We start from the raw sequence: 56,406 nt of genomic DNA, 5'->3' as shown, positions 1-56,406 counted from the left end.
AACTACTGAACCTCTTTCCACTTATCCACAGTACGTAAAGATCTGCCCTATTATTTTCTTCTACCCACGCATCTACACGTTATTAATGGAAGAATAAGACCTATGAATGACACACCATCTGACAATCTTCCAAACGAAAATCCTGCACCCGCTTTATATCTTGAACGCACTGGCATCCGTCAATACATTGCCCGTAATGCGCGCGGCGCTGAAGTACGAGTAGGCGACGGGCCGGGATGTTTTACACCTGGCGACCTGCTTAAACTGGCAATTGCGGGGTGTAACGCAATGTCATCTGATATTCGTTTGGCTGGCACACTCGGTGAAGATTTCGCCCAATTTATTGGGGTTTCAGGCCAATACAACGAAGAAGCTGATCGTTTTGAATCTTTCCAAGTCGAGCTTGTACAAGACCTTTCCGGGCTTGACGATGAAACTCGGGATTCTATGCTCCGCCGCGCAGAAAAAGCAATTGACCGCAACTGCACCATCGGACATTCTTTTGAACATCCCATGCCCTACACACGTGCTTTTGTTTCTGAGAATCTTTCCGAAGATTCGTAAAACTATTCGCCCACACGGGTTACTCTCCCGGTTCTCACAGCGAACACCCACCTTTCCTATCTCTGTTACCTACGCTTATTTGCGTTCTGCTGAAAGGAATACACCTAATGAATTGCGCACCTATTGATCGACAATATGAAGATTTATTAGCGCATATCATGACAAAAGGCAGCGTGAAAAGTGACCGCACAGGTACAGGCACACATTCTGTATTCGGCGGGCAGCTCCGATATGACCTATCTGCAGGTTTTCCTCTGATTACCACTAAACGTGTCCATTTAAAATCTATCATCGGTGAATTGCTGTGGTTTTTACGGGGTGATTCCAATGTGAAATGGCTGCAGGACAACGGTATTCGCATCTGGAATGAGTGGGCTGACGAAAATGGGGATCTCGGTCCTGTATACGGTGTTCAATGGCGTCATTGGAATACAGCTCAAGGTGAATCCATTGACCAGATTTCCCGTGTCCTTGAAACATTAAAGACCCAACCGGATTCACGACGCATGATTGTTTCAGCGTGGAATGTTGGAGATCTTTCCCGTATGGCTTTAGAACCATGTCATGCTTTTTTCCAACTGTATGTTTCTGAAGGGCGCTTAAGCCTGCAACTCTACCAGCGTAGTGCTGACATGTTTCTTGGAGTCCCTTTTAACATTGCTTCCTACGCATTACTCACCCACATGTTCGCTCAGCAAGCAGGACTTGAGGTTGGAGAATTCATTTGGACGGGCGGGGACTGCCACATCTACCACAACCACATAGAGCAAGTACGTGAGCAGCTCTCACGCACTCCCTATGAATTTCCCACGCTGCATTTACGCCAAGCTCCCTCGTTATTCGAATACGATTTTGACGATGTGACCATTGAAAATTATCGCCACCATCCAACAATCAAAGCACCGGTAGCCGTATGAGCGCATATTTTTCCTCACACGATAAAGACGACGAAGAATATCGTAATCCCGCACATCATTTTTCTGATGAGATTTCAGTTCAGGAATCCCCTGCCGCGCCTACAAAAATACGTATTGCCTCCATTTGGGCGCAAGATCGCCGTAGAGTTCTTGGTTCTGGCACAGGAATGTTGTGGCATGTTCCGGCAGATTTTGCTCATTTTAAGAAAGAAACGCTGGGCTGCCCTATCTTGATGGGACGAGCCTCTTGGGAAGCACTTGGCGCTGCTTTACCGGGCCGCCTCAATGTCGTAGTGACACGTAATACTTCCTATAAAGCTGACGGCGCACTCGTTGTCTCATCACTATCTGAAGCTTTAGACGTATGCCACTCATGGGCGAAAGAGCATGGGGCTGACACGGTCTGGGTGACCGGCGGTGGGCTTATTTATCAGGAAGCAATGTCTTTTGTTGATGAGCTTGTCGTCACCGATTTAGATTTCACTGTTTCCCACGAGCCAACTGATCCTCTCGTGTATGCACCCGTTATCGATCCACTTGTATGGACCGTGGATCCTCAGCGTTCAGATACATCATGGCGACCATGTTCTGGGGATGCACAATGGAAAGTGACGACATATTTCCGCAAGTAATCCCTCATCTGTCGCATATCACACGCAAGATGCGTGCGAATAATACTTATTCAATGCTTCATTGCTGATCCTGCATGTATGTACAGATATAGGACTGTAACTCACGATAAATATTCGTTCATACCAGCCTCTCTGTATCGCCTGAGAGCCTCACAGCATTGTGTGCAATTACCGCTCAAGGAGTATCGTGCTTAAGTGCAATCCCCTCATGTAGCCTCTCACCCCACCATACGGATTCTGCTCGCTATCATCCTCTTTACCTACACAGCACAAAATATGCTGAATGTATCGGTAGCTCCTTTAGCGCGCGCACTTTCTTTACCGGAATGGTCAGTAGGGGCCGCTGTTTCAGCGGCAGCCCTCACGGTTGCTTATCTTTCACAATTTTGGGGACGACGCTCAGTAGCTTGGGGGCCACGGCGCGTTATTCTTTTGGCTTTATGCTGTGCTTTTATTGCGAGTGTTCTATTTTCAACAGCAGTATGGCAACGAAGCATCGGCGCGCTTGGCCTTATCTTCACAACTATCGCAATTATCTTGGCACGAGGACCTTTTTTCGGTGCAGCAGTCGCTGCTATACCACCTACAGGACAAGCCCTTATTGCTCAGCTGACAACAACGCAGGATGAGCGCGTACGAGGGATGGCTTCTTTTTCAGGAGCAATCAATCTGTCAATCATGGTGGGTTCTGTTGTTTCTTCATGTTTAGGTTTATGGTTTATCGAAGCTCCCGTATATGCAGCGCCGTGGTTTATTAGCGTTGCTCTTGTCATTGCTTGGGTAGGGCTTCCTCGTGATAATAGCGCAAATGCAAAACGCTCTTTTTTACCTAGAGCACGTATTTTTCAGAACCGTCACGACAATTCCACTTCAATACAGCTAAGCTCACATACATACGAGCGTCTCACTCCTGAGAATTCACCTAAAGAAGCCTCCGAAACCATTCGGTCATTACCGCCACGTGTCAAATGGCACGATCAACGAGTTTTCCCTTGGATTCTCAGCGCTTTCGGCATTTTCTTTACCGTTGGAGTTATGCAAATTACGATCGGCTTTGTCCTTCAAGACCGTCTATCATTGGCTCCCCACGAGGCTTTGTCCTGGACAGCAATTATGTTACTGTCACATGCGGCGGGGGCAATGAGTATGCAACTTATTGCGGTACCACGACTGGGCTGGAGCCCTTCTGTTTTAGTTCGTTATGGTATGACTCTTGGTTTCTTGGCGTTACTTGTGCTCACTGTGGCTTCTAGTTTATGGTTTTTAATTCCTGCGATGTTTTCTTTAGGAGTTGCTTCTGGTTTAGTAGGTCCAGGCTTTACTGCCGGAGGCTCTTTATCAGTTTCACAAAACGAGCAGGGCGGGGTAGCAGGAGTTTTGAATGCGACAAGTGCAGTCACGTGGATTTTCGCACCTGTTTGTGCCACTGCTTTATATTCATGGCTGCCTTTAGCTCCTTTCTTTATGGCTTTATGTGTTCTGTCGGTAAGTCTGAGCGTGGCATGGACTCATCCACGCTTACGGACAAAAGTTCAGCCTTTGTGATCGCATGAAATTTGATGGCGTCTTCACTGATAAATACCGTGATACCTGCACTGCACATCCTCGAATACACCATGAGGGAAACATGGGATATTGGCGCAGAGTACTTGTAGCAATGAAAAGAAAATGAAAAAGTAATACCGTGGTATTAAAAGATCATGTAGGTACTCGTAAAATTCCTGCGATTGTTGGCATTGGTATTATTTCAGGGCTTCTTGCAGGTTTATTTGGCGTAGGTGGAGGCCTGATTATCGTCCCTGCGTTACGTTCCCTTCTGGGAATGGAGCAGCGTCGCGCTGCTGCCACATCATTATGTGCCATTATTTTGACGGCAAGTGTTGCTGCCTGTGTTTATGCCGCGCATGGACAACTTTCTTTACTGGCAACACTATGCGTTGCCGGTGGTGCTCTTGCTGGTTCACAGGTCGGCGCTTTTTTGCTTCGTACCTTACCTGAACGTATCCTGCCGTGGATATTTGTTGCTTTTATTATGCTGATCATTATTGTCAGCCACGTTCATATCCCTACCCGAGAAGCAGACATTGTTTTCACAGTGTGGAACATTATCGCAATGATATTGGTTGGTTTTATTTCCGGTATTTTTGCAGGTCTTGTCGGGGTTGGAGGCGGTGGAATTATTGTTCCCGGGTTGGAATTCGTTGTGGGGGCAGGCGATTTAATTGCACGTGGCACTTCCCTACTTGTCATGGTGCCTACCTCTGTGGCTGGTACTTTTACTCATGCACGACATGGCCTTGTTGATGTCCCTACCGGACTCATTATTGGAATGAGCGCAGCATTGTTCACGCCATGTGGTGCGTGGATAGCCGGATACGTCAGCCCGAAAGTGAATAGCATTCTTTTGAGTATTTTTTTGGCAAGTATCATCATTTCAACCGTGTATAAGACGTGGGCTCAATCGCGCAGGGCAAAATAAGATATTTTGTTTAGATACAGGTAAAGGCTGTAGTTTCAGCGGGGCAACCTCTTTGTATTAGTCCGCAGTTTTCAGGGGTCAGGCGTAATGATTTTGAGGGCTAGGCGCAGCGCACCGTATATGAACGGCATGGATTTTTAGTTTTCCATACGCGAAAGCAAAATATGGGTTTGTATCTTATTTATCCCATTCACAGATGATATTCCATGTAGCAGTTTGTCAAGGTCACTTAAAGAATGGCACTCTAAAGCAAGATACAGGTCCCATACGCCACTTGTTGCACATATTTCCTGTATTTCAAGAAAATCACGTAAACGTCGGATGACCTGCTGTGTCATACGTGTATCAATGTCACATAATGTGACTGCTCGTATTTCTTCCAAGGAATCATCATGTGCTAGAAGGACGGTATAGCCGAGGATGACTTTACGTTCTTCCAATCGATTCATCATATTGGTTACTGTTGCGCGGGTAATCCCTAATTTGTAGGCCAATGAAGAAACCGTCACACGCGCATCTTTACGCAGTTCAACGAGGAGGCTTTTTTCTATAGGTGTAAGCGTAACCATAAACAAAAGTATGACCTAAGTCCCATAAATAATACAAATTGTTCACACATTTGTGAAATTTGCTCATGTTTCACATGGAAGAAATATCCTAAAATAAAAATAGTTGACATCAAGATATTCAAAAGAAAGGATATTTCTACTTTTTCTGACAGCAGAAAACTCCTCCACATTCACACAACACACATCACCTCCTGCTCATGCAGCTACTTACCCGGAGGAAAAAGCACATCAAGCTCTCACCCGCACTTTTACAGTCCAATAAAACCTGTCAGAAAACGCGAATAAATCGCCACACAATACATATTCATCCGTTTTTAACAGAACACACCCAACGAAGGGTGCAAACAAAATGCGTGATGTCAACACCTCTGCCCATGCCCATTCGCTTCAACACGTAAGCAATTCACTGAAAGAGCAAGGCAATATGCACGACACGCCTAACACATCCTCCATAAGTGCAACAGCACCCGACCCTTTCGCATATGAGCAAGAAGGATTCCACAAAGGACTCACTCCACGCCAAATGCATATGATCGCCATTGGGTCCGCCATTGGAACAGGACTTTTCCTAGGTACCGGTGGCCGTCTCGAAATCGCTGGCCCTTCACTTGCCCTGATCTACGCAATATGTGGTTTTTTTGGCTACCTGATCCTCAGAGCACTAGGCGAATTAATCGTCTACCGGCCATCTTCAGGCTCTTTCGTGTCCTACATGCGTGAGTTTTACGGCGAAAAATCAGCTTTCGTCACAGGATGGTTATACTGGCTCAACTGGGCAATGACAGCTGTTGCCGATGCTACCGCAATCGCTATCTATATCTCCTGGTTCAGCCGATACATTCCTTTCATCGCACATATTGACCAGTGGGTCAGCGCATTAGTGATCGTCATTGTGGTTGTCGCACTCAACCTAGTCTCAGTCAAAGTATTCGGTGAACTCGAATTCTGGTTCGCACTCATCAAAGTTGCTTCACTGGTCATATTCCTCATCGTCGGCATATGCTTCCTCATCTTTGGTACTCCCACAGGAGCACCCACAGGCTTTTCCCTCATCAGTGAAAACGGAGGATTTTTCCCACACGGCGCTCTCCCGGCACTCGTTGTCATCCAAGGCGTTGTTTTCGCATACGCTGGCATTGAGCTAGTTGGCACTGCCTCAGGTGAAGCAAAAAATGTTGACACAATCATCGCACGAGCAGTGAACACCGTCATTTTCCGTATCGCTATTTTCTACGTAGGTTCCGTTCTGCTCTTATGTATGCTGCTCCCCTACACTGCCTACTCCGACACAGAATCACCTTTCGTCACATTCTTTAGCTCCATCGGCGTTGACTACGCCGCACCGATCATGCAGCTCATTGTTATCACCGCCGCGGCCTCATCAATGAATGCAGGAATTTACTCAACCGGCCGAATCCTGCACTCTATGGCCATCGCAGGTTCAGCACCAAAATGCGCAGGAAAAATATCAAAACTGGGCGTACCCACAGCAGGTATCCTCATTACCGCACTTGTTGCGCTCTTTGGTGTTGTTTTAAGCGCATGGGTTCCCGAACACGCATTTGAAATCGTCCTCAATATCGCTGCACTTGGCACAATGGCAAGCTGGGCTGCAATCGCGCTTTCACACCGTAAATTCCTGCTTCACGTGAAAAAAGGAAAATACGCACGACCTCATTACAAAGCGCCCGGCGGAACTTTCAGTGACTGGGCAATCATGGTCTTTTTGGTTATCGTCACCGTACTCATGGCTTTCGATTACCCTGTAGGAACCTACACCCTAGCTTCACTGATCGTTTTGGCTCCGCTGCTAATCATCGGCTGGTTCATGGTCCGTAAACGAGTAATGGAAATCGCCGCAGTACGTGATATCCCAGTCCTCGCGCACCGACCAGGTGTTGATATCGCTCACGAACATGGCTGGTCACCACACCAGCATAGTCACAATCACCACAATGACCCTGACACTAAAGACAAGTAGTGGTCGTTGAATCAGAAAACACTGCACACGGCACCGGTTCACGCCAGATAATCTCTGACTCGCACCCAGCTTTTCACTTATAGTCGTAGGCAGTGTTCACCTTGGAAAATACCGGTCATTTCATGACCAGACATGAAAAATGGAGATCCCATGACTCAATTAGTTGAATTTGTTGACGTTGCAAATATGGCACGTTGGATTCAACGCGATGGTGTAGAAAACATTATCAGCGGCATGATGAAATACCTCGAATCTGATTTTGCTCGCTGGGAACGTTTCGACAAAATCCCCCGCGTTGCCAGCCATACTCCTTTCGGAGTTATCGAACTCATGCCAACGTCAGATATGGAAACCTACTCTTTCAAGTATGTGAACGGACATCCTTCAAACCCAGGGCGAGGTTTCCAAACAGTAACCGCTTTCGGGCTACTTGCTGATGTAGATAACGGATACCCTCTTTTCCTCGCCGAAATGACATTGTTGACAGCACTACGAACAGCCGCTGTCTCAGCGATGGTAGCGAAAACACTTGCTCGTCCTGACAGCACACATATGGCACTTATCGGCGCAGGCTCACAATCAGAATTTCAAGCACTCGGCTTCCGAGCAGCTCTGGGCATTGAAAAACTCTCTGTTTACGATGTTGACCCTGCTGCAACAGAAAAATTCTGCCGTAATCTTGAGCCACTCGGTTTTAGCATCCACGTTGCTACAACCGTTGATGAAGCTGTGGCAGATGCGGATATCATCACCACATGTACCGCCGATAAAGCCCAAAACACTGTACTGAAAGATTCACAGGTACGTCCGGGCGTTCACATTAATGCTGTGGGTGGCGACTGCCCAGGGAAAACGGAACTTGAAAGTTCAATCCTCGACAGGTCAACTGTTTTTGTGGAATTTCCTCCGCAAACACGTATTGAAGGTGAGATTCAGCAAAAAGACCCTGATTTCCCTGTTGTGGAATTCTGGCAGGTTCTCACAGGCGGGCAGCCGGGCAGAACCTCACCTGATGAAATCACGCTCTTTGATTCCGTTGGCTTTGCGATCTCTGATTTTTCAGCGCTGCGTTACGTGCGTGATGCGACAGCAGGAACAGACCTGCAAACTTTCGTTGATCTGATTGCTGAACCGGAGGATCCAAAGGACTTATTCTCGCTGATTAAAGTTGGTGTGCCCGTCTAAATCACAGATTTTTCCAGCATTTACCCCGCCTAAGCCCTGAGTTTAGGCGGGGTTCTTGAAATCTTCATTACTACACATTGAAACGGAACTCGACGACATCGCCGTCAACCATCACATAGTCTTTGCCTTCCATACGGACTTTCCCATGCGCACGAGCCTCAGCAACAGACCCATACTCCATAAGGTCCTCAAAAGAGACTATCTCTGCCTTAATAAAGCCCTTCTGGAAATCCGTATGAATCACACCCGCAGCCTGCGGAGCCGTATCCCCTTTATGAATAGTCCACGCACGCGCTTCTTTTGGCCCTGCCGTCAAATAGGTTTGCAAACCCAAAGTATCAAAACCTACGCGAGCCAACTTATCTAAACCAGATTCAGCTTGACCTGAATCTTCAAGCATTTCACGCGCATCCGCCTCATCCAGTTCCACTAGCTCTGATTCAAACTGAGCATCCAAGAAAATAGCTTCAGCCGGCGCAACCAGCGCACGCAGCTCAGCCTGACGCGCCTGGTCAGCCATACCATCAGCATCCATATTAAATACGTAAATGAAAGGCTTTGAAGTCATCAGTTGGAATGATTTCACAGCAGCAGGATCCAGTTTTGCCCCCTCCGTACCGCTCAGCAGATGCCCGCTTTCAAGCAAAGCAAGCGCCTCACGCGCAGTATCAAGAACCACAGGCTCTGTTTTCTTACCACGTACCTCTTTTTCTAAACGCGGGATCGCTTTTTCTAAAGTCTGTATATCAGCGAGGATAAGTTCTGTGGAAATAGTGTCAATATCATGAGCAGGATCTACCCGACCATCAACATGCACCACATCTGGGTCACTAAAAGCGCGAGTCACTTGGCAAATCGCATCGGCTTCACGAATATTAGCGAGGAATTGGTTCCCTAATCCTTCACCTTCACTTGCGCCACGCACAATACCAGCAATATCAACAAAAGACACCGTTGCTGGGACTAGGCGCTCTGAATGGAAAACATCTGCGAGCTGCTGTAAGCGCGGATCCGGTAAAGGTACAATACCGACATTCGGTTCAATGGTTGCGAAAGGGTAATTCGCAGCCAAAACGGTCGCACGAGTCAGGGCATTAAAGAGTGTGGACTTGCCGACGTTAGGCAAACCAACAATACCAATAGTTAAAGACACCCTCCCAGTCTATGCGAGTATGAAGGTGGATCGCATCGCTCATGCACAAATGAGTTCACTGCCACTTTCACGCGCACACATTCACTGCTTTCCGCGCAAAAGAAAACAAAAGATCCCTCCCACGCACAAGGCCCATCTGACAGACAACACGCGCAGCCAACAAAACACAGCATCAGAGTCCCGGTCAAAGACCGGCAGGTATCTCCGGCACATTCTCCCAGCAGGAAGTGCCCCACTTTTAGCTCGTGTGATCCGGTCCATTCATACGGCGCGCATGAGGACGCGCGTCATCACGACCTTGAGCACTCAGGTCAGCTCTCAGATTACGTGGCAAAGCAAAAGTCGTTGTTTCAGTTTCTGTACGTACTTCTTCTACCGTTGGAAAACCATGCTCGCTCAGCCAGTTCACAACCTCACGGACAAGAATCTCCGGAACCGACGCGCCGGACGTCAGCCCTACTGTTTGCGCACCTTCAAACCATTCCACGTGTAATTCATCAGCCTTATCCACCCTGTACGCGCTGCCCGCACCAGCCTCAAGCGCAACCTCAACCAGTCGCACCGAATTTGAGGAGTTCGCTGATCCGACAACCACCATCACATCCACATGCGGGGCAATTGTTTTCACCGCTACCTGCCGATTTTGAGTAGCATAGCAAATATCATCCGACGGAGGGTTGATAAGTAAAGGAAAACGCTGCCGCAAGCGATCAACTGTTTGCTGTGTTTCATCAACAGAAAGCGTTGTTTGTGAAATCCATACCACGCGCTCCGGGTCACGCACCTCAATAGAGGAGACTTCATCTGGAGTTCCCACGACTTGAATATGCTCTGGCGCTTCGCCGTAGGTTCCTTCCACTTCCTCATGACCTTCATGCCCGACAAGAACAATATCGTAATCTTGACTAGCAAAACGCACTGCTTCACGATGAACCTTTGTCACCAGCGGACAGGTCGCATCAATCGCGTATAAGCCGCGTTCCTGCGCTGCCTGCCGCACATGAGGCGATACGCCGTGAGCTGAAAAAACCACGCGAGCGCCCTCAGGGACCTCATCAGTTTCCTGAACAAAAATCGCACCGCGCTTTGACAGCATTTCCACAACATACTTGTTATGCACGATTTCTTTACGCACGTACACTGGAGCGCCATACAGGTCAAGAGCTTTCTCCACGACATCTACGGCACGATCAACACCTGCGCAGTATCCTCGTGGCGCTGCTAAGAGGACACGGCCGGTTCCAGCTTTTTCTGCTCCTCGTGCGTGAATATCTGTTGTTGCTGAGGAAACATCCGCTTGAGGCTGCAAGGTCGTCATATGCTCAGCCTAATTGGATACCCCTGTTAGCGCCTATGCATCTGACATACGCCACAATTTATAGGCGAATGATCGGCGCCCCTCATCAGGCAACCTACTGAGGAGTGGATAAAACACATCTGTCTTTCAAATCCGGATATTCTTAGGGAATGTCATCTGATTTACAAGGCTCTGCTCACACACCGCCGGCGGCCAAAGCTGCCGATACTACACGTGATAATCCGTGGCCTTTACGTCGACTGACAGAGAATATCAAAATCTACGTTGATCGAATGTCGACTCTTTGGGTTGAAGGCCAGGTCGTAGAGTACAAACCGCGGCCAGGTACACGTATGGCTTTTTTTGTTCTGCGTGACGTTGACACTGACACGTCAATGACGGTGAGCGCCTTCCCTGGAATCCTTGACCAAGCCGGTGCTGGCTTTGAGGAAGGTGCTCGTATTGTCACCCGTGTTAAGCCCGTTTTCTGGGAGCGCCGCGGCACATTGAATTTACGTGCCGAGGAAGTACACCTGCAAGGTATCGGTGATTTACTTGCGCATATTGAGCAACTGCGTCGACGTTTGAGTGCCGAAGGGCTTTTTGCATCTGAACGTAAGAAACCTTTGCCTTTCCTTCCTCGCACTGTCGGTTTGATATGTGGGCGCAATGCGAAAGCGAAAGACGATGTTATTGTCAATGCGAGTACACGCTGGCCTGGTATTTCTTTTGAAATCCGTGAAGTTGCTGTCCAAGGTGACAATTGCGTGCGTGAAGTCACCGCTGCGCTCATGGAATTAGATGGGCTTGCTCATGTGGATGTGATTGTTGTTGCCCGAGGTGGGGGTTCTGTTGAGGATCTTCTTCCGTTTTCTGATGAGGTGTTAGTTCGCGCCGCCGCCGCTGTGGGTACACCTTTAGTTTCAGCGATTGGTCATGAGGGGGATGCGCCCCTCTTAGATCTTGTTGCTGACTATCGCGCGTCAACTCCAACAGATGCTGCCCGCCGTATTGTTCCTGATCTTGCGCAGGAATTGGATGGCTTACAGCGCAGTGTGGAGGCTATGCGAGTCGGTATGCATACGCGGCTTGTACGGGAGGCTCATGCTTTAGATTTATTGGTGAAGCGACCTGTACTTCAGCAGCCTTCAGCGGTTCTTGACGGACATACGCATGCTTTAGATACGCATACCACAGCTCTGAGACATGCGATAGAACGTGTCCTTGAACGCGAAGTGACAGCTTTAACGCAGGCACGTGCTACTCTCACAGCTTTGTCTCCTCAAGCCACATTGGAACGCGGCTATTCTCTGTTGCGTTCTCCTTCAGGAAAGATTATGCGTAGTGCAGCAGATGTTAAAAAGGGTGATTTGCTTGAAGGTATTCTCGCTGAGGGCCGTTTAGTCACTCAGGTTGTCGGTTCCACACGTGCGACATTACCGCCCGCATAATCTCAGCAAGACTACTTGGTGCCCGTAGTCACCCGTATTTTCTTGTTAAACATACGCTAACGAAAGGAATAGATCCGATGATCCCCGAACAGCAGAGCGAGAGCGTAGCTCTGACATATGAAGAAGCCCGTGACGAACTCATTGGTATTGTGCGCCAATTGGAAAATGGTCAGGCGCCGCTTGAGGACACGTTGAAGCTATGGGAACGTGGCGAAGCCTTGGCTACACATTGTCGTTCCATACTTGATACTGCGCGTGCTCGTTTAGAAAATACGCATGCGGGAAGTCCTACCACTGAAAACTGATTCACACTAAACTAGTGTCAGTTGTGCACTCATTCTCATGCTTTTCGTCGCGTTTTGCTGATGTCATGAGGACACGGTGTGACACTGAAGTTATTCCCGTGCGCAAGGAGCGATCTGGATGGACCTGACTGTTAGCCCTCATGTCCTCGCCATCGGTGAAACACTGATGGACTGTGTTCAGCCTTTCGGAGCAAGCGAACCTACCAATGAGTATTCTGGCGGCTCTCCGGCCAATGTTGCGATGACTCTTGGTCGTTTAGGTCGGCCTGTGGCCCTCCATACGTGGATTGGTCAAGATCTGCGGGGTGAGCGTATTGTTGAGCATTTTTCTGCCTCACACGTGTCTATCACACCGGATTCTTTTGGAGCGGACCACACAAGCACAGCTCTTGCTACTTTAGATGAAAGTGGAGCTGCCACCTATACTTTTGATTTCGATTGGAACTTGACTGCGCCTTTGCCTTTAACGGGAATGGAACGCATTGTCCACGCAGGTTCGATTTCGTCGACAACTGAACCTGGAGCAACGGCTGTTTTAGATGCTCTGATTCGTGCTCGTCGTCATGCGATTATCACCTACGATCCAAATGCACGCCCGACTCTTATGGGTCAGCCGCATATGGCTTTAGCACAGGTGTGCCGTTTCCTTGCTGTTGCCGATGTTGTGAAGGTATCCGATGAGGATATTGCATGGTTGACTGGCAATCATGATCTTGAGGATGTGGTCCGCGAGTGGCTGGCCTTAGGCCCGCAAATGATTATTGTGACTCGCGGGAAGCAAGGTGCGCTGGCTTTTACTGCTTCAGGTGTTCGTTGTTCCTCCGTCCCTGGCAAAGTGAAAGTGGCGGATACCGTTGGGGCTGGCGACTCTTTTATGGGTGGCATTATTGATGCCATGTGGTCATTAGGGCTTGTTGGCGTGATGTCGCGTCCTGTTTTGCGTGATGTGGATAGCACGAAAGTGGATACGATTTTGGCTCGCGCGAGCGCTATTTCTGATATCACGGTGTCACGTTCAGGGGCGAATCCTCCGTGGCTGTCTGAACTTGCGTGAGGCACGTGAATTTTACTTCCGCTTGCGCACACCGCCGTTTTTCTCATGTGGGCAAGCGGAAGCACGTGTTTTATTTACCTAATCGCCGTTCCCGTTGAGCATAGGAACGCAGTGCCCGTAAAAAGTCTACGCGCCGAAAATCTGGCCAGTAGGCTTCGCAGAAATAGAATTCTGAGTGGACAGATTGCCAGAGCATGAAACCTGAAAGGCGTTGTTCACCTGATGTGCGGATCACAAGGTCAGGGTCCGGTTGATCTTTCGTGTATAGGTGGGCGGCAATATCTGAATCTGTGAGGTGATCTGCGAGTTCGGCGAGTGATATGTCGTTGTGTGCAGCTTCACGAATCAAAGCGCGTACTGCCTCTGTTATTTCTCGACGCCCACCGTAGCCCACAGCGATGTTGACAATCATGCCTGTCGTATTGTGGGTTTTTTCCACAGAAATACGTAATTGTTGCGCGGCTTCAAGCGGCAAAAGCGACAAATCACCGACCAGGTGAAGGCACCATTTTTCAGATTGAGCAAGGGATTCAACTGCTGAACATATGATTTTTACGAGTTCGCTTAGCTCTTCGCTGTCACGCGATAAGTTATCTGTTGACAGCATCCATAGGGTAACGATTTCAACACCGACTTCATCTGCCCATGTAAGAAAATCGGCGATGCGTCCTGCACCTGCTCGGTGACCGTGCGTAGGCGTGGTGCCCACAGATTTTGCCCATCTACGGTTGCCGTCGAGGATTACTCCCACGTGGCGTGGCAGGTCCTCAGTTGATAGTCCTGAGCGTAAACGGCGTTCGTAGAGGTCGTACAGTAAGTTCCACTGTGCCATGATGTGTCATCTCCTCTTTATTGGCCTGCCTATGCCACGCTGATTGTTGTTGAGGCTAATACTAGTCGCCCGGAAGGGTGCATACTGAGGTGTTGCTGTCCCTTTGTTTTATTCAGGTGATAAACATTGGTGTGACTGTTTCCTATTAAAACAAAGAAAATACTATTCACATTTGCACTTGAGGTAGGCGTGCTACGTGTTATTTCCTGTATAAAAGTCTATTCAGTATCGGTATATCTCCTCATACACTTTCAGATTCTCTTATAAGGCCAAGGACGCTTCCCGCGTCCACGAATAGTTGCTTTTTGAATGCATTGTGAAGTTTTCGCAGGACATAGGTAAACCGCAGTGATAACCTACGGAAGCGTAAGTTATGTTTTATTTTTACGGAAAGGAGATCACCATGCGGATCGCATCATTGAAACCTACTCAATGGTTCCCTCAGCAGGTTGTTGCGATTAAACCTCATCTACGAGGATGGATACATTTAACTTCTGCTCCCCTTTCCCTCGCTGCTTCTATTGTCCTGCTATGCCTGGCCCCTACACCTGCAACCAAATGGGCCAGCGCGGTTTACCTCACAGCTTCCCTCGTGCTTTTCGGCGTATCAGCTACATATCACAGAATTTACTGGGCGCCCCGATGGGAAAAATTCTGGCAACGTTTAGATCATTCAAATATTTTTTTACTCATTGCTGGCACATACACTCCGCTCTGCATAGCCCTACTCAATAGGCGCGATGCAACAACTATTCTCTTGATTGTCTGGATAGGCGCATTTATCGGTATTTTGTTGAATCTCCTATGGCCAACAGCCCCTCGATGGCTTATCACAGCTGTGTACGTTGTTTTGGGATGGGTGGCTATTGCTTACCTGCCCGCACTATGGGTTGCGGGAGGCCCAGCTATCATCTGGCTTATTGCGTCTGGCGGCATTCTTTACACAATCGGCGCACTTATTTATGCCACTAAGCGCCCCAATCCTTCGCCACGGTGGTTCGGTTTTCATGAAATCTTTCATTTATGCACTGTATTCGCATGGGCATGTCAGTGTGTTGCTGTGTATCTCGCAGTCTTGAATTCATAATCACTGATACCTCATATAATTCGTTACTCCATCGCATAACAATCAATCGCTTATCTTGTTAAAATTTCTTAAAGAATAGAGGGGCAGGGAATACTCACTTCATTCTTTGCGCACAGTACGCCTGTTTAATTTCCCTCATCGCAAGATCTTCCTGCTAGACTCGTGACCATTCACAGGCCGGCACCTGGCGGTGCCGGCTCACGCTTTCATTGGAGGTTTCTATGGCTGATACACAGTGGCTGACACAAGCTCAATACGATGCCCTGCAAGCTGAACTTACCGAACGCACAGAAGTGCGTCGCCCCCACATTACGAAACTGATTGACGCTGCTCGTCAAGAAGGCGACTTGCGCGAAAATGGCGGATACCATGCGGCACGTAACGAGCAATCACTGAACGAAACACGTATTAAAGCTCTGCAAGCCATGCTGGAACATGCGGAGGTAGGCGAAACCCCTGCTGATGACGGCATTGTAGAACCTGGGATGATTGTTGTGGCACGGGTTGCCGGACGCGAAGTGGAATTCCTCTTAGGTTCACGTGATGCTGGTGGCAACCTCGGTATTCAAGTATTTTCCACTCAAGCACCACTGGGAGCTGCTGTTATGGGAGCGCACGCAGGCGACACTGTAAGTTATGAGGCGCCCAACGGTAAGACCATCGATGTGGAAATTATTTCCACACGCCCATTCGGCATGTAAATTCAGTGCGTGAACAACAGATACGCGCAGCAACATCAAAAGCGGCGGGCACTTCAATTATGAAGCGCCCGCCGCTTACGTATTACTCACCGTCTCTGTATCTTGCCCCTCGCTTCAGGCAAACAGGTCTGCGTGGGCAAGGAACAGGGTTACTCAGGAACTCCTCATATGTGTTCCGCCAAAATCTTGCGCAGATTCATTGAGCGAAGTCACTGACCGAGCGGCTGCCTCTTTTGGAACAGAATCACCATCAGATGCCCCCATTAAAGTAGCATCCTTATGCGCTGCTGTTTTCCCATCCTCAGCCTTATGAACTACTCCTGCACTTGCTTCTTTACTATAAGAAGCAACAATCATGTCATGTAACATTCCCGGAGGACCGCCTGGCCGGTCAGGATCTGTGGCAAGAGCTGGAATCGGATCATACCCATGCAAGTACAAGAATGTTGCGTTAATGAAAGCCGCTACCGGTACCCCAAAGATCGCGCCAGGAATCCCCGCAACCGTGCCGCACCCTGCCACAACAAGTAAAACAGCCACCGGATGTAAAGACACAGCATTGGACATAATCAGAGGTTGCAGAAGGTTTCCTTCAATTTGCTGAACAGCCAAAATAATGATGAGCATAATCAAGCCAGCCATAGGGCCTTGATCTACTAAAGCCACAAGAACAGCAATTGAACCAGAAATTAAAGCACCGAGAATTGGAACAAAACTACCGAAAAATACGACGACCACAATCGGAATCGCCATCGGAACCCCAAGGAAGTACGCGCCCAAACCAATACCGATTGCATCAATGGCTGCCACTTGAATTTGTGAACGCACATAACCGCCCAAAGTGACCCAGCCTCGAATCGCAGATTCATGAATCGGTACTCGCGCAGGTTCTGGGAAAAGACGCACCACCCAAATCCAGATTTTTCGACCGTCTTTAAGGAAAAAGAACAAGCAGAATAAGACCAGAAGCATACTCGACAAACCGCTAAGCACTGAACTTGTCACTGATAAAGCACTGGAAGCCACTAATTCCGTATGTTGCTTTAGCCAGGAACCGATTTCATTTTGCAAGGTTTGTTGCGTTTCAGTCAGAAGCTTCGTATCAATTTTGAAGGGAAGTTTTTCAATCCATATGGCAGCGGCATCAAAGCCTTCCATAGCTTTTCTGAATAACCGAGGCAACTGGCTAATAATTTGCGTACCCGCACCCGACAAGGTCGCAAGCACCACACTGAGCGTAACTACAAGTCCCACAGCAGCAGCTAACGCCTTAGGAAAATGCAGTTTTTTGTGGAACCACCCCACAAGTGGCGAAATCAGCACTGCCAGCAGGAGCGCCACAGCTATAGGCAAAACAATGATATACACCTGTATCATCAGGTAACCAATGCCAATAGCAGCCAGCGAAACAACCATCAGCCGCCACGACAAAGCTGCACTGACACGTAAAGTCCACGGAACAGCTTTCTCAGCAGAATCATCACGCAATGACTCTGTTTTCGGTAGTTCTGTGAGGAGCGGCATCTGTTGTACCTGACTTTGGCGTGCAGATGCTGCTGCAGTAGCGATACGTTTCATGGCATGAGCTATGCCGGAGGTCAATTGCGAACGACGAACCATCGTACTTCCCTTCTGTGGCCTCGTTTCATCAGTATATACCGCGTTCTTCTCCCTGTTTCAGATCGCCTTGCACCCTTTGAAGGATTCTTCAAAATTTTTGCTCAGAAATACAAATGAAGCGCAAAGCGCATACATCGCTGCACCTCACGCCTCATTCAGTAGTGAAGAAAAGAAGGCTTACGCTACACCGAGAATATCGGTGACGAAAACAAGGGTGTCACCACCTTTGATTCCAGCTTGTGGGACGCCTCGATCGCCATAACCATACTCTGACGGAATCGACAAAAGTACGCGGTCGCCTACTTTGCAACCAACCAGCCCTTCATCCCATCCACGAATAACCATCCCCACTCCGATTTGGAACGACAGTGCTTGACCGCGATCATAGGAGTTATCAAAGACTTCACCATTCCATACCTGACCAAGGTAATGACAGTGAATAGTGTCCCCTGCCTCAACGACTTGCCCATTTCCTTCAACAAGTTTTTCCACAAGGAGTTCAGGGGATGCTTCCTCTGAAGTAAATTCGAGCGCAGGCTTACGAGCAAATTCACCTGTCACTGTCAGATTTTCCATGATTTTCCTTTTCTTTTCGTTGTGTATTGGCGTGTATTCGCAGGCAACTAATCACGTAAACGCGCCAGAAGCTGCAAAATCTCAAGGTACATCCACACGATTGTCACCATAAAGCCGAAAGCGCAGATCCACGCGAAATTCGCGGGAGCACCACGTTCAACCCCAACCTTTGCTTGGTCAAAGTCTTGTATCAGGCATGCAGCGCCAATAAGAACCGCAAGGACACCTACGATAGCGCTCACAGGGAAACCGTAAACAGTGGCATTAACCATTGACGAGGAAACCCAGCCGAAGGCCGATAATAATGTGTAAAGCAAGCGGAATACGAGCAGACTTACCAATGCAATCAAAGTAAAACGCGCAAATCTCGGTGAATTACGGACTTTCCCTGAAGCAAATAAAGCCAAGGTCACGCCAACAACTGTAAGAGTCGCAACGAAAGCCTGAGCAACTATACCCGGGTAGGTCATTTCCATTACGCATGAAAGAGCACCTAGAGCCGCACCTTCACAGACCGCATACGCAAGAATGAAGGCTGGGCGGATTTTCCGTGAAAAAATATTCACCATCGACAGAATTAAACTGCCAAGGAAACCTACCATCATGAGGCCAAGTCCCATTGTTGGCGTGGTCAAAGTTGCCCACCATGCAACAACGGCAGCAGCAAGCAGGACACCGAAAGAGATTCCTGTACGCACAAGAACGTCATCCCAGGTCATAATTCCACGATCAACTGCGTCAGCACTAGGCGCAGCGAAAGTGGATTCCATGGCGTCTTGATCCCATTGACTAGTGGTTGTGTAACCAACAGAGGTGTCATAGTGCTCATAGGGATTAGGCGCGCGTGTGCCACGTTCTGCCGAGGTCTGGCTTGACTGATTGTGCGGTGTTTCCCTTGTTCCTACCGTGTAACCAGGCATTGTAGGGTATCCCGCTGGGGTGGTTTCCACCTGGCCGACCGACCAGCCTTTGTTCATTCTGTCAAAAACAGGATTCGTCATTCTGTCTCCTTGATTTTCTTTAGAAACCACTGAACCATGCTTACCGCTTTTTCGCCACCTGTAGCTTTGCTATGGAGCATTTTTCACTCAGAACCACTCAACGCGCACGCAGCAGTTATATGAGGTTTTACAGGATTCACCGTACTTTGAAATAGGTGAATAGGTGTTTTTCACGGGTAAATATCCACCCAATACATAGACCTATCACACAGCACACGCAGCTTGACCATACGATACGGTGTACCAACACGTACAAAGCCGTATCACTGAGTGCACCTAAACTGGCAATGACACAAACACTCACACATTCAGTGAATGCAACTGCAGGTAGCAGCCACATCAATGTTTCACATGCGATTATTCTGCGAATATCTTGCCGTTGTGCACCAGCATGTAACGCAGAAGCAAATTCTAAACGGCGTGTTCGTAACGCGATAATTCCTGCACACAAGGAAAGCGCCCCTACAATCCACACAAGGAAACGTGTGTTCCGTGTCTGGAAACGTGCTTGCCCATCAAAGCGTGCACCTAAACGCGAGTTCAGTTGCTCCATTGTGGTTTGCGAGCGTTCATCGCGACGCGAGTTTTTCACAACGGATGTCAGGAGGGCCTGCACTTGAGGGGATTGCGGCCATATATCAACCCAACATTGATCGTAAGTTGTTTCTGATGCTGTTGGAATAAGCGCCATATATCCGTATCCGCTTGCGCGCCCATCCTCAGGATAGTCATATGTACCAGAAATCATGACTTCCCCTCCAACTGTCGGGAAGGAATCGCCTATCTTCATTGGGAGTTGCGAACGGACTTGATCCGATACGATGATTCCGGGAAGGCCACTGGTTTGGGCGCTCACTACTTTCGAGAATGTGGGGCTAACTAAGGCTTGAGGAATCGGAGCTGAAGGAAGCACGGTAAGCGTAATACGGCTTTCTTGAGTTTTTATTGCACCGGCAGCGCGGACCTGGGGTAAAGCATTCAGTGCTTCGCAGGCTGCTCCATCAATATTTTCAGGCGATTGGATTACACTGATGGAGCCTCCAGCTCGCACGTATTCTTCGGCGGCAGTCGTGATCGTGTGGGTGTGAGCGATTTCAGCGAGGCTGCCTATTGTCATGAGCAGAGTAAAAATACTCAGCCACAGAATTGTTTTGCTTGTCCCTGTAATCGTATTACGCCAGGCCTCACTGATAATGCTTTTCCACTTCACAGGTCCTCACCTCGGACAGGATCGGATATATGCGAGGTGTATTGATCTGTTTCTGTCTGTTTGTTTGGCTTTTCTGTTTCTTGCCATTCACGTAAATCAATGACCTGTGTACACATGCGTTCAGTTTCTTTGTCATGTGTCGCAACTACAACGATTGTCTGCGCGCACGCTAGGTCAGCAATGGCTGCGTTCACTTCTTGACGAGTATGTAAATCAAGTTGAGCTGTTGGTTCGTCGATGAGGAATAAGCTCGGATGTGAAGCAAAAGCGCGGGCCAACATGAGGCGTTGGGCTTCCCCACCCGATAAGCTGGCAAATTCTTGCTGCGCGATACTGTTCAGATGAAATGTATCGAGGATTTCGTATGCGCGTATTTCCGCTTCTACACGGTCCATGCCTTCAGCAAGTAGGGGGAAAACAACGTGGTCAAGTGCGCTGCGGCGAGCTATTCCATAGGGGTTTTGGAAAACCCATGAGGTTCTTCCTGTCCCTGTTGTGATGATTGTTCCTTCTGTAGGTTCTAACCAGCCGGCAATGATGCTCAGAAGTGTACTTTTTCCGCTACCAGATGGTCCAATAAGCGCATAGACTTCACCCTCGTGTAGTTCTTGTGTCATATGACGAAATAGCCAGGGTTTTCCTGAGAATTGGTGTCCCACACGATTCAATGTGACCTGCATGGTGTTTCACTTCCTGTGGGCAGGTTTAAGGTGTCTGGTGCGGGTTTGTTATCGGTAAATGTGATGAATGTTTGTCCAAGTTCAGATGAGATAATACGAACGGGGCGGGCTTGCGTTCCATCAAGGACACAGCCTTCTTGTCCTTCAATCGCGTAGATTGCTGCCGGTGATAGTGAGTACAGCAGCGTTGGCTCAACGAGCGCTAATTGTGCGCTGATTTTTTGGTTGGAATTTTCGTCTGTTATTTGTTCTTTCCATGCGCGGTATGTGGGCGTATTTACTAGTTGCGCTAGCGCATCGGGGTCAGTGACACTGCCATCAGCGTTGATAGGTAAAGTGAGTGTGTCAATGGTGAGGTTGTGTTCTCCTTCGAGGAGGTTCTGTGGCATGTCAGAAATTCGCACCTCTGTGAGAGTTTTTTCTAAGGTAATCAGAGGGGTTCCTACCTCGATATTCTGACCGATTTTCGCTGTACATTCAGCGGGGGTAATGCTGCTGTGTGGAAGCCATATGAATGATGAGGGGCTTATTACGGGGAGGTTGTACGTGTTGTATGAGCTCAAAAGCCCCATCATATGTGCGATTGCGCGGAAAGTGTCTGCGGTGATGGTGTCTGTAGTTGTGATTGTGTAGCCAAGGCGTTGGAGTTCTTCGTTTAGGGCTTGAACGTCATCCCCTTTGTCACCGTATGATAGGTCGCGCCATAGGGGGATAGATGTGGCGAGAGCGTAGATATTGCGGTCTTCAAGGGTCATGATGTGGTTGCCGGAGGATATGGGGGTGTGTGGGCTACACTTCATGCGCGTCAGGAGTCCTGTTGCTGGGGAAAAAAGTTTTTCTTCTTCCGTATAAGTGACGCTGAGGGAGACTGTACGTTTATCGTCGATGGTGCGTGGACTGACAGGCGTGCTGGTGAGCGGGGCTGCTTTTTCTGTACCGTGCGGAGTCACAGGTTGAAAGAGGTAGGCTCCAAGGGCAAGTCCGATGCCAAGGATGATGAGCACGAGAGTGGCTCCATACGCTATACGGTTCCATTTCATTAGGCTCTCCTTTGAGCTGTGGCGCATGCTTTCTATTATCGCTTTTTGGGAAGTTTATGCGGCTGAGTTTTTATGATTCTTCGTTATCGTCGAGCAGGTGTAGTGGGTCTGAAGCACATTCATGCGCTTCAGGGGAACTCACACGCGGATCAGCACTGTCATACCAACGGTTCATATCAGCTACACTACTTCCTTTTTCAAGAAAGCCAGCCTGCACCAAACAATCACGCTCAGCAGCAGGCCAATCCACATTGTCTGGATTCGTCCTCAACTTCCAATACCAGATCTCCGTGTCAATAAGCCCAGCTTTTTCCTCACAATCAATATGGAGCTTCTTTTCTTCCTCCTCAGAAATATCTGTACGAGAGTCAATACTTCCACCACCCCTAGGGGAATATGCAACCCCGGTAAAACCATTATCTCTGAGGCATTGAGCTGCTCTTTCTTGTGACTCACGATATTCCGCGTCACTCACCTGTTCATCAGCAATAACGGCTTTGAAATAATCAGAAGCAGACGCATAAGCTTCCGCCATTTCTTTAGCATAGGGACCAGTAAAGTGCGGAATACTTTGCCCGCTCCCTCCATCTGTAGCCCCCTCAGGCGACACGTGAGCACATGCCGCCAACGAGAGGGACATACAGAAAACAAAAACAAGCCTTCTAGACGCGCTGCTCATAGTCACTCTTCTTCCGAAAGACTATCGTCGAGCAGGTGTAGTGGGTCTGAAGCACATTCATGCGTTTCAGGGGAACTCACACGCGGATCAGCACTGTCATACCAACGGTTCATATCAGCTACACTACTTCCTTTTTCAAGAAAGCCAGCCTGCACCAAACAATCACGCTCAGCAGCAGGCCAATCCACATTGTCTGGATTCGTCCTCAACTTCCAATACCAGATCTCCGTGTCAATAAGCCCAGCTTTTTCCTCACAACCGGTGTAGATTTTTCGCCATTGTTCTACGGGCATATCACTTCGATCTTCTACTGATCCACCACCTCTAGCGAAAAACTTTATCCCCGTAAATCCGTTATCACGCCAACACTGGGCGGCTCGCTCTCGCGCTTCTTGATATTCCGCGTCACTCACCTGTTCATCAACAATAACGGCTTTGAAATAATCAGAAGCAGACGCATAGTCTTCCGCGATTTCTTTAGCATAGGGACCAGTAAAGTGCGGAATACTTTGCCCGCTCCCTCCATTTGTAGCCCCCTCAGGCGACACGTGAGCACATGCCGCCAACGAGAGGGACATACAGAAGACAAAAGCAAGCGTTCTAGACACTCTGCTCATAGTCACTCTTTTCCCAACGGTAGTGACATACGTTAAATTGGGACTTATATCCACGATCCTTCCAACCAGCATCGGCCCAGTTTCCGTTAGCTTTTTCCCAATAACGCGATGCTTTGCAACCATCCGCTTGCGAAAAACCGCCATTCTCATTTCGGAAAATCACGCAAGTAAATGCCTGTGTCGCCGCACTTTCATGGGCACTGATCGCAGGAGCAGCCACAAAAGCACCAGCACATAACCCCACTGATACAGCCATCGCAATCCATCGTTTTTTCAATTCTTTTTTCATCTTCAGCTCCCTTGCATGAATAATCGGTAAGATCGCCTTTGCCTCATCCGATAAAAGCAGCCTACAGCAGAAAAAACCAAAAAACAATGATTTGAATAAGTTTTTTAAGCAAAGAAAATAGGTAGCAAAACAAGGCAAAATCCCAGCAACAAAAAGTCGCTGGGATTAAAACGTACCCCCGATGGGACTCGAACCCATAACACATCGATTTTAAGTCGATTGCCTCTGCCAATTGGGCTACGGGGGCAAAGGCGCCAGTAGATAACCCTACACGATCATTTCACCATTGACAGAGCAATTCCGTCAAGAATGTCATGTTCTGATGTAAGAACCGTATCAATGGTATAGCCTTTCGCGCATGTCCTCTCACATACACGCGCAACAACCCTCTGCCATATGAGGGCACCTCCGGCAATCACATCAGCACGACCTTTCGGCATAAAACCAAGGGAAGCCTTGAGAGCAACAGGCTGATCGACCATAAAACGTACCGCAGAGTTAATATCCTCACACCCAAGTTCCGCACCATGAATAGCCTGCGGATTATAAGCATCCAAACCTAAAGCCTGAGCCGTAATAGTTGTCACTGTTCCAGCAACGCCCACCACAGTCTTTACCGAAGATAGATCCACTATTTCTTCCGCACAATCAAGCTGCTCATCAATCCAACGTATAGCAGCCTCTTGTTCCGCCTGAGGAATACCTCCTCGACTCTCCACATTCTCAAAAAACTTTTCACTCACCCGAACAGAACCCATATCAATAGAAATCGCACTCGTCACCTCGCAATCTCCCAACACAAGTTCCGTCGAACCCCCACCAATATCCACAACCAACACAGGGCGTTCATGCGCAGGCCCCATCACCGATAAAGCGCCCGAAAAAGATAATGCTGCTTCCTCGGTTCCCGGCACCACCTCAGGTGTCACCCCAAGTATTTCCTCAACACCATCAATAAAAACCTGACGGTTTGCCGCATCACGCATAGCTGAGGTCGCAACAAAACGGATACGTGAAACCCCAGCCTCATCAATCAATGCACGGTACTCACGAAGAGCCACCAAAGAACGTTCAATCGCCTCAGGAGCCAAAAGACCCGTTTTATCTACCCCCTGCCCTAAACGCACAATACGCATTTCCCGAGCATAATCCGTCAACACAGGCCGATCACCCTGATACGTCACATCAGCCAAAAGCAAACGAATCGAATTAGTTCCACAATCAATAGCAGCGATACGTGTCATAACGAAAACCCCTTCATCACACGTCACATTTCGCATGTACAGCGAGTAGGCGACCACAAATTGCGTTCTTCCATCAATTCAAGAGCGCGATCACCTACAACATTGATGCCTTGTCCCACCGCTAACGCATGCCCCACAAGCGCATGTAAACATTTCACCCGAGTAGGCATCCCGCCTGCAGAAATACCATCAATTTCAGGAACTTCACCCAAGCGGCGACGACGAGAAATATAATCCTCATGCGCACGCTTATAAGCCTCACGCGCCTGGTCGTCCTCAGCCAACCAGTCATTCAACTGTTCCATTGTTTTCTCAGCTTCAAGGGTTGAACACCCTTTCACAGCGCCAGGATGAGTCAAATAAAACATCGTAGGGAAAGGACTACCATCTTCTAAGCGTGGCGCCGTCACCACAACAGTTGGCCGCCCACACACACACCGCGCACCGATTCCAATAACTCCACGTGGAATACGGTCTAATTGTTGGCGTAACGTATCAATATCAGCTTCAGAAGCCGCTTCCCATAATGTCTCAGTCACATTGCCTATTGTCGCATATTCACAGATCGAAACTCGGCACACGAAAACCCGCATGCACATACGCTTTCAGATATACCTATCGGTGATTTGAGGACCCTATTGCCTTATTGCCCGGAAGCAGGGTCAGCATCAGAGTTTTCATTTTGCCCAGCGTCACTTTGATGAGTTTCTGCCTGTTCTTGCGCACTGTGATCGGTGTGCGCGTCAAGGTTTTCCGGTGCTCCTACAGTCATGGCACGTGCATGTTCGTCAGCACGGTCAGCCTCATCAAGAGATAAAACAAAAATCTGAACCCACGGGCGCGCAGGTCCTTCCCGTTGAGCCGCAGCAACTTGCGATTGCTCTCGATATTCTTCACCAGGATCAGCAACAGTAAACTGTGTTTCCCCGCGCTTCACATACCCCAAACGGGTGCGCGCCTGCGAAGCAATATAGCTCGGATCATCCCATAATTTCAGTTGCTGACTGAGCTGTTCATTGCGTTCTTGAGCCTGCGCCACTTCTTTCACAATATTGTTATATTCATGCTCTTGTTGCCACCATTGATACAACGAAGGAAGAAGCAGAACACACAGCACAGCACATGTGATAGCAACCCCAAGAAAACGAACAGAAAATTCAATCCCACCTAAGCTCACTACCCGCTTATCATGCTGAGATTGGGCATCAGATTGCATACTTGCACTTCGTCTGACCCTTTTTTGACGAGGCAACCTGCTTGTTACGCGCACTCGCGTTTTTTGATCTGACAGGGCCTGCTGAACGCGGGAAGAATGGGGTAATTGCGACTTTTCTGCTGACTGATTTTTTTCAGCCGCCCGAGGGGGATCCTCACTCACTCGCCTTCGTAGCTGGTGTATAGGTGCAGCTTTTCTCGCTGCTTCATCATTCCTTACGGGGGTTTTTCCACTATCCGATTGCGCACGAGAGACAGATGGACGTGCAGATGTTCCTGTACGCCGATTAGAACGTTTCGGCGGACGAGGACGCGAAGGACCGGATAAGGAATTCATGTAGTTAATGGTTCCTTAAATCCGCGAAGTGGCCAATAGATTACGCGGCATGTCTTTAGTCCATATGCGCTTCATGGTGTGAATAGCAGCAAAGTTATCCACAGTTTGATGCAGGATTTTCTATATGACACACCTTTTTGAAGATACTGTCTTTACGGTGTTTGAAGGTGCAGGAGGCCTCATGAATCTTTTCACACATAGCACAGTTTTTCGGCGTGGTCTTTCATCCGTTGCAGTAGGCACAGATCATCATAATCAATTCATTTTCACACACCTTGAAGAACGTGAAATCGCATGGTTAACAAGAGGAAACCTCCCCCACACACCTAGGATCCGAGGGGATAACCAGTATGTAAATTCTTCCTTTGTTTTAGAGCATGATATGCCCCAAAACAAAGGGCGGACCCCGTCTTTTTCTCATATCCCCACACCCGTAAGTGCTCATCGTTTCACATGGGTACTTCAGGCACGCTCGCTAGCCGAAAGGAAACAGTCACGCACAAAACTGCGTCTACTGATTTTAGGTGTGGATTCAACGATCCTTTTGGCTGTGAAACTTGCATCTGAGTTACGCGATATTCACGTGGAAATACGCGATGACGGAAAAGTAGATCCTGAACTTGACGCGTTTTTCGGTGGAGGGTATTTCCAAATGCCACGCGGACGCAGCGCCTGCCAGTTTTTACGCTCCACACACACGGCCACTGCCGGTCGTATGACACGGTGGGATGGAGTCATTGTGTTAAATAATCGCACTGCTGATCCGATGAAATGTGATGAGGCGCGTCAGCTCTCTTTACCTTATTGTGTCCTCATCCATGATGAGGCCCACAGTAGCATCACACCCGTGATGAATCCTCAGAAAAGTCCATGCCCGCAATGTATCGAGTTATATCGCAATGAGCGTGATCCTTTTCGCGCGCATATGCAGCAAAGGCTCCGCGACATTCCAGTTCCACAACTCAGCCTTCTGCGTCGTCATATGTGCGCTATTTCTCTGGCACATACGCTTCGTGATTGGGGACTACCAACCGCTTCTTACGCCACTGGTTCTGATACCGCCATTCCTATAGCTGAGCGCTCCCATACGCTTCTTCAGATCATGGACGACGGTTCCATAAGAAACGAAAGAATCCGCTCACACCCTCGATGCTCATGTGTAGCAGGAGGGTCCTCACGATCGTCGCAATACCAGTAATCACGAATAAAAATCAAGGTTTTCATGTATCAGATATCGTATCCGTTTCACAAAGCCAATGATTCCTGTTGCGCACATAAATCACGCAGAAAGCGTGACGGCTGACGTTTTTTCTTTGACGAATATGCATGACGAGCATGCGCCCACGAAAGTTCCAAAGTGTCACGGGCGCGCGTGAGCGCCACATAAAGTAAACGTCGTTCTTCTTCACAAGCCTGATCGGAAAGAGCGTGAGAGATAGGAAGTAACCCCTCACTCAACCCTATGACAAAAACGTGTTTCCATTCCAAACCTTTTGCGGCATGAATCGTGCTCAGTACTACACCATGTATGGGTGGTTCTACCTGCCCTTGAGCACGTTCTTCTAATTCGGTAACAAATTCAGTCATTGTCATTGAAGGGTGCGCACGTGCTAATTCAACAATAGCGTTCAAATTATCCCAACGTTCACGCGTTACTCCCCTCGTTTCAGGTGCTTGCGGTGTCCACCCTGCTATCAGCAGCGCTTCAGATACCCGTTCTACCAAGGATGGGTACACGTTTTTTTCTTCCCCGCCCGATTCAAAAATATCCCCGTCACCCTTTTTCTTCTGTAAAGAATGTTCGTTACCAGCAACCCGCATGTCATCTTGTTTGCCCTGCGAAACTGACTCAACCGTATTCGCTGCTATACGACGCAAAACAAGCATGGCTTTGCGCACTTCTTCGCGTTCAAAAAATTGTGCTCCCCCACGCAAAGTGAAAGGAATATCAGCTTGCGTCAATGCGTGCTCAAAGACTTCAGATTGGGAATTTGTTCTATATAAGACAGCAATATCGTTAAGAGATTCTCCCGCTTCCTGATAGGCGCGTATCTTAGTAGCAATATAGGTAGCTTCCGCCTCATCATCCTCATGCACGCTACAGGAAATAGGCGCTCCTGATGCTCGTTGAGAAACTAATGAAATGACTGGCTCAAACGTAGCATCCGCTTTATGTAAACCTACTTTCATCACAGTATTTGCAGCCTCAACAATCTGCGGTGTGGAACGATAATCGCGATACAGTTCAATCACATGCGCACCGGGATGTTCATTCGCAAAATCAAGAAGATGTTGCCCTGAAGCCCCCGCAAATGAGTAAATAGTTTGCGCGACATCCCCCACAACGCAAATATCATGACGCTCACCCAGCCACAGGTACAACAAATGTTTTTGAACCTGCGAAATATCCTGGTACTCGTCTACAACAAAATGCCGGTACTGTGCGCGTATCTGCTGTGCCACATCAGTTCTTTCATGCAACAGACCACACATAATCAGCAAAACGTCCTCAAAATCAATTACACGACGTTCTGCTTTTGCGTCCTCGTAGGCATCCATGAGGCGCAAAATGTCCTCTACAGTCAGATCTGCCGCTAAAGGACGTTTCCCCGAGAGGATGCATTCGCCATAGGCATCAATATCAAGCATTGATACTTTTGCCCATTCGATTTCAGCAGCAATATCACGCACAAGAGCTTTATCCACATTTTTGCCGATACGAGCAGCTGCCGCTGCAACCAGCGAAGCCTTATGATCGACGATCGTTGGGGCAGGCCCGCCTATCACTGAGGGCCAAAAATAGGTGAGTTGTCTTAGGGCTGCTGCATGAAAAGTACGCGCCTGAATTTGAGGAATACCAAGAGCTGCCAATCGCGTGCGCATTTGCGCCGCAGCTTTCGCCGTAAAAGTAACTGCCAGAACATGACGCGGATCGTAAGCACCCACTGCGGCCGCATAGGCAATACGGTAGGTTATTGCTCGTGTTTTCCCTGTTCCCGCACCAGCGTGCACAGCAAGGGGGCCACTAACATAGCGAGCCACTTTCCTTTGATCTGGGTCAAGGGCTTCAAGGAGCGATTCTGGGCTGGCAAGCTGCATGGCATTCATTTTCCCACCTCCATGTCACTGTGCGCTCATTGTGTAATCACCCTTGTGGATTGTTATTCACCGTGTCCACAGGATTTATACATCAGCTCACTGACGGACTGCAGGAGTCGGCAGCTCTCCACCAAACCAGTGTTCAATCAACACGCGCGCAATTGAGGTAGGTGCTGGAGGTTCAAGCTCTCCTTGTTCAATTGCTTTTTTCAGTTCCTCTCGACTAAAGAAACGTGCACGATCAATTTCGTGTTCATCTGGTCGCGGTTCACGTGGACTATCTGGATGTAACTGAGCGCAGTAACCCAACATGAGGGAACGCGGAAAAGGCCACGGCTGCGATCCAACGTAGGTGATTTTATCTACACGCAAACCAACTTCTTCGCTTAGCTCACGGATAACCGCCCTTTCAGGAGCTTCACCAGCATCAACAAAACCTGCAGGTAAAGACATAAATTTTTCCCGCCAGTTCATATTATGCGCAAGTAAAATTCGCTCATCTTCATCTACCACTGCGACAATCACCGAAGGATCTTGACGTGGATACTCCATGTGCTCACATGAGGGGCACACACGTGTCCATCCTTCATGCGCAATGTGCGTATGCCCACCGCAACGAACACAATGAGGGTTTGCTTCATGCCATGCGGCCAAAGCAACAGCCATTGTTGATAGAGCGGCTTCATCATCACTGAGCATATGGCCGATTGTGCGCAAATGTATCCACTGTGCGCAAGTACTCGCTTGTTTAGTCAATGCGTATGCATCCGTGTCATTATCTACAAGAAGAGCGCAATGAAAATACCCGTCCTGTGTACGGCCGATGGCAAGTAATGGGAGCGCGCATTCCTTCACATATCGTGCGCTTATGCGGCTAAGTTGCATACGTTCATGTGGGATAGCATTTTTTCCGTGAGCGGCGCAACCGTCCTCGTCGAATTTTAAAGTTTCCTCTGCTGTTTCCACGAGCACGTTCCCACGATAAACAGCGTAAACACTGACAGGACCGTGGAGTTCATGCACATATCCGTCTGGAGATGCAGCCACCAGATCACGAAGCTTCAGCGTGGATCGCAAATCAACCATAGGATCGATGCTGCCGCGAGCAAGAGGGAATGTAAGGTCCATATATTCACATTAGCGAAAGCCGATGTCACACGTGCAACCACTAAGATTTTCCTGCTCATGCTCACGTCCCCATCATTACGTTAGGAAACGCATACTTTCTCAGTAAAGTTCGCAGGCTATCCGTTACTTTTGTGACCTCATATTCTATCCAGATCACACTGAGCAGCGAATACGCAGCACCTGCTTCCCTTATCTGCGATACCTTTAAGGTTATGAGTGAAACAATTATTCGTTCTGATGGACGCACCCCCGATCAACTTCGCCCTATTCGTCTGACCCGAGGCTGGTCTGGAACTGGTGAAGGCTCTGTGCTTGTGGAATTTGGCAATACGCGAGTTCTTTGTGTTGCTTCTTTTACAGAGGGCGTCCCACGTTGGCGTAAAGGTAGCGGTGAAGGATGGGTAACCGCCGAATATGCGATGCTGCCCCGTTCCACATCTGAACGTTCAGGCCGTGAATCCGTCAAAGGAAAAGTATCCGGTCGTACCCAAGAGATTTCGCGTCTCATTGGCCGTTCCCTACGAGCCATTATTGATGTATCTGCGCTCGGTGAGAATACGATTATGCTTGACTGCGATGTTTTGCGGGCCGATGGTGGGACGCGCACTGCCTCTGTCACAGGGGCATGGATAGCTCTTGCTGATGCAGTACGTTGGGGAACTGAACAAGGCTTCATTATTCCCACGAAAGATCAGCCCGTACTTCACTCATCGGTTAGCGCCATTTCTGTGGGAATTATCGACGGAATTCCTATGCTTGACCTCCCCTATGTGGAAGATGTACGCGCTCACACTGATATGAATGTTGTTCAAACTGGTGAAGGCCGTTTCGTTGAAGTTCAAGGAACAGCTGAGCACGCCACATTTGACCGTGACGAGCTGGGGGCGCTCCTTGATTTAGCTACTGTAGGTAACGCTCAACTTGCCAAAGCACAGCAGCAGTGTTTACAAGCACCCGAAGGCCACACGGTTAAGGTTCACGTATGACAGCTCACGCAGATCCTCAGGTGAATTCGTATGAGGCATTATCAGGGCCTCGCCTTGTTTTCGCTACGGGTAATACTCACAAAATCAGTGAATTTCACGCTATCCTTGAGCCGTTTTTAGGGGACATTCCCACTGGTTCAATTGCTTGTCTTTCAGATTTTTCCGTCCCTGAGCCAATCGAGGATGGAGCAACTTTTGCCGAAAATGCCCTCATCAAAGCACGCTCGTTATGCAATGCCACTGGCATACCCGCAGTTGCTGACGATTCAGGTCTGTGCGTCAAAATTATGGGGGGTGCTCCAGGTATTTTTTCTGCCCGTTGGTCTGGCCGCCACGGAAACGATCAAGCCAATCTGGATTTGTTACTTGCCCAGCTTTGCGATGTTCCTGACCATTTACGTCAAGCCTCTTTTGTATGTGCGGCGGCTTTGGTGATGCCAGATGGCAACGAGTATGTCACGCATGGTGAAGTACATGGTGTCATTATTCGAAAGCCACGAGGCTCTGGTGGTTTTGGTTATGACCCAATTTTCGTTCCAGAAGGTTTTGAAGTGACCAGTGCTGAACTTACTCCCGAGCAAAAGAATGCGCTCAGTCATCGCGGGCGCGCGTTGCGTTCCTTGGCACCACATGTAGTTGATATTTTTCGCTAAAATTTTCACCCGCGTAGATTTCATCAAATCTGCGCGGGTGAAATATGAGACTTAAAGTTCACGAACCATACGTCGTTATGTTGTGTTTTACGGTTGCATATGAAGTGTCTGAGCTTCTGTTGTTTTCATGTGAGACTTAGCTTTTAGAGGACGCACCACACATGTAGCAATATGACGTAGGCGAGCAGCAAGACGATCACGAACTCGCCAAGTCATACGCAGACCGATAAGAACAAAAAGTAGATTTGTTACCATCGAAGGCCAAGAACCTGTTGCGAGGCATGTGACGGCTAAAAGTAAACAAGCTGACACATTCAACGCGTGGTAACGCAAGGAATCAGGGGCTACACGGCCAGTAGAAACCAGGTAATAGGCGCACATTGAACCGGCTGCTCCAATCCAGCCCAGAAGCAGCGCCACATGCGTCACCGAAATCGTCATGCCTCTATTGTGATGACCTTTCTCATCCAGCACAATTGAATCAATCTTCAATTAGTATGAAGTAATACTTAATAAGGGGGATGTATGCGTATTGACCCACGTAGATTAGCCGTCTTACTTGCTATCTCACGTGAAGGCGGAGTCGTTGCTGCCGCAGATATGCTGCACATCTCACCTTCAGCCGTCTCACAACAAGTCCATAAACTTGAACAAGAGGTCGGCCTCCAACTCTTTGAACGCACACCCAGCGGAACAATCCTCACACCGGCAGGACGCCTCATCGCCACAGCTGCCGAAAAAATCGAAGAAAATATTGAAAATCTCACCCGAGCTTTACAGCCTTTAACCGGTCACGTCACAGGAACAGTCAGCATCGGCGCTTTCCAAACAGTATTGCGGTGCGTATTCATGCCTTTCCTCACAAATCTTGAACATCATTTCCCCGGCCTTAACATTGAACTCACCGAAACTGATGAAAACGTTGGAATGACACTACTACGACAAGGAAGTCTCGACCTTCTCGTCATCGAACGGGACACACGCCATTCACCAACCCCTAAAGGCTACAGTGACATATCCCTTATTGATGAACCATGGGCTGTTGTCACCTCAGATAACACCCCGCCAATTAACTCCATTCAAGATCTCGCTCACCTACGCTGGCTACGTATCCACCGCAGCGTTGTCGGATCAGAACCACTCAATCGCATACGCTCCGAAGTTGGGACACTCGAATTTGCCAGCGACGCCTACTCCACTTACGAAACAGCGCTGGCATACGTACGAGCCGGACGTGGTGCAACTGTCCTACCAGCTATGGCCCTCACAGGTATCGACCTTACAGGATTACGCTCTACACCACTTCCTGTCCTTGGGACTCGACGAATCCTCCTACGCCACCCAGACAACGATAGCAACGAAGCAATACAACATGCCATCAACCAACTTGTTGACTGGGTACATAAAAACCCAACACAATGGCCCCACTCGTAAACCCGTGCCTACATATTTTCGTGGGTGCGCCTATCAGGTGCGCATATACAGCAGACCTGAGGCCTCACACATAAAACAGAAGCAGGGAACACAACGGGCACTAACTCGAAATCCCACCCACCTGGAAAATACGATCTTCTTGCGCAACACTGACAGGACCGGACCAGGTCGAACGCAACTCACCAAGCACCTGTGCCACCTCAACCCACGGCTGAATATGAGTAAGAACCAGCTGACCCGGCTGAGTCTGCGTCGCTACTCGCCCCACACGCGCACCATCCATATGAATACCACGAGTCGTATCTGAGCTAGTGAAACCCACCTCAGAAAGCAACAGGTCGGCTCCTTGTGCCCCTCGAATAATTGATTCACACTCGTCAGTATCTCCGGTATAAAACAACGAAACGCGACGAGCAACATCCGTAGCATGTGGCCCTTCAATTCGCACACCATACGAAGGCACTGAATGCCACCCCGCATACGGAGTTAACGTCAACGGTCCCACAGAAATAGGCACGCCCTCTGATGCCTCAATAAATGAAAATTCACCCTCATAGGTTTCTGTATCATCGCAACCATCAATTTGACGAATCCGATGGCGAGTCTGCTGAGGCCCAATTACCAGTATCGGTGGGAATTGAACACCCGGCCCCCACCGCTTATACACGTGCAAAGAAATAATATCAGCAATATGATCCGCGTGACAGTGAGAAAAAAACACTGCATCAAGATCGAAAGGCTTTATATGACGCCACAAACGACCAAAAGATCCTGGCCCTAAATCAAGAGCAATATTCCACCAACGCTCTTGCCCTTGCTGCGTATCAAAACCACGCGCACGCACCAAATAGCACGAAGCCGACGACTCAGGTCCCGACATCGAACCCGTACATCCAATAATTCTCAACTCCATGAGGCCGCACTCCCTTGCACTCGCACTTCCTCAACGGTCTGTACCTCAGGCCCTAAAAATCGCCGCGCTAAACGCTGGAAATCAGAACGCGAATCCGTCGTAAAGAAACGATGATGCGGCCTTTGATCTTCTGCCCACGGCTCGTGCAACATGCCACGATCTGTCAGCTCGTTATACGTCACATTTGCCGTTGCTTCTGACGAGGTAACTAACGTCACGCCTTCACCAAGGACTCTCGCAATCACACCAGTCAATAACGGATAGTGCGTACAACCCAAAATCAATGTGTCCACACCCGCATCACGTAAAGGATCCAAATACTCGTGAGCCACCGATTCCAGTTCTTTCCCCGTGGTTATTCCAGCTTCAACAAACTCCACAAAACGCGGACATGCTTGGCATGTCACCTCTAAGCCTGGAACCGCTGCCAAAGCATCCTGATAGGCCTGAGAATGAACTGTCGCTTCAGTGCCAATCACCCCGATCTTACCGTTACGTGTCGCATTCACAGCTGAACGAGCAGCAGGAGTAATCACTTCAATGACCGGAATACCCGCATCAATTCCGTAACGTTCACGCGCATCAGATAAAGCTGCCGCAGTCGCAGAATTACAGGCAATCACCAAAGCTTTAACGCCTCGTGAAGCTAATTCGTCAAGCCCGGCCAAAGTATGTTCTCGCACACGTGCAATTGGTTGAGGCCCATAAGGAGTATGCGCAGTGTCCCCCAGATAAATAATTTCCTCATCCGGAAGTTTATCTATCACCGCACGGGCTACAGTTAGACCTCCAAGCCCTGAATCAAAAATACCAATCGGCGCATTGTCCATAACTGGACCATAGTTCTTTTAGACGGGTGATTGCATAACTCGCACAAGTGAATCTTGCCACCACGTAACAATGCAGTAGATACGAGCCGCATTTTCACGCGCATTTTTCCCATAAGTCGACTGACAGATGAGCTGCATCAAAGATTCCACATCCGATTCATCGTTGATTGCTAATTCTCCCGCTAAAGCCAGACGAAGATCATTCAGTGCCCGCGCCCAATCCCAAGCTTCTTCATAGCTCATACGCACATATCCATCACAGGATGTACGCGCATACTCTAATTCAGAACGTATCTTTCGTAGGCGCAGAGATTTTTCCGCACGCAAGTATTCTTCTGTCATTGCGCGTAAATTTTGGGCTGTATGACGATCATGACTCATTTCCGGCAGTAAATAGCCGAGGGCCGGGTCAAGTGGAGCATGACATTCATCTTCCACGCTGACTGCAGCTAGAAAAGCGGATGATTCTTCAGGCGCATCAAGAATCACAAGGACTTCTTGGGCTAACTGTTGCAAAAGCACGTTATGCGCCCCGTCAATGCGCGCCTGATACATCCCAGATAAGGCAACGAAAGTTTCAATCATTCATTCCGCTCCACCGTTGCTCGTAAACCGTATCCGTGTAATGCGAGCGCATCGGCTTCTACACGTTCACGCACTCCCCTGTTGACTACCGCATGACCGTTTCGATGAACTTCCCTCATCAGCTTTTCACTATGAGCACGCGAATAAGAAAAATGGCGCATAAATACTTGAGTGACGTAATCCATTAAATTCACAGGATCATTCCACACGACAAGGCACCACTGGGTAAAAACAGCTCCTTCAGGTGAGCTTGTTGGGTGTGTGAGTGCGTCCGTCCCTGTTGTCGTATGAGGTTGAGGTAACACTCGTAACTGTGCTCGTGTGACTTTTTCCCCTCGCATTTTCCTAGCCTATGCGTCTTTGTGCCTTCTTCGCCGGACTTTGCGTAAATTCTGACAAGATTCGATTAAATTAAAGATATGCCTGCTTCTTTTTCCACGTCATTACTCACTGACATGTATGAGCTCACCATGCTCGATGCGACATTACGTTCAGGTGTTGCTGAGCGTCAATGTGTTTTTGAACTTTTTGGTCGTCGTCTGCCTGCCAGTCGACGTTTCGGCGTTGTCGCGGGAACTGGCCGTATTCTTGAGGCACTGGAGCGTTTTACTTTTGATTCTGACGACATTGAGTGGTTACGTGAACAGCAGATCGTGTCAGATTTGGCATTAGATTACCTTGAGTCTTTCCGTTTCACTGGCAATATATGGGGTTACGCGGAAGGCGAATGTTATTTCGCTGGTTCTCCTTTGCTGACTGTGGAAGGAACTTTCGCGCAATGCACTCTGCTTGAAACTTTGTTGCTGAGTATTTTGAATCATGACTGTGCTGTTGCCTCTGCTGCTTCGCGTATGACGATTGCTGCACATGGTCGTCCATGTATGGATATGGGCGCGCGACGAGCACATGAACGTGCTGCTGTTTCTGCAGCGCGAGCGGCAGTAATCGGCGGCTTTGCGGGAACATCAAATCTGGAAGCCGCTAAACGTTACGGCATTAAGCCCATAGGGACAGCTGCGCATGCTTTTACTTTGATACATGACGGTGAGCGTCAAGCATTCGATGCGCAAATCGCTTTACTTGGCAGCGATACGACACTTTTGGTTGATACGTACAATGTGACTGAAGGTGTGCGTCACGCTGTCGAAGCTGCACGCGCTACTGGACATGAATTAGGTGCTGTTCGTCTTGATTCAGGTGACTTAGTTGCCCAAGCATTTACAGTGCGCGGGCAATTGGATGCTATGGGAGCGACCTCAACAAAGATCACAGTGACCAGTGACCTTGATGAGTACGCTATTGCTGCTTTAGGTGCGGCTCCCGTTGATTCTTATGGTGTGGGGACCAAGTTGGTGACCGGCTCAGGTGTTCCCACTGCGGCTTTGGTTTACAAAGTTGTTCTGCGTGAAGGCTCTGATGGGAATATGTATCCTGTTGCGAAAAAGTCACAGTCAAAGTCCACGGTCGGTGGCCGTAAGTGGGCTGGGCGTGTTCTTGATAGTGAAGGCTACGCCAGTGAGGAAGTCCTTATTAGTGCTGATAGTGAATCATCTGCCCGAGCGAAGTTGGAGGAGCTTGGTGCACGACCTTTGCAGATTCCTCTGGTGACTCGCGGGCGTATCAATACGGATTTGTGGGGGCCGCAGGCTTTACAGCAGGCGCAGGAGCATCATATTCGTTCACGTAATGAGTTGCCGTACCATGCGTGGCGTTTATCTGAAGGTGAAGCGGCAATTCCTACTCGTTATCTTGCTCTCTGATTATCTGTACGGTCATGTGTGAGATTTTAGGGTTTCACGGTGTCAGTGACGGCCAACGAACCATTGTCTGAGTAACGCGATACGTGCTTGGATTTGTTCAGTGGTTGCTTGAGCAACTTCGGGGCCACCGCACCTGCGTCGTAGGGCCGCATGAATCGCGGCATGGGATTCACCTGAACGCCGTGCCCATGAGGATACTAAATGCGAAAGCTCTTTACGCTTAGCGGCACGAAGCCGATGATCGGAAATCCCTGAGTTCTGTTCACGTAGCTGAGCAGCTTTAGCCCGTTGACGCTGTTGCGCGAATTGTTCAGCTTGGCGTGCCCGTAACAAAGTGGTCACTTGCTCAGGTTCTAAAAGACCAGGGATACCTAAGTATTCTTGTTCTTCAACTGAACCGACCTCTGCTTCGCTCCCCCAGGCAGCTCCGTCAAAAAGCACTCCATCAAATTGTGCATCCGCGCCCAGTACCTCAAAAGTACCCAGCAGATCTGAGGAGGCTTTTTCTTCTTTTTGCGCAGCAGCAATCAGGCTATCTTCTGGTGACCATAGTCCGTCTTCTTCGTGGCGTGGACGGTCGATAGCATGGTCGCGTTCGGCTTCCATCTGGCCTGCTAAATCCAGGAGAGGAAGAACAGAGGGGATGAATACGCTTGCGGTTTCTCCTCTGCGGCGAGCGCGCACAAAACGTCCGACTGCCTGCGCAAAAAATAAAGATGTGGATGTATTTGTCGCATAAACTCCCACTGCGAGGCGGGGAACGTCCACGCCTTCTGAGACCATGCGTACAGCAACCATCCATTGATCGGTAGATTCACGGAATGCGTCGATACGTTCAGAAGCATCAGCATCATCAGAGAGAACAAGCGTCGCAGGTTTACCGACGATTTCACGCAGGTAGCGCGCGTAGGCGCGCGCGTGTTTTTGATCTGAGGCGATAACCAAGCCACCGGCATCTGGCATTTGTCGTCGTACTTCAATTAAACGCTGATGAGCGGCTTGCAGGACTGAGCGTATCCATTCTCCTGAGGGGTCTAAGGCTGTTCTCCATGCTTGTTTCATGAGGTCACGGGTCAGTGGTTCTCCCAGACGAGCACTGTATTCATCACCTGCACGAGTGCGCCATGTCATTTGCCCTGAATAGGACATGAAAAGGACTGGTCGTACTACTCCGTCCTTTAATGCATGCCCGTAACCGTAGGTGTAGTCCGCGCGGCTGCGCCGTATTCCTTCGGTATCTTCCACGTACCGCACGAACGGTATCGGTGATGTGTCTGAACGAAAAGGGGTGCCGGTGAGGGCGAGGCGACGAGTTGCGTCTGTGAAGGCTTCGCGTACTCCGTCCCCCCATGAAAGCGCATCGCCTGCATGATGTATTTCGTCCAGGATAACGAGTGTTTTGTGCGTTCGGGTGCGCGCGCAGTGGACCAGAGGATTTGCGGCAACCTGCGCGTAGGTAACTGCGACACCGTCAAAATGTGATCCTGCGCGTCCTTGGGAGTTAGTGAAAGCCGGATCAATGTGGATACCGACACGCGCGGCGGCATCTGCCCATTGTGTTTTCAGGTGTTCTGTTGGGCATACGACGGTCACTTTTTCGACAATGCCGCGTCCCATAAGTTCCACAGCGACACGTAAAGCAAATGTTGTTTTTCCTGCTCCTGGCGTAGCAACTGCAAGAAAGTCTTGAGGGTCTGTTTCAAAGTACTTCTGTAGTGCTTCGGCTTGCCATGCGCGGAGGTTCTGTGCTGTCCCCCATGGTGCACGATGTGGGAATGCAGGGGGCATTGAATGTGCGGCCGCAGATGAAGCATGAGAGGGGTGTGCAGACCGTTGAGGTGCTCGTGTCACGAGTTGGAGTCCCCTGAGGATGAACCGCCATCAGAAAATGGCCAGTTACGCCCCTGTTTTCCCATGTTATCGCGTAAGGCTTTACAGGTGGGGCATACAGGGTAGCGTGAAGCGTCGCGGCTTGGAATCCATACTTTTCCGCATAGGGCTACGACTGGCTGTCCAGTCATCATTGATGAGTCTGCTTTATCACGACGAACAAAATGTGCGAAACGATCGCCGTCGCCTGGCGCTTTTTCTTTTTGTGTTTCAGTGCGCTCTAAAAGCCCTGTTGACGATTGTGTTCCTGGACCTGCAGGAGTTGCAGGATTTTGTGGTGGTGTCGGTTCATCAAGTGGGCACATACCGACATTGTATGTGTTCTTGAAAAGACTCGCCCGCAGCACAGGGGTGTGCTGCGGGCGAGTTCACGTATTTCCGCTTTAGAGAGGCAGTTGTTCTTTCTCCCACACTTCGCGGTAGAAATCTTTCATGTCCAAACGTGAAGCTGCTGCTTCATCTAGCAAAACAATGGTGTTGTTGTGCATTTGGAGGATTGTTGCTGGCCAGCGTCCTGAGATTGGTCCTTCAACGAGTTCTTTCACGGCTTCTGCTTTATTTTCACCGGTAGCGATCATGAGGTTTTCACGAGCTTCCATGATGGTGCCCAGCCCTTGTGTGATGCAATGGGTTGGAACCGCATCAAGGTTGCCTTCAAAGAAGCGTGAGTTATCACGTCGTGTTTGTTCGGTGAGTACACCCACATGTGTACGTGAGCTCAATGAACCTGCTGGCTCGTTGAAACCAATATGGCCGTCAGAGCCTATTCCGAGGACTTGCAGGTCAATGCCACCGGCTGCACGGATTGCTTCGTCATATGCAGCGGCAGCGGCATGACTGTCGCCTGTCCAGGCGTTTGGTCCGTGTGCTGCGCCTTCAGCAAAGTCAACGAGGTCTACGAGGTTGCGGTGAATGAAATTCGCATAGCCTTCGTAGTGGTCTTCAGGTAGCCCAATATATTCATCAAGGTTGTAGGAACTGACGTGGGCAAAGGATATGCGTCCTGCGTTATAGCGTTCAACAAGTTCAGCGTATAAGGGTAGTGGTGTTGAACCTGTCGCTAGTCCCAGAACAAAGTGAGGTTTACGTGTGTAAAGCGCTTCAATGCGGTCCGCGGCAACACGTGCAATAGTTTTTTCATCTGGAAGTATAGCAATACGCATGTGGCACACTCCTCGTCGTCGATAACTGCATTGCTGTCTTTAGCCTAGTACTTAGTTAGCCGGGGGGTAGGGAGAAAATAATCACTTACCTTCTGACAATCGTGTGACATATATTCCACATGGGGTCTTTTCCCTCTTTTCGCATGTCTTAATGCCCACATAGTGATGTTTTTCTTCAAAGAAAGGCAGGGACATAGGCCTAAAGGAACCCGGATGTAGCGGCTTCATATGTGCGCTGGTTTGCGTTACTTATCTGCATAAAACACTGTGCCCGCTTTCGGTTAAAAGCGAGCACAGTGAAAGTATGGCAACAAGGAATCAGGCAGAGACAGCCTTCTTCAAAGTGGAGCCAGCAGAGAGCTTGACACCAAAGCCTGCAGGAATCTGGATTTCTTCACCGGTGCGCGGGTTACGTCCCGTGCGGGCGGCGCGTTCCACACGCTCCACAGCCAGAAGTCCGGTTACCTTAACAGCTTCGCCAGCGGCTAAGGACTCAACCAAGACATCCTGGAAAGCAGCGAGAGCAGCATCTGCCTGAACCTTGGTCAGACCAGTGCGTTCAGCAATCTTGGCAACAAGTTCGGTGCGGTTGACTGACATGTCTAAACCTCATTCTGTTGATAGTCAAAGGCCACAGTGATGGCCACAGATGAAAGAGTACGAAAAAGAGTGCTAGTTGTCAGATTTCTGCCCTATTTTTTAGTAATTTTGGCCGGTATTCCCGCATTTCGGACACACGGTATTTTTTTAGTAGTGCTTCGTCACATAAAAAGGCTGTGTGTAGGACCTGCTAGCGCATTCATCCTCGTGCAGATCTACATGCTTCATGCTGCTTTCAGGGGAGGCGTTGATGGGTGTGATGGTTCTTCTTTTCCCTGCATATGCCGGATTATTCAGGTCAGGCGAAGCTATCGACTCTGTAGGTTTATTTCGGCATACTTCTGCAAAGTGGCAGGCCCTTGACAGATCGTTTCACTTTCATATGAGTACATGCTTACAGAGTTCTCATAAATACATCCGTACTCACCTCAGGAAAGGGTTCCTTTCTTGCGCTACGGGCTTTAGGCAGGCGTTCTGTGGGCCATTAATCCTTGTGTAGCTTTAGGCAAATAAAACAGTGGCCTAGGAACCGTGTAGTCCCTAGGCCATTGTCAGGCAATCAGCGATATCAGTAAGGTACTGATATCTGAAGCATCACTTGAGGGTAACTGTACCGCCAGCGGCTTCGATTTCAGCCTTAGCCTTTTCAGCGTCTTCCTTCTTTGCTGCATCAAAGACGGTTGAAGGTGCGCCGTCAACCAGGTCCTTGGCTTCCTTCAGACCGAGGCCGGTGAGAGCCTTAACAGCCTTGACGACAGCAATCTTCTTGTCGCCAGCGCTTTCGAGGACAACCTCGAATTCGGTCTTTTCTTCAGCAGCTTCAGCTTCAGCAGCTGCAGGAGCAGCAACTGCAACAGCGGCAGGAGCAGCAGCGGTAACGTCAAATACCTCTTCGAAGAGCTTCACGAACTCAGAGAGTTCGATAAGGGACATTTCCTTGAAAGATTCGATAAGTTCTTCGTTGGAGAGCTTTGCCATGAGTGGCATCCTTCCTCTTTGGCCTGCTAGGACAGCAGATTAGTTGTGAGATCCGCAGTGGATTCGGGAGAGTCCATGCGGGGCCTGTCACGTAGTCAGGCCGCTTCGCTCTGCTTTTCACGCAGGGCATCGATAGTGCGCACTGCCTTGGAGGGCAGAGCATTGAATGCGTAGGCAGCCTGCGAAATCTTAGCCTTGAGGACACCTGCAGCCTTAGCAAGCAGGACTTCACGGGATTCAAGATCAGCAAGTTTCTTTACTGCTTCCGCGGACAGTTGCGAACCGTCCATCGCACCAGACTTCACGACTAGTGCGGGGTTTTCCTTGGCAAAATCACGCAATGCTTTGGCGGCTTCCACAGGATCGCCAGAAACAAAAGCAATAGCTGTTGGACCGTTCAGGTCTTCGGCCAAGAAGTCAAGACCGACTTCCCGAGCCGCCAGCGTCGCCAGCGTGTTCTTCACCACGGCGTAGTTCGCGTTGGAGCCCAAACCACGACGGAGCTGCTTGAGCTGCGCCACAGTTAGGCCGCGATATTCGGTGAGCAAAACGGCATCAGACGCGCGGAAACGCTCCACGAGTTCAGCAACCGCTGCTACCTTGTCAGACCTCGCCATGGTCCTCCTTCCAGTTATGTACCGCCAGACGTGAAAAAACCCGACACGCAGGATCGTGTCGGGCACAAAAGTCCACTTTACCTGAAAAGGTAATTCACTCACCTGCGTCGGAAGCATTCGCACTTGGCTTCAGTTTCCTGAAGATCCGACGGTCTTCGGCACTTAGAAGTCTATCTGACATATTTTCGTAAGCCAAACAGAAAGCCTGTGCATTCGCCCACTCGCTCCCCTATGAAGCGCCTCATATTAGAGGCTCTCGTACTGCCCTTAAGATACGCCCAAGAAAATTCCCCTCGCATATGCTACGAGCAAATTCACGAACAAAATCATTTTTTGGCCGCAGAAAATTCGCGTGCTTCCACTCATGTAGGTAAATAGTTTTCGTTCTTTTGAGGAAAAAGACTGTCGCCCTGCTCATATGCGAGCAGGGCGACAACACATCAGTTTGCCAATACCTCAGGAGGCATCTGCAGAGGCAAGATTACGTGTCTTGGTAATATCTAACGGAATACCCGGTCCCATGGTAGTGGAAACGGTTCCTTTAGAAATGTAACGGCCTTTTGCGCTTGCAGGCTTCAAACGCAGTACTTCTTCAAGAACCGCAGCATAGTTCTCAGCCAGCTGAGTTGCTTCGAAGGAGGACTTACCCACAATGAAAGCCAAGTTCGCGTGCTTGTCCACACGGAACTCAATACGGCCACCCTTGATTTCACGCACAGCCTTAGCAACATCCATGGTCACAGTGCCGGTCTTGGGGTTTGGCATCAAACCGCGAGGACCAAGGACACGGCCCAAGCGACCAACCTTACCCATGAGATCAGGGGTAGCAACAGCTACGTCAAAATCGGTGTAGCCCTTAGCTACCTTTTCAATCAGCTCATCGCCGCCAACTTCATCTGCGCCAGCGTCAATTGCTTCCTGTGCACGCTCGCCTACGGCAAAGACCAAGACCCGAGAGGTCTTACCGGTGCCGTGCGGCAAGGAAACAGTGCCACGAACCATCTGGTCCGCTTTACGAGGATCAACACCCAGTCGAAGTACAACCTCAACGGTGGAATCAAACTTGGTGACGGTGGTTTCTTTTGCCAATTGCATGGCAGCAAGCGGGGCATAAATTTCGCCAGCGTGAATCTTTTCCGCCGCTGCGCGGTAGCCCTTAGAGCGCTTCGTCATTCTGCTTCTTCTCCTTGCAGTCGTGGTTTTCCGGGCAGCGCCTGCCCTACCACAGGGGTTTTACGGTCGATTAGTCTTCCACCACAATGCCCATGGAACGGGCAGTGCCGGCGATGATCTTTGCAGCAGCATCAATGTCATTCGCATTTAGGTCAACAAGTTTGGCCTGAGCGATTTCACGAACCTGCGCGTCGGTGATCTTACCGACCTTTTCAGTGTTCGGACGACCTGAACCCTTCTGCAAACCAGCAGCCTTCTTAATCATTTCTGAGGCCGGTGGTGTCTTAAGGACGAAGGTGAATGAACGGTCCTCGTACACGGTAATTTCAACCGGAACGATAGAACCACGCTGCGATTCAGTTGCAGCGTTGTATGCCTTCGTAAATTCAACAATGTTGACGCCGTGCTGGCCCAGTGCGGGACCGACCGGCGGTGCAGGAGTGGCGCTACCAGCCGCGATTTGCAGCTTGATAAGGCCAGTGACCTTTTTCTTCGGTGCCATTTTTCGGGTCTTTCTTTGTATTTCCGCGTTGCAGCGAATACTGCAACGTCGTGTGACGGGCACAATGCGCCCAAATCACACAGACTGTGATTCTAAACCTCTCAGTGCCACTTCCCCAAGTCTAGGTGTGACACTTCACTTCTCAAGCTTTTGAACTTGGTCAAAACCAAGTTCCAGAGGAGTCTCACGTTCAAAGATCGTCACCAGAACTTTCAGTTTCTGAGTTTCCGGCATGATCTCTGAAATAGTGGCTGTCATCGTTTCAAATGGGCCGTCTGTCACTGTGACGATCTCACCCACTTCGTAGGCAACACGCACATGCTGAACCGGTGCAGGACCATTCTTGGCCTGTGTAGCTGCAGCTTCAAGAACATTCGGTGTCAGCAAAGCGACAACCTCATCAATCGACAAAGGAACAGGATGGTGTTGATCGCCTACGAAACCGGTCACCGCAGGAGTATCTTTCACCACACGGTATGACGCTTCATTGAAATCCATACATACAATGACGTATCCAGGAATTTGAACGCGGCGTACACGCTTCTTCGCTGTTCCACGGTATTCCATCACGTATTCGTCAGGTACTTCAACAGCGAAAATGGAATCTTCCATATTCTGTGTTGCAATACGCTGTTCAAGATTCGTTTTTACTTTACGTTCATGCCCAGAGTAGGTGTGAAGCACATACCAGTCACCGGGCATACGGTAAAGGTCTTGACGCAGTTTTTCGATTGGATCGACCTCTGCCGCAGACGCAACCTCTTGCGTATCCTCGTTGACAGATTCTGTAGTCAGTTCAGCGTCACCAGTGACGGCGGCATCTGCTTGCACAGCATTTTCAGTATCAGTTGTTTCTTGCGCAGCCATGATGTCTTCTTCTGTTTCAACAGCGGGAGTGGTGATGTCCTCGCTCATGACATTCCTCCTGAGTGTCTGGGTAGGGCAATCGCGGGCGCCCGTAGAAGAAACCCGCCTGCAGTTTCCTGCCGGCGGGTCTTTCGGGATCATCCGAAGATCAATGCAGTCAGTCTACCGAATCCAAAGTCAACGAGCCCCGTGAAAATCATGATTGAGACAACAAATACAACCACGACCGTAAAATATGTCCAGGTTTCACGCCGACCCGGATATGTCACCTTTTTCATTTCAGCAATAACCTGCTTGATGTAAATGATGAGGCGACGGAACAGGCCTGGCCGAGCTTCTTGCTCAGAACGAGCAGAACCGCGCGAACGGGTGGCAGCAGTTTTAGTCCGATCTTTACGGACCATTTCGCCACCTGCAGCTTCAATGTCGCTCATTCAGGTTCTCCCTTTACGCTTCTGACAAAGGCTCATGATTATATCATGCTATATAAATCGCAGGGCAGGCGGGACTCGAACCCACAACCGCCGGTTTTGGAGACCGGTGCGCTACCAATTGCGCCACTGCCCTGTTGCGAATGAAAGTCATATTCGACGAATACGGCTTATATCACCCGCCCGCTAGATTCTAAACATTAATTCTGCGCCTGTCCAACTCATTTCACTTCCTCACAAAGCAAGAAGTTTATTTTTCGCCTATTTACGCCCTCTCCATAAAAAACTCAAGCGACCGTTATCTGATATTTATTCCCGTATTTATTCCAAAGATCGCGCAAGCATGGGACGATACTCCTATGACATCAATTTCACACTCTCGCGTAAGCGATCGTTTTGCTGCCATTACTCCTTCTGCAACTTTAGCCGTTGATGCACGCGCTAAAGCTTTGAAAGCTCAAGGGCGTCCCGTTATTGGTTTCGGCGCGGGTGAACCCGATTTTGCTACTCCAGCCCCCATCGTTGAAGCTGCGGTGGCTGCTGCTCAAAATCCCGCTATGCACCGCTACACTCCCGCTGCAGGTTTGCCGGCCTTACGTGAAGCTATTGCTACTAAGACTCTGCGTGATTCAGGTTATGAAGTATCTGCCAGTCAAGTCCTTGTCACCAATGGTGGTAAACAAGCGGTTTTCCAAGCTTTTGCAGCACTCCTGAACCCCGGTGATGAAGCAATATTGCCCACTCCTTATTGGACGACCTACCCTGAAGTTATCAAACTCGCTGGCGGTATTCCTATCGAAGTATTCGCTGGCGCAGATCAAGATTACAAAGTAACTGTTGAGCAGTTGGAAGCCGCTCGCACTCCCCGCACGAAACTACTTCTGCATTGTTCCCCTTCTAATCCCACCGGCACTGTGTACACCCCCGAAGAAACCACAGCCATTGGTCAATGGGCACTGGAGCACGGTATTTGGGTTATCACGGACGAAATCTATGAGCACCTGTTGTATGAAGATGCCACGCCCGCTCATATCGTTCAATTGGTACCAGAACTTGCAGATCACACACTCGTTCTCAACGGTGTCGCCAAAACATATGCGATGACTGGTTGGCGTGTAGGTTGGATGATTGGACCTCAGGACATCATTGCAGCAGCGACTTCTTTCCAGACGCACCTCACATCAAATGTGTCAAATGTCGCTCAGTGCGCGGCTCTTGCTGCCGTTGAAGGTTCATTAGACGCAGTGTATTCCATGCGTGAAGCATTTGATCGCCGCCGCCGCACAATGGTGTCAATGTTGCGTGAAATTGATGGTTTAGAAGTGCCAACGCCTAAAGGCGCTTTCTACGCTTATCCGAATGTTAAAAATATACTTGGCCGCTCTATCCGCGGTCATGTGCCAACAACAAGTGCCGAACTTGCTGACCTCATTCTTAACGAGGTGGAGGTTGCTGTTGTTCCTGGTGAAGCATTTGGTCCGTCAGGTTTTATCCGCCTGTCATATGCACTTTCAGATGAAGACCTCGTAGAAGGTGTCGGGCGTATTCAAGACTTACTTTCACAGGCGCACTGAACATCAGTCAAAACCCAAATTCCGGGGAGGTAAAGTGTTGATGCTTTACCTCCCTGTTTTTGTTAGGCAAGGCAGCACGGGCACAGCCTCACAGAGCTATTCTTTTTTCTTTTCGACCTGTTCCTGTCCACAACAGAGCAATAGAACAGTCGTAAATACACACACCGGCCCTTACTTCCCTCAAATATTCATGCAACCTGACACAATAGGTTCATGCAGATTGTCACTCGTTTTGCTGACACGGAAAATCCACGCGGAATTGTTCTTGTTGCCCACGGATACGGCGAACATCAAGGGCGTTACACTTTTTTTCACGATGCTCTCCAACGTGATGGTTACGATGTTGCTTACTATGATTTCTACGGGCATGGGAAATCTGGGGGGCCACGCTCATGTGTCGATGTAGGAAAACTTATTCGTGACCATTCACGTGCGCGTCAGCAGGTTCTCCAGCAGTCACGTACCTCTCATCTTTTTCTTTTTGGGCATTCCATGGGTGGCCTCATATCTGTTGCGTCAGCTATTTTGCATCCGCAAAATCTCAGCGGCGTTGTCCTCACAGGGCCTGCTTTACGTCCGCTCCCAGCTGTTCCTGCCGAGGTTGCACGTTCACTTTTATCAGCAGCTCGGTATGTTCCGGGCTTACCCGTTGCCCTCACTAAACGAACCCCTGAATCATCCCTTCTCTCACGTAACCCTGATGTGCAGAGGGCTTTTGACGCGGATCCTTTGTGCTATCACGGTCCAGTTCCTTTACTTACTGCTAGCACAATGGTTGTTCAAGGCGATGAGGTTCTGCAACGCTGCGCACACCTGAGCGTACCCACACTCATATTCCATGGTACTGAGGATCGCTTAACCGCTCCTGAAGCATCACGTCAGCTTATTGATGGTGCAACTGCTGCAGGTAATGGGGATGCTCACCTACGTCTTGTGGATGGTGCTCGGCATGAAGTTCTTCAAGAAGTTGAGGGACCTGGAATTATTCGTGACATTCTTCTTTGGCTCCACACACACTAATGCATCTTTCACTGACAGTTCCGCCTGATACTCCCCTGGGTCGTCGTGACCTACGCACCTTACCGAAAGCTCATTTGCATTTGCACTTCACCGGGGCCATGCGGCCAGGCACGCTTATCGACATGGCGCGTGAACAGGGAGCACGTCTGCCTGCACACCTGTTAGACCTTGATCCGCTCACTGTGCCCGCCGACGCCCGAGGTTGGTTCCGTTTCCAACGCTCCTATGATTGCGCTCGCGCTCTTGTGCGTTCAGAAACTGCGATGAGGCGCATTGTGCGTGAAGCCGCCGAAGATGAAGCTGCTGAGGGATCTGTTCGCCTCGAAATGCAAGTGGATCCTACTTCTTACGCCCCTTGGGTCGGAGGTTTAACCCCTGCATTGGAAATTGTTTTAGATGAGGCTCGTGCTGCCAGTCATGCGACGGGCGTGCAGGTGTCTATCATTGTGGCTGCTTCCCGTACACGTCACCCACTTGACGCTCGCACTTTAGCTCGCTTAGCCGCCCAATATGCGGGTACTGGTCCTGGTGAAGTGGTAGGTTTCGGCTTATCAAACGACGAGCGTGTGGGGGAGACTTCCGCTTTCGCTCACGCATTCCGTATTGCACGCGATGCAGGTCTTGTATCTACTCCTCATGGCGGGGAACTTTTGGGGCCTGATTCTGTGCGTCATGTATTGGATACATTGGCTCCACGTAGGCTCGGTCATGGTGTACGTGCCAGCGAAGACCGTGATCTTTTACATTTTTTGGTGGACCAAGGGGTTGCTTTTGAAGTATGTCCTGCTTCAAATGTGCATCTTGGCGTGTATCACGATTTGTCTCAAGTTCCGCTGCCTATTTTGATGGAGGCAGGAGCCACTGTGGCTTTGGGAGCAGATGATCCATTACTTTTCCATTCGCGTTTATTGGCGCAGTACGCGGCAGCACGGGATATTCATGGTTTTTCTGATGCTCAACTTGCTGTGCTGGCTCACCATTCTATTGACGCATGTATCGCTGACGAGTTTTCGCAACGCCAATGGCATGCCGATATAGACGCGTGGCTAGCGGCTCCTCCTACGTCCGTGCAGCCGGATATAAAATAAGTCAACACCGTTTAAGCCAACGTTGTTTCTCGGCTTATTTCTCTGTTTGTTTACCAGCGGATACCGACAGCCACAGGTTCAGGCTGTAGCGTGATACCCCAGTGTTCTTGCACTGTAGTGCGCACAGAACGTGCGAGGAATTCAAGGTCAGCAGCAGTGGCATGGCCTCTATTTGTTAGTGCGAGGACATGCTTTGTTGACAGTGAAGCGCGCGGCTTCCCATCTGCATCGCATATTTCTTGTGGAGCCCATCCTTTGAACATACCGCTATGTTGGATAAGCCATGCAGCCGATGTTTTCACATATCCTGCATCTTCACCTCGCCCAGGGAAACATGGTGCATCGGGAGGTAAAAGAGTTTCAGCTTCTTGAGGTGTCAGTAAGGGATTTGTGAAGAAAGAACCTGCACTCCAAGTGTCATGGTCAAATGGGTCAAGAACCATTCCTTTGTTTTGTCTCACGTGAAGTACGGCATTTCGTAGGTCTTTTGCTCTTGTTCTTTCCCCGTTTTCAGTCCCAATATGGCGGGCAAGTTCTGCGTAGCGGATGGGGCTGGAAAGGTCCGAACGGGTCAGAGCAAAAGTCGCTGATGTCACCACCCATCGACTTGTTGGTCCCCACGAGTATTCTTCATGGTTTTTTCTTTCGCAGGCGCGTTTCATCATAGAGCTGCGGTAGCGCAGACCGAGGTCTTTTGCTGCGATGTCAACTTCTTTGCTCAAGATACGATCCCATGCGCGGATACTGACTAGGTTATCTGATACTTCATAACCGTAAGCCCCGATGTTTTGAACGGGAGCTGCTCCAACTGTTCCTGGGATGCCTGAGAGCGCTTCTAAACCGCTGAAACCTTCACTGAGGGTCCAGTGCACAAATTCATCCCACGGCATTCCCGCGCTTGCTGTCACATGTGTTGTTCCATCGTGATGTTCACGAGTTTGCACATGGGTGTACCTGTTGCGGATAACTACGAGGTCGCAGGGTTCGTCCGAAGCAATCAGATTTGATCCGCCGCCAAGGACTAAAAGGGGCTGTTTCTTTTCATCTGTTTCCCGCAGTGCTTCTATAAATTCTTCGGTGGTATCAGCCTCAAGAAGGAGGCGTACCGGACCGCCGACACGTAAGGTTGTCAGGTCTGCTAGTTCAACGGGGGTTCGCCCTGCTGTAGTGCCTGCGGGAAGTATGGAAGTCATGCGCATCCTATTCACGTTGGTAGCACAACACCTTATGTGAGTCCTACCTGTTGTGTTCAACATTATTCATTTTACTCGCGTATGAGCTTATACGTTCTTTCCCGTTATGCGTGCGCCGTCAGGTAGCCACCGCGTGAAAAGCATTCCTATCAGCACACTGGGAACAAGAAAAGCCATTGCTTGCGCGTAACCAATGTGTTCAGCAATCCATCCCAAAACAGGTGGTCCGATAAGGAAGGCCCCATAGTTAATTGTTGAAAGAACAGAAAGTCGCGCTGCTGTCATGTAGGGGTCTTGAGAGAGCGCAGAAGCAGCCGAGGGGTATATCAGTGCTGCTCCTATTGCCCATAATGTCACGCCTATCATTGCTAGCCCCCAGTGTGGGGCAGCAGCTACGAGTAGAAGTCCCCCACAGGCAAGCAGCAGCAGGACGCGCAGGAGTGGCGCGACTCCGAAACGTATGTGGAGTTTTTCTGAGCTTAAACGCACCGTCATCATCGTGAGGAGGAAAAAAGCTAGGGTGAGTGATGCTTTGCCTTCAGAAAATTCGTAGCCGTCAATCATTGATAAGGCAAGCCAATCATTTGCGGCTCCTTCCATTAATCCGGCACACAGCACCATGATGGAGATACACACCGTTGTTTTTTCTTTCCAGGCGTATCGAACTTTCCCTTGACTTACCTGAGCACGTGAATGAGCAGCGGTAAGGGCAGGTGTTTTCAGGGGTGTTTTATCGGTTTCTTGAGCGGTCGTTATCTGTGATTCATGAGGAGAGATATCTGTCATGAGGATCCAAAAGGAGGACATTCCCCATACGGTTACTAATCCGATACACACGTTAGCGACGAGGTGCATAACGACGGGTATTCCAAGGTGGACAAGTCCTGCCCCGGCAGCTGCACCGCATACTGTTCCGAAAGAGAATAGGGCGTGTAGTTTTGGCAGGAATGATCGTTTGAGGGCTTTTTCAATATAGCCACCTTCAACATTCATGGCAGCGCCCCACATTGATATGCCACATGAGAGGATCACAAGCCCAACGGAGATCAGGTTTTCACTGTGTATGGCAACAGCTGAAGCAACCAGTGACATTCCACAGGCCCACACGCTTACTCCGGCACGGACAATCTGACGTGGTCCGTATCGTCCGATCAGTGGGCCGGTCAGGGCAAGTGCAATTAATGAGCCGAAGGAGCCTATCAGCAGAAGGGTTCCGATTCGTGCTGGTGAAAGTTCAAGGGCGTCACGAACTGCTGGTAATCGTGACAGCCATGTTGCTATGACAAAACCAAGCGTGGCAAAAACGGCAAGACATCCGATGGCTGCTCTGCGAGCAGTGTAGGTAGAGTCAAGGTTATGCACGTGTATGAGCTCCTGTTAGCTATGTGGTTACATGATTTTTGATGTGCAGATGGTGAGTTTCAGTGGTTCTACGCTACGTGAAGATTGCATGTGTCAATGCCTGAAAGATATGGTGGCAGGATCATTAAAGACATCGGATACGGTTCCACACATTTCCGCAATTATCGTATCCACGCACTCATATACGCAGGCAAAGTAAACAGGAGTTTCCTTTAACAGGATCTTCTCCTAGAAGCTACCTAAAACCGAAGATCCGTATAGGCCCTGACCTGTCTTATATAAGCCGAATTTGTCATACAAGCCCATATGCGCCTATTGCATTAATTAGTGTGCGCGTCAGAAACCCCTGTGACATGTAGCTGTCACAGGGGTTTCCGATCAGAAGAAATGTAATCAGCGAGTCTCGCGATGAGTCGTTGATTTACGGCAACGCGGGCAATATTTCGCTAGCTCTAAGCGATCAGGTGTGTTGCGTCGGTTCTTCTTGGTGATGTAATTGCGCTCCTTGCACTCCGAGCAGGCCAGAGTGATCTTGGGGCGTACATCCTGCGATTTGCTCGCCATGTCGATTCCTCACTTGGTGTCTGTGTGCTGCGCACGTTCCTTTATTGATGGTAGCGGGGGCGGGGCTCGAACCCGCGACCTCACGATTATGAGTCGTGCGCTCTGACCAGCTGAGCTACCCCGCCGCAGCGGTAGCGGCTCACGGCCGCAACCAGAGCCCCGAAAGGGAATCGAACCCTTGACCTTCTCCTTACCATGGAGATGCTCTGCCGACTGAGCTATCGGGGCAACGACGAGTAGCTTAACCCACAGGAAACTGCTGGCGCAATTTTACCTATGAGAATGAACTCACACGTCCTCTCAGTTGCCTGAGATGGTGGCGGGAGAGGGATTCGAACCCCCGAAGCATTCCGCGGCTGATTTACAGTCAGCTCCCTTTGGCCACTCGGGAATCCCGCCATGCTCCGCTAAATTAACGGTGCCGTGGAAGAATAGCAGATTTTAATGTCTGAATGCCAATCGCTTTGCCCATATACGAGGTACATCACAATAATCGCAACAAGTGTGCATAGGATATATTCACCTAAGGACGCAATATCACCCATTCGGAAAGGAACTGTTATGGCCGATTCTTCTTTTGATATCGTCTCAAAACTTGACCGTCAAGAAGTTGATAATGCTGTCAACCAAACGGCGAAAGAAATAGGACAGCGTTACGATTTCCGAGGTGTCGATGCAGAAATTCACCTGTCAGGTGACATTGTCGAGATGCAGGCAAATACTCCTGAACGCATCATGGCGATTGTTGACGTGCTTCAGTCCAAACTATTTCGTCGTGGCGTTTCCTTAAAAGCGCTTGACCTCAAGGACCGTGAACCTAAGGCTTCTGGCAAGATTTATAAACTTGCTGCACCTTTACGTGAAGGAATTCCACAAGATATCGCGAAACAAATCACAAAAATTATTCGCGATCAAGGTCCCAAAGGTGTTAAAGCCCAGATCCAAGGCGATGAGATACGTGTTTCATCAAAATCACGGGATGATTTACAGGCCGTGATTGCCCTTCTTAAAGGCCCTGAAGGAGAAAAACTCGACGCAGCTTTACAATTCGTTAATTACCGTTAGTTTTATGCTGCAGGGTGATGGAATATAAATATGAGTCCTATATAATATTCTTCATTACCCTACTGAATTTTTTATCAGTATTCGCACTACTCTTAGGTTGAGTAGTGCGAATATTTTTATATGATAAGTCATACATTCCATGAGAAAAATAAAATATATCGGAAATTTCATGAGTGAATGATAGCTTTTATCAAGCAAATTTTTCATTCATTATGTTCTTATAATAGGCTCAAATCTTGTCTATTTATATTCAAATTCTCAGGATACTAAACCCCAAATGAATTTTACTTTCAGTAAATATCTTCACTTATAAGAATATCTGTATTACTAAATATAATATCACACATATAAATATATAAACCACTCTATTTTAGTGATATGAAAATATCTGTGAGAACATAATATTTATCCTCACAGATATTCAGATTCAGTATTTCGCACGCAGTTATCGAGTCCTTATTTTAATATCCAGCCATTTTTTCAAGTCGGGCAATACGTTCATCCATTGGTGGATGAGTTGAAAATAGACGATTCAAACCACTGCCTCTGAACGGATTGGCAATCATCATTGCGGCCACATTTTGATGGGCAGGTGTAGCCGGCAGGGGCACCGCATCAGTTCCTGATTCTAATTTACGTAAAGCAGAGGCTAAAGCTAAAGGATCGCGCGCTAAACGCGCCCCATCTTCGTCTGCATCAAATTCTCGTGTACGTGAAATGGAAAATTGGATGAGGCTTGCAGCGATTGGTGCCAGAAATGCGGCAAAAATCGCTCCCACGGCTCCTACACCTGAATTATCGTCACGCCGTGTGTTTCCTCCAAAGAAGAATAAAAACTGTGCAACAGAGGTCACGATACCTGCCATAGCTGCAGCGATTGATGAGGTCAAAATATCCCTGTTATATACATGCATAAGCTCATGCCCAAGGACCGCACGAAGCTCCCTCTCGCCAAGGATTCGCATAATACCCTCTGTACAGCACACAGCCGCATGACGTGGGTTACGCCCCGTTGCAAAGGCATTTGGGGTAAGTGTTGGAGCGATCCATATAGATGGCACAGGCTGTCCGGCTTCTGCGGCAAGTTCTTTTATCATGGCATGTAGGTGAGGGTACTCGTGCTCTGAGGCTGGACGCGCATTCATCGAGCGCAGGGCAATAGTCGCACTGTTCCAATATGACCATGCTGTTGACAGAACTCCCACGGCCGCAAAAATGTATATCCACATCATATTCTGAGTACTGCGGGCAATAAATCCGCCGATAAGTAAGAGGAGTCCCCACATTCCACCGAGAAGGAGCGCGGTTTTCACTCCATTAAAATGTTTATCGCGCATTGGTCGCATTTTCTCTCTGTTCATGATGCTGTTTTCTAAGACAACGTTATCTGTTTTAAGATGCTACGTCCTCACAAGAAAGCTGGTTACAGGTTTTTCTCAGAAAATTTTCATTTCTTATGCAGGATGATGAAATTAATTCTGTTCAAAATTAACTCAGTCAGTAGGGGTTTATACCTGCCGTGGGGGGGTAGTAAGAATCATTTGTTATGTCTTTTCATAAATCGTCATGCATAAGGTCAGAACTCAGTGAGAGTAGTTAATGAAAATAGGGTTACTCTTGGTTCGATTGGTTGTGGCTTTCTAGGCTTCGCTTTCCACTCTATTCACTCCTCTAAAACGCAGAGGAATAACCTGCATTGAACCTTTTGACGCTACAACTGAATGTTTTGAGGGCCGGAGTACGAGCACAGGACAACCGACCTGCAAGCCCTCGCCAGGGGAGCTAAAGAGGCAAGCAGGGCACCGGTTATAGCTTTCAGACGCACCACACGCTCAGCACAAACAGCAGCATTTGAAGGGAACCCACACCCATTGATTTGAAAGATATATGTTGGCCATTTGAGTTTACTCGCGCGCGTGTTTGTTTGTTGTCCGCACAGTCTGTTTGTATGCGCGCGTGTTTGCTTCTTCGCGTGTTTGCCGCGTGTTTGTTCCACGTTTGTTCGCTTGTGTGCTGCCTGTGGGGTCGGTCATCGAAGCTGTTTGTGTCAGTGTTTCACGAGCAGCCTGTCCGCCTGTTTTGTTCGCGCGTGTGTTTGGGGGGCAGCCACAGTAGTGTGGTTGCCCCCCCTTCTTGTTGGTTGGTTGCGGTGGTGTCCTACTCTCCCACATTCTGTCGAGTGCAGTACCATTGGCGCTGTAGGGCTTAGCTTCCGG

61 protein-coding genes and 5 tRNA genes (1 of these 66 only partly in view) are annotated in these 56,406 nt (G+C 49.2%); 23 read left to right on the top strand and 43 right to left on the bottom strand.

Features of this window, described 5'->3' with window-relative positions; genetic code table 11:
• The 6 genes from LRP54_RS07765 to LRP54_RS07740 form a co-directional block, all read left to right on the top strand.
• On the top strand, positions 1–9 hold the 3' end of the coding sequence (locus tag LRP54_RS07765; RefSeq protein WP_231205906.1) for a DUF2505 domain-containing protein. The gene continues 483 nt to the left of window position 1, outside the view; only the last 9 of its 492 coding nucleotides appear in the window; its start codon lies beyond the left edge, outside the window; its stop codon occupies positions 7–9.
• Between the two features lie 93 nt (positions 10–102).
• Positions 103–564, top strand: a complete 462-nt coding sequence (locus LRP54_RS07760; RefSeq protein ID WP_231205907.1) for an OsmC family protein — start codon at positions 103–105, stop codon at positions 562–564.
• A gap of 107 nt (positions 565–671) precedes the next feature.
• Positions 672–1,481 (top strand): thymidylate synthase, encoded by an 810-nt coding sequence (locus LRP54_RS07755; RefSeq protein ID WP_231235643.1) that lies wholly within the window; start codon positions 672–674, stop codon positions 1,479–1,481.
• Positions 1,478–2,113, top strand: a complete 636-nt coding sequence (locus tag LRP54_RS07750; protein ID WP_269212815.1) for a dihydrofolate reductase — start codon at positions 1,478–1,480, stop codon at positions 2,111–2,113. Before LRP54_RS07755 ends, LRP54_RS07750 begins: the two co-directional genes overlap by 4 nt.
• Before the next feature lie 195 nt (positions 2,114–2,308).
• The gene (locus tag LRP54_RS07745) at positions 2,309–3,658 is read left to right on the top strand and encodes an MFS transporter (protein ID WP_231235642.1); all 1,350 of its coding nucleotides are present in this window, start codon (positions 2,309–2,311) and stop codon (positions 3,656–3,658) included.
• A gap of 139 nt (positions 3,659–3,797) precedes the next feature.
• On the top strand, positions 3,798–4,592 hold the full coding sequence (locus LRP54_RS07740) for a sulfite exporter TauE/SafE family protein (protein ID WP_231235641.1): 795 nt from the start codon (positions 3,798–3,800) through the stop codon (positions 4,590–4,592).
• Between the two features lie 137 nt (positions 4,593–4,729).
• Here LRP54_RS07740 and LRP54_RS07735 read toward each other — a convergent pair whose 3' ends face one another.
• Entirely contained in the window at positions 4,730–5,161 is a 432-nt protein-coding gene (locus LRP54_RS07735; RefSeq protein WP_231235639.1) for an Lrp/AsnC family transcriptional regulator, read from the bottom strand.
• Between the two features lie 349 nt (positions 5,162–5,510).
• Here LRP54_RS07735 and LRP54_RS07730 point away from each other — a divergent pair, with 349 nt between their 5' ends.
• Positions 5,511–7,142, top strand: a complete 1,632-nt coding sequence (locus LRP54_RS07730) for an amino acid permease (RefSeq protein ID WP_231235638.1) — start codon at positions 5,511–5,513, stop codon at positions 7,140–7,142.
• 150 nt (positions 7,143–7,292) lie between these two features.
• Positions 7,293–8,327 (top strand): ornithine cyclodeaminase, encoded by a 1,035-nt coding sequence (locus LRP54_RS07725; protein ID WP_231205913.1) that lies wholly within the window; start codon positions 7,293–7,295, stop codon positions 8,325–8,327.
• A 70-nt stretch (positions 8,328–8,397) separates the two neighbouring features.
• Here LRP54_RS07725 and ychF read toward each other — a convergent pair whose 3' ends face one another.
• A complete protein-coding gene (ychF, locus tag LRP54_RS07720) occupies positions 8,398–9,480 on the bottom strand; it encodes a redox-regulated ATPase YchF (RefSeq protein ID WP_231235635.1) in 1,083 nt (360 codons plus the stop codon).
• A 238-nt stretch (positions 9,481–9,718) separates the two neighbouring features.
• Positions 9,719–10,798 carry a 4-hydroxy-3-methylbut-2-enyl diphosphate reductase gene (locus tag LRP54_RS07715; RefSeq protein ID WP_231235631.1) on the bottom strand — a complete coding sequence of 360 codons (1,080 nt, stop codon included), beginning with the start codon at positions 10,796–10,798 and terminating at the stop codon, positions 9,719–9,721.
• Between the two features lie 149 nt (positions 10,799–10,947).
• Here LRP54_RS07715 and xseA point away from each other — a divergent pair, with 149 nt between their 5' ends.
• From xseA to LRP54_RS07700, 3 genes are all read left to right on the top strand, one after another.
• A complete protein-coding gene (gene xseA, locus LRP54_RS07710) occupies positions 10,948–12,228 on the top strand; it encodes an exodeoxyribonuclease VII large subunit (RefSeq protein ID WP_231235630.1) in 1,281 nt (426 codons plus the stop codon).
• 77 nt (positions 12,229–12,305) lie between these two features.
• A complete protein-coding gene (locus tag LRP54_RS07705; protein ID WP_231235629.1) occupies positions 12,306–12,533 on the top strand; it encodes an exodeoxyribonuclease VII small subunit in 228 nt (75 codons plus the stop codon).
• A 118-nt stretch (positions 12,534–12,651) separates the two neighbouring features.
• The gene (locus LRP54_RS07700) at positions 12,652–13,587 is read left to right on the top strand and encodes a carbohydrate kinase family protein (protein ID WP_231235628.1); all 936 of its coding nucleotides are present in this window, start codon (positions 12,652–12,654) and stop codon (positions 13,585–13,587) included.
• 70 nt (positions 13,588–13,657) lie between these two features.
• On the opposite strand, the gene LRP54_RS07695 is transcribed toward LRP54_RS07700, so the two are convergent.
• A complete protein-coding gene (locus tag LRP54_RS07695; protein ID WP_231235626.1) occupies positions 13,658–14,419 on the bottom strand; it encodes an isoprenyl transferase in 762 nt (253 codons plus the stop codon).
• A 403-nt stretch (positions 14,420–14,822) separates the two neighbouring features.
• Between LRP54_RS07695 and trhA the strand changes: the two genes are divergently transcribed.
• Both trhA and greA read left to right on the top strand, forming a co-directional pair.
• Entirely contained in the window at positions 14,823–15,506 is a 684-nt protein-coding gene (gene trhA, locus LRP54_RS07690) for a PAQR family membrane homeostasis protein TrhA (RefSeq protein WP_231205922.1), read from the top strand.
• Positions 15,507–15,727: 221 nt separating this feature from the next.
• Positions 15,728–16,207, top strand: coding sequence for a transcription elongation factor GreA (greA, locus tag LRP54_RS07685; protein WP_231235625.1), 480 nt, complete (start codon positions 15,728–15,730; stop codon positions 16,205–16,207).
• Positions 16,208–16,360: 153 nt separating this feature from the next.
• Here greA and LRP54_RS07680 read toward each other — a convergent pair whose 3' ends face one another.
• The 13 genes from LRP54_RS07680 to LRP54_RS07620 all read right to left on the bottom strand — a co-directional run bounded on the left by LRP54_RS07680 (position 16,361) and on the right by LRP54_RS07620 (position 26,715).
• Positions 16,361–17,827: an AI-2E family transporter gene (locus LRP54_RS07680; protein WP_231235623.1), complete on the bottom strand. Its 1,467-nt coding sequence runs from the start codon at positions 17,825–17,827 to the stop codon at positions 16,361–16,363.
• 177 nt (positions 17,828–18,004) lie between these two features.
• The gene (locus tag LRP54_RS07675; protein WP_231205925.1) at positions 18,005–18,403 is read right to left on the bottom strand and encodes an FKBP-type peptidyl-prolyl cis-trans isomerase; all 399 of its coding nucleotides are present in this window, start codon (positions 18,401–18,403) and stop codon (positions 18,005–18,007) included.
• Between the two features lie 47 nt (positions 18,404–18,450).
• Positions 18,451–19,404 carry a Bax inhibitor-1/YccA family protein gene (locus LRP54_RS07670; protein ID WP_231235621.1) on the bottom strand — a complete coding sequence of 318 codons (954 nt, stop codon included), beginning with the start codon at positions 19,402–19,404 and terminating at the stop codon, positions 18,451–18,453.
• 136 nt (positions 19,405–19,540) lie between these two features.
• Positions 19,541–20,614 carry a hypothetical protein gene (locus LRP54_RS07665; protein ID WP_231235620.1) on the bottom strand — a complete coding sequence of 358 codons (1,074 nt, stop codon included), beginning with the start codon at positions 20,612–20,614 and terminating at the stop codon, positions 19,541–19,543.
• Positions 20,611–21,294, bottom strand: a complete 684-nt coding sequence (locus LRP54_RS07660) for an ATP-binding cassette domain-containing protein (protein ID WP_231235619.1) — start codon at positions 21,292–21,294, stop codon at positions 20,611–20,613. The genes LRP54_RS07665 and LRP54_RS07660 overlap by 4 nt, the downstream gene beginning before the upstream one ends.
• Entirely contained in the window at positions 21,279–22,334 is a 1,056-nt protein-coding gene (locus tag LRP54_RS07655; RefSeq protein ID WP_231235618.1) for a peptidoglycan-binding domain-containing protein, read from the bottom strand. Before LRP54_RS07655 ends, LRP54_RS07660 begins: the two co-directional genes overlap by 16 nt.
• Before the next feature lie 70 nt (positions 22,335–22,404).
• On the bottom strand, positions 22,405–22,974 hold the full coding sequence (locus tag LRP54_RS07650; protein WP_231235617.1) for a hypothetical protein: 570 nt from the start codon (positions 22,972–22,974) through the stop codon (positions 22,405–22,407).
• A 41-nt stretch (positions 22,975–23,015) separates the two neighbouring features.
• Positions 23,016–23,591, bottom strand: coding sequence for a hypothetical protein (locus tag LRP54_RS07645; RefSeq protein ID WP_231235616.1), 576 nt, complete (start codon positions 23,589–23,591; stop codon positions 23,016–23,018).
• 22 nt (positions 23,592–23,613) lie between these two features.
• On the bottom strand, positions 23,614–23,919 hold the full coding sequence (locus LRP54_RS07640; protein ID WP_231235614.1) for a hypothetical protein: 306 nt from the start codon (positions 23,917–23,919) through the stop codon (positions 23,614–23,616).
• Between the two features lie 173 nt (positions 23,920–24,092).
• Positions 24,093–24,166, bottom strand: a tRNA-Leu gene (locus LRP54_RS07635).
• A gap of 28 nt (positions 24,167–24,194) precedes the next feature.
• On the bottom strand, positions 24,195–25,163 hold the full coding sequence (locus LRP54_RS07630) for a Ppx/GppA phosphatase family protein (protein ID WP_231235613.1): 969 nt from the start codon (positions 25,161–25,163) through the stop codon (positions 24,195–24,197).
• A gap of 23 nt (positions 25,164–25,186) precedes the next feature.
• Positions 25,187–25,702: a DUF501 domain-containing protein gene (locus LRP54_RS07625; RefSeq protein WP_231205954.1), complete on the bottom strand. Its 516-nt coding sequence runs from the start codon at positions 25,700–25,702 to the stop codon at positions 25,187–25,189.
• Between the two features lie 104 nt (positions 25,703–25,806).
• Positions 25,807–26,715 (bottom strand): FtsB family cell division protein, encoded by a 909-nt coding sequence (locus LRP54_RS07620; RefSeq protein ID WP_231235612.1) that lies wholly within the window; start codon positions 26,713–26,715, stop codon positions 25,807–25,809.
• Between the two features lie 124 nt (positions 26,716–26,839).
• On the opposite strand from LRP54_RS07620, the gene LRP54_RS07615 reads away from it, so the two are divergent.
• Positions 26,840–27,913: a hypothetical protein gene (locus LRP54_RS07615; protein ID WP_231235611.1), complete on the top strand. Its 1,074-nt coding sequence runs from the start codon at positions 26,840–26,842 to the stop codon at positions 27,911–27,913.
• Between the two features lie 47 nt (positions 27,914–27,960).
• On the opposite strand, the gene LRP54_RS07610 is transcribed toward LRP54_RS07615, so the two are convergent.
• Together LRP54_RS07610 and nudC are read right to left on the bottom strand one after the other, a co-directional pair.
• Positions 27,961–29,823, bottom strand: coding sequence for an ATP-dependent helicase (locus LRP54_RS07610; protein ID WP_231235608.1), 1,863 nt, complete (start codon positions 29,821–29,823; stop codon positions 27,961–27,963).
• 87 nt (positions 29,824–29,910) lie between these two features.
• Positions 29,911–30,942: an NAD(+) diphosphatase gene (gene nudC, locus LRP54_RS07605; RefSeq protein ID WP_231235607.1), complete on the bottom strand. Its 1,032-nt coding sequence runs from the start codon at positions 30,940–30,942 to the stop codon at positions 29,911–29,913.
• Positions 30,943–31,154: 212 nt separating this feature from the next.
• Here nudC and rph point away from each other — a divergent pair, with 212 nt between their 5' ends.
• Both rph and rdgB read left to right on the top strand, forming a co-directional pair.
• Positions 31,155–31,928: a ribonuclease PH gene (gene rph, locus LRP54_RS07600; RefSeq protein WP_231235606.1), complete on the top strand. Its 774-nt coding sequence runs from the start codon at positions 31,155–31,157 to the stop codon at positions 31,926–31,928.
• Positions 31,925–32,581, top strand: a complete 657-nt coding sequence (rdgB, locus tag LRP54_RS07595; protein ID WP_231235605.1) for an RdgB/HAM1 family non-canonical purine NTP pyrophosphatase — start codon at positions 31,925–31,927, stop codon at positions 32,579–32,581. The genes rph and rdgB overlap by 4 nt, the downstream gene beginning before the upstream one ends.
• An 87-nt stretch (positions 32,582–32,668) precedes the next feature.
• Here rdgB and LRP54_RS07590 read toward each other — a convergent pair whose 3' ends face one another.
• A complete protein-coding gene (locus LRP54_RS07590) occupies positions 32,669–33,022 on the bottom strand; it encodes a CBU_0592 family membrane protein (RefSeq protein ID WP_231205968.1) in 354 nt (117 codons plus the stop codon).
• Positions 33,023–33,106: 84 nt separating this feature from the next.
• On the opposite strand from LRP54_RS07590, the gene LRP54_RS07585 reads away from it, so the two are divergent.
• Positions 33,107–34,015: a LysR family transcriptional regulator gene (locus tag LRP54_RS07585; protein ID WP_231235603.1), complete on the top strand. Its 909-nt coding sequence runs from the start codon at positions 33,107–33,109 to the stop codon at positions 34,013–34,015.
• A 100-nt stretch (positions 34,016–34,115) separates the two neighbouring features.
• On the opposite strand, the gene LRP54_RS07580 is transcribed toward LRP54_RS07585, so the two are convergent.
• From LRP54_RS07580 to clpS, 4 genes are read right to left on the bottom strand one after another with little or no spacing between them, the layout of a single operon-like run.
• The gene (locus tag LRP54_RS07580) at positions 34,116–34,928 is read right to left on the bottom strand and encodes an MBL fold metallo-hydrolase (protein ID WP_231235601.1); all 813 of its coding nucleotides are present in this window, start codon (positions 34,926–34,928) and stop codon (positions 34,116–34,118) included.
• A complete protein-coding gene (gene murI / locus LRP54_RS07575; RefSeq protein ID WP_231235600.1) occupies positions 34,919–35,758 on the bottom strand; it encodes a glutamate racemase in 840 nt (279 codons plus the stop codon). The genes LRP54_RS07580 and murI overlap by 10 nt, the downstream gene beginning before the upstream one ends.
• A gap of 18 nt (positions 35,759–35,776) precedes the next feature.
• A complete protein-coding gene (locus LRP54_RS07570) occupies positions 35,777–36,343 on the bottom strand; it encodes a DUF2017 family protein (protein WP_231235598.1) in 567 nt (188 codons plus the stop codon).
• Entirely contained in the window at positions 36,340–36,684 is a 345-nt protein-coding gene (clpS, locus tag LRP54_RS07565; RefSeq protein WP_231235596.1) for an ATP-dependent Clp protease adapter ClpS, read from the bottom strand. Before clpS ends, LRP54_RS07570 begins: the two co-directional genes overlap by 4 nt.
• A gap of 78 nt (positions 36,685–36,762) precedes the next feature.
• Between clpS and LRP54_RS07560 the strand changes: the two genes are divergently transcribed.
• Positions 36,763–38,103, top strand: coding sequence for a nicotinate phosphoribosyltransferase (locus LRP54_RS07560; RefSeq protein WP_231205978.1), 1,341 nt, complete (start codon positions 36,763–36,765; stop codon positions 38,101–38,103).
• 42 nt (positions 38,104–38,145) lie between these two features.
• Here the strand turns inward: LRP54_RS07560 and LRP54_RS07555 are convergent, their stop codons facing one another.
• From LRP54_RS07555 to LRP54_RS07505, 11 genes are all read right to left on the bottom strand, one after another.
• Positions 38,146–39,891 (bottom strand): DEAD/DEAH box helicase, encoded by a 1,746-nt coding sequence (locus LRP54_RS07555; protein WP_231235656.1) that lies wholly within the window; start codon positions 39,889–39,891, stop codon positions 38,146–38,148.
• 59 nt (positions 39,892–39,950) lie between these two features.
• Positions 39,951–40,298: a DUF3039 domain-containing protein gene (locus LRP54_RS07550; RefSeq protein ID WP_231205980.1), complete on the bottom strand. Its 348-nt coding sequence runs from the start codon at positions 40,296–40,298 to the stop codon at positions 39,951–39,953.
• A 78-nt stretch (positions 40,299–40,376) separates the two neighbouring features.
• Entirely contained in the window at positions 40,377–41,156 is a 780-nt protein-coding gene (gene nagB, locus LRP54_RS07545; RefSeq protein ID WP_231205982.1) for a glucosamine-6-phosphate deaminase, read from the bottom strand.
• A gap of 318 nt (positions 41,157–41,474) precedes the next feature.
• Entirely contained in the window at positions 41,475–41,756 is a 282-nt protein-coding gene (locus tag LRP54_RS07540) for an HU family DNA-binding protein (protein WP_231205984.1), read from the bottom strand.
• A 594-nt stretch (positions 41,757–42,350) separates the two neighbouring features.
• Positions 42,351–42,734, bottom strand: a complete 384-nt coding sequence (rplL, locus tag LRP54_RS07535; RefSeq protein ID WP_231205986.1) for a 50S ribosomal protein L7/L12 — start codon at positions 42,732–42,734, stop codon at positions 42,351–42,353.
• A 95-nt stretch (positions 42,735–42,829) separates the two neighbouring features.
• Entirely contained in the window at positions 42,830–43,351 is a 522-nt protein-coding gene (gene rplJ / locus LRP54_RS07530; protein WP_231205988.1) for a 50S ribosomal protein L10, read from the bottom strand.
• Positions 43,352–43,807: 456 nt separating this feature from the next.
• Positions 43,808–44,524: a 50S ribosomal protein L1 gene (gene rplA / locus LRP54_RS07525; protein ID WP_231205990.1), complete on the bottom strand. Its 717-nt coding sequence runs from the start codon at positions 44,522–44,524 to the stop codon at positions 43,808–43,810.
• Positions 44,525–44,594: 70 nt separating this feature from the next.
• Complete coding sequence (gene rplK, locus LRP54_RS07520) at positions 44,595–45,026, bottom strand: 50S ribosomal protein L11 (RefSeq protein WP_231205992.1); 432 nt, start codon at positions 45,024–45,026, stop codon at positions 44,595–44,597.
• Between the two features lie 135 nt (positions 45,027–45,161).
• On the bottom strand, positions 45,162–45,941 hold the full coding sequence (gene nusG / locus LRP54_RS07515; RefSeq protein ID WP_231235594.1) for a transcription termination/antitermination protein NusG: 780 nt from the start codon (positions 45,939–45,941) through the stop codon (positions 45,162–45,164).
• Between the two features lie 89 nt (positions 45,942–46,030).
• Positions 46,031–46,327 (bottom strand): preprotein translocase subunit SecE, encoded by a 297-nt coding sequence (gene secE, locus LRP54_RS07510; RefSeq protein WP_231235592.1) that lies wholly within the window; start codon positions 46,325–46,327, stop codon positions 46,031–46,033.
• Positions 46,328–46,387: 60 nt separating this feature from the next.
• Positions 46,388–46,460, bottom strand: a tRNA-Trp gene (locus LRP54_RS07505).
• A gap of 223 nt (positions 46,461–46,683) precedes the next feature.
• Here LRP54_RS07505 and LRP54_RS07500 point away from each other — a divergent pair.
• The 3 genes from LRP54_RS07500 (at position 46,684) to LRP54_RS07490 (ending at position 50,006) form a co-directional block, all read left to right on the top strand.
• Positions 46,684–47,898: a pyridoxal phosphate-dependent aminotransferase gene (locus LRP54_RS07500; protein WP_231205998.1), complete on the top strand. Its 1,215-nt coding sequence runs from the start codon at positions 46,684–46,686 to the stop codon at positions 47,896–47,898.
• A gap of 213 nt (positions 47,899–48,111) precedes the next feature.
• Entirely contained in the window at positions 48,112–48,918 is an 807-nt protein-coding gene (locus LRP54_RS07495; protein ID WP_231206000.1) for an alpha/beta hydrolase, read from the top strand.
• The gene (locus LRP54_RS07490) at positions 48,918–50,006 is read left to right on the top strand and encodes an adenosine deaminase (protein ID WP_231206002.1); all 1,089 of its coding nucleotides are present in this window, start codon (positions 48,918–48,920) and stop codon (positions 50,004–50,006) included. Before LRP54_RS07495 ends, LRP54_RS07490 begins: the two co-directional genes overlap by 1 nt.
• A 50-nt stretch (positions 50,007–50,056) precedes the next feature.
• On the opposite strand, the gene LRP54_RS07485 is transcribed toward LRP54_RS07490, so the two are convergent.
• Both LRP54_RS07485 and LRP54_RS07480 read right to left on the bottom strand, forming a co-directional pair.
• Positions 50,057–51,199, bottom strand: coding sequence for a UDP-N-acetylmuramate dehydrogenase (locus LRP54_RS07485; protein ID WP_231235591.1), 1,143 nt, complete (start codon positions 51,197–51,199; stop codon positions 50,057–50,059).
• Between the two features lie 87 nt (positions 51,200–51,286).
• Positions 51,287–52,561, bottom strand: a complete 1,275-nt coding sequence (locus tag LRP54_RS07480) for an MFS transporter (RefSeq protein WP_231235590.1) — start codon at positions 52,559–52,561, stop codon at positions 51,287–51,289.
• A 31-nt stretch (positions 52,562–52,592) separates the two neighbouring features.
• Here LRP54_RS07480 and LRP54_RS07475 point away from each other — a divergent pair, with 31 nt between their 5' ends.
• Positions 52,593–52,760, top strand: a complete 168-nt coding sequence (locus LRP54_RS07475) for a hypothetical protein (RefSeq protein WP_231235589.1) — start codon at positions 52,593–52,595, stop codon at positions 52,758–52,760.
• Between the two features lie 194 nt (positions 52,761–52,954).
• Here LRP54_RS07475 and rpmG read toward each other — a convergent pair whose 3' ends face one another.
• The 4 genes from rpmG to LRP54_RS07455 all read right to left on the bottom strand — a co-directional run bounded on the left by rpmG (position 52,955) and on the right by LRP54_RS07455 (position 53,524).
• Positions 52,955–53,125: a 50S ribosomal protein L33 gene (gene rpmG / locus LRP54_RS07470; RefSeq protein WP_231206008.1), complete on the bottom strand. Its 171-nt coding sequence runs from the start codon at positions 53,123–53,125 to the stop codon at positions 52,955–52,957.
• A 48-nt stretch (positions 53,126–53,173) separates the two neighbouring features.
• A tRNA-Met gene (locus LRP54_RS07465) sits at positions 53,174–53,250 on the bottom strand.
• A 30-nt stretch (positions 53,251–53,280) separates the two neighbouring features.
• Positions 53,281–53,353, bottom strand: a tRNA-Thr gene (locus tag LRP54_RS07460).
• Between the two features lie 86 nt (positions 53,354–53,439).
• Positions 53,440–53,524: transfer RNA gene (locus LRP54_RS07455), tRNA-Tyr, on the bottom strand.
• A gap of 162 nt (positions 53,525–53,686) precedes the next feature.
• Here LRP54_RS07455 and LRP54_RS07450 point away from each other — a divergent pair.
• Positions 53,687–54,190, top strand: coding sequence for a YajQ family cyclic di-GMP-binding protein (locus LRP54_RS07450; RefSeq protein WP_231206012.1), 504 nt, complete (start codon positions 53,687–53,689; stop codon positions 54,188–54,190).
• Between the two features lie 461 nt (positions 54,191–54,651).
• On the opposite strand, the gene htpX is transcribed toward LRP54_RS07450, so the two are convergent.
• Both htpX and LRP54_RS07440 read right to left on the bottom strand, forming a co-directional pair.
• Complete coding sequence (htpX, locus tag LRP54_RS07445) at positions 54,652–55,527, bottom strand: zinc metalloprotease HtpX (RefSeq protein ID WP_231235588.1); 876 nt, start codon at positions 55,525–55,527, stop codon at positions 54,652–54,654.
• A 567-nt stretch (positions 55,528–56,094) separates the two neighbouring features.
• A partial coding sequence (locus tag LRP54_RS07440) for a hypothetical protein (RefSeq protein WP_231235587.1) occupies positions 56,095–56,406 on the bottom strand: 312 nt, incomplete at its 5' end.

Origin of the sequence: Schaalia sp. lx-100 (assembly GCF_021083625.1) — a bacterium.
Lineage (GTDB): Bacteria > Actinomycetota > Actinomycetes > Actinomycetales > Actinomycetaceae > Pauljensenia.
This window is presented reverse-complemented; position numbering and strand designations above follow the sequence as displayed.

Coding starts and splice junctions, on each gene's coding strand:
- LRP54_RS07760 (WP_231205907.1), top strand. CDS start 103: ATGAATGACACACCATCTGACAATCTTCCAAACGAAAATCCTGCACCC.
- LRP54_RS07755 (WP_231235643.1), top strand. CDS start 672: ATGAATTGCGCACCTATTGATCGACAATATGAAGATTTATTAGCGCAT.
- LRP54_RS07750 (WP_269212815.1), top strand. CDS start 1,478: ATGAGCGCATATTTTTCCTCACACGATAAAGACGACGAAGAATATCGT.
- LRP54_RS07735 (WP_231235639.1), bottom strand. CDS start 5,161: ATGGTTACGCTTACACCTATAGAAAAAAGCCTCCTCGTTGAACTGCGT.
- LRP54_RS07730 (WP_231235638.1), top strand. CDS start 5,511: ATGCGTGATGTCAACACCTCTGCCCATGCCCATTCGCTTCAACACGTA.
- LRP54_RS07725 (WP_231205913.1), top strand. CDS start 7,293: ATGACTCAATTAGTTGAATTTGTTGACGTTGCAAATATGGCACGTTGG.
- LRP54_RS07715 (WP_231235631.1), bottom strand. CDS start 10,798: ATGACGACCTTGCAGCCTCAAGCGGATGTTTCCTCAGCAACAACAGAT.
- xseA (WP_231235630.1), top strand. CDS start 10,948: ATGTCATCTGATTTACAAGGCTCTGCTCACACACCGCCGGCGGCCAAA.
- LRP54_RS07705 (WP_231235629.1), top strand. CDS start 12,306: ATGATCCCCGAACAGCAGAGCGAGAGCGTAGCTCTGACATATGAAGAA.
- LRP54_RS07700 (WP_231235628.1), top strand. CDS start 12,652: ATGGACCTGACTGTTAGCCCTCATGTCCTCGCCATCGGTGAAACACTG.
- LRP54_RS07695 (WP_231235626.1), bottom strand. CDS start 14,419: ATGGCACAGTGGAACTTACTGTACGACCTCTACGAACGCCGTTTACGC.
- trhA (WP_231205922.1), top strand. CDS start 14,823: ATGCGGATCGCATCATTGAAACCTACTCAATGGTTCCCTCAGCAGGTT.
- greA (WP_231235625.1), top strand. CDS start 15,728: ATGGCTGATACACAGTGGCTGACACAAGCTCAATACGATGCCCTGCAA.
- LRP54_RS07680 (WP_231235623.1), bottom strand. CDS start 17,827: ATGGTTCGTCGTTCGCAATTGACCTCCGGCATAGCTCATGCCATGAAA.
- LRP54_RS07675 (WP_231205925.1), bottom strand. CDS start 18,403: ATGGAAAATCTGACAGTGACAGGTGAATTTGCTCGTAAGCCTGCGCTC.
- LRP54_RS07670 (WP_231235621.1), bottom strand. CDS start 19,404: ATGACGAATCCTGTTTTTGACAGAATGAACAAAGGCTGGTCGGTCGGC.
- LRP54_RS07660 (WP_231235619.1), bottom strand. CDS start 21,294: ATGCAGGTCACATTGAATCGTGTGGGACACCAATTCTCAGGAAAACCC.
- LRP54_RS07655 (WP_231235618.1), bottom strand. CDS start 22,334: ATGAAATGGAACCGTATAGCGTATGGAGCCACTCTCGTGCTCATCATC.
- LRP54_RS07650 (WP_231235617.1), bottom strand. CDS start 22,974: ATGTCCCTCTCGTTGGCGGCATGTGCTCACGTGTCGCCTGAGGGGGCT.
- LRP54_RS07645 (WP_231235616.1), bottom strand. CDS start 23,591: ATGTCCCTCTCGTTGGCGGCATGTGCTCACGTGTCGCCTGAGGGGGCT.
- LRP54_RS07640 (WP_231235614.1), bottom strand. CDS start 23,919: ATGAAAAAAGAATTGAAAAAACGATGGATTGCGATGGCTGTATCAGTG.
- LRP54_RS07630 (WP_231235613.1), bottom strand. CDS start 25,163: ATGACACGTATCGCTGCTATTGATTGTGGAACTAATTCGATTCGTTTG.
- LRP54_RS07620 (WP_231235612.1), bottom strand. CDS start 26,715: ATGAATTCCTTATCCGGTCCTTCGCGTCCTCGTCCGCCGAAACGTTCT.
- LRP54_RS07615 (WP_231235611.1), top strand. CDS start 26,840: ATGACACACCTTTTTGAAGATACTGTCTTTACGGTGTTTGAAGGTGCA.
- LRP54_RS07610 (WP_231235608.1), bottom strand. CDS start 29,823: ATGAATGCCATGCAGCTTGCCAGCCCAGAATCGCTCCTTGAAGCCCTT.
- nudC (WP_231235607.1), bottom strand. CDS start 30,942: ATGGACCTTACATTCCCTCTTGCTCGCGGCAGCATCGATCCTATGGTT.
- rph (WP_231235606.1), top strand. CDS start 31,155: ATGAGTGAAACAATTATTCGTTCTGATGGACGCACCCCCGATCAACTT.
- rdgB (WP_231235605.1), top strand. CDS start 31,925: ATGACAGCTCACGCAGATCCTCAGGTGAATTCGTATGAGGCATTATCA.
- LRP54_RS07590 (WP_231205968.1), bottom strand. CDS start 33,022: ATGACGATTTCGGTGACGCATGTGGCGCTGCTTCTGGGCTGGATTGGA.
- LRP54_RS07585 (WP_231235603.1), top strand. CDS start 33,107: ATGCGTATTGACCCACGTAGATTAGCCGTCTTACTTGCTATCTCACGT.
- LRP54_RS07580 (WP_231235601.1), bottom strand. CDS start 34,928: ATGGAGTTGAGAATTATTGGATGTACGGGTTCGATGTCGGGACCTGAG.
- murI (WP_231235600.1), bottom strand. CDS start 35,758: ATGGACAATGCGCCGATTGGTATTTTTGATTCAGGGCTTGGAGGTCTA.
- LRP54_RS07570 (WP_231235598.1), bottom strand. CDS start 36,343: ATGATTGAAACTTTCGTTGCCTTATCTGGGATGTATCAGGCGCGCATT.
- clpS (WP_231235596.1), bottom strand. CDS start 36,684: ATGCGAGGGGAAAAAGTCACACGAGCACAGTTACGAGTGTTACCTCAA.
- LRP54_RS07560 (WP_231205978.1), top strand. CDS start 36,763: ATGCCTGCTTCTTTTTCCACGTCATTACTCACTGACATGTATGAGCTC.
- LRP54_RS07555 (WP_231235656.1), bottom strand. CDS start 39,891: ATGCCCCCTGCATTCCCACATCGTGCACCATGGGGGACAGCACAGAAC.
- LRP54_RS07550 (WP_231205980.1), bottom strand. CDS start 40,298: ATGTGCCCACTTGATGAACCGACACCACCACAAAATCCTGCAACTCCT.
- nagB (WP_231205982.1), bottom strand. CDS start 41,156: ATGCGTATTGCTATACTTCCAGATGAAAAAACTATTGCACGTGTTGCC.
- LRP54_RS07540 (WP_231205984.1), bottom strand. CDS start 41,756: ATGTCAGTCAACCGCACCGAACTTGTTGCCAAGATTGCTGAACGCACT.
- rplL (WP_231205986.1), bottom strand. CDS start 42,734: ATGGCAAAGCTCTCCAACGAAGAACTTATCGAATCTTTCAAGGAAATG.
- rplJ (WP_231205988.1), bottom strand. CDS start 43,351: ATGGCGAGGTCTGACAAGGTAGCAGCGGTTGCTGAACTCGTGGAGCGT.
- rplA (WP_231205990.1), bottom strand. CDS start 44,524: ATGACGAAGCGCTCTAAGGGCTACCGCGCAGCGGCGGAAAAGATTCAC.
- rplK (WP_231205992.1), bottom strand. CDS start 45,026: ATGGCACCGAAGAAAAAGGTCACTGGCCTTATCAAGCTGCAAATCGCG.
- nusG (WP_231235594.1), bottom strand. CDS start 45,941: ATGAGCGAGGACATCACCACTCCCGCTGTTGAAACAGAAGAAGACATC.
- secE (WP_231235592.1), bottom strand. CDS start 46,327: ATGAGCGACATTGAAGCTGCAGGTGGCGAAATGGTCCGTAAAGATCGG.
- LRP54_RS07500 (WP_231205998.1), top strand. CDS start 46,684: ATGACATCAATTTCACACTCTCGCGTAAGCGATCGTTTTGCTGCCATT.
- LRP54_RS07495 (WP_231206000.1), top strand. CDS start 48,112: ATGCAGATTGTCACTCGTTTTGCTGACACGGAAAATCCACGCGGAATT.
- LRP54_RS07490 (WP_231206002.1), top strand. CDS start 48,918: ATGCATCTTTCACTGACAGTTCCGCCTGATACTCCCCTGGGTCGTCGT.
- LRP54_RS07485 (WP_231235591.1), bottom strand. CDS start 51,199: ATGACTTCCATACTTCCCGCAGGCACTACAGCAGGGCGAACCCCCGTT.
- LRP54_RS07475 (WP_231235589.1), top strand. CDS start 52,593: ATGATTTTTGATGTGCAGATGGTGAGTTTCAGTGGTTCTACGCTACGT.
- rpmG (WP_231206008.1), bottom strand. CDS start 53,125: ATGGCGAGCAAATCGCAGGATGTACGCCCCAAGATCACTCTGGCCTGC.
- LRP54_RS07450 (WP_231206012.1), top strand. CDS start 53,687: ATGGCCGATTCTTCTTTTGATATCGTCTCAAAACTTGACCGTCAAGAA.
- htpX (WP_231235588.1), bottom strand. CDS start 55,527: ATGCGCGATAAACATTTTAATGGAGTGAAAACCGCGCTCCTTCTCGGT.